We start from the raw sequence: 55,130 nt of genomic DNA, 5'->3' as shown, positions 1-55,130 counted from the left end.
GCCCGTGGTGGCCCGCGCGCGGGGCGCGCAAGCGCCGGCAGCGCGGCGGAGGGTGAGCCGCCGCGGCGCGCGCGGTCCGCGACGGGCCGGGCCATCGGAGACGAAGCCGGGGCCGACGACCCCAGCGCCGCCACGGACCACGAGGACGGCGCGGAGAACAGCCGGTCCCGCACGCCGGCGGGCAAGCCGGCCGCGCGCGGCGCCGGCGGAAAGCGGCCGGCCGACGAAAGCCCCAAGCCGGCGCGCAAGCGCGCCGCGCGCGCGGCCAGCCGCGCGGAGCCGCCGGCCGAGCCGGAGGCTCAGAGCCCGCCGCAGGCGTCCGCGCCGGCCGAACCGACCCGTCAGGGCCCGGCGCAGACGCCCTCGGACGGCCAGGGCCAAGCGCCAGCGGACTCGCACATCGACGGCGACGAGCCGCTGCTCGCCGCGCGCGTGCACCGGCCGGCCGACCTGCTGCGGGTGCTGCTCGGGCTGCTCGGCATCGCGACCGTGCTCGCGCTCGCCACCTGGGCCATCGGCACCACCGCCGGCATCGAGCGCGACGTCGACAAGGGCGCCGCCCAGGCGCCCTCGCTGCTGATCAGCTTCGCCGGCTTCGCCTCCGCCATCGCCGTCCTCGTCGTCCCCGTCGCCTTCGCCATCGAGCGGCTGATGAAGCGCGACGGGCTGCGCATCGCGGACGGCGTGCTGGCCGCCGTGCTGGCGCACGGCGTCTCGCTCTCCTTCAGCCTCTGGGTGGCCCGCCTCGCGCCGGACTCCGTGCAGGACGCGCTGACCAGGAACGGCCCCGGCGGCGTCATCACCGACCCGGTGCACGGCTATCTGGCGCCGGTCATCGCCTACGCCACCGCCGTCGGCATGATGCACCGGCCGCGCTGGCGGTTCGCGATGTGGACGGTGCTGCTGCTCGACGGGTTCGCCGTGCTGGTCGCCGGCTACACCACGCCGTTCTCCATCGTCGTCACCGTCCTCCTCGGCTGGACCATCGCGTACGCCACGCTCTACACCGTCGGCTCGCCCAACGTCCGCCCCACCGGGCAGCAGTTGCTCGCCGGCCTGCGGCACGTCGGGTTCCGGCCGGTCAGCGCGCTGCGCACCGAGGACACGACCGAGTCGGCGCGCCACGACCGGCACGACTACTCGGAGCCGACCCGCCGCTACCTCGTCACCCTGGAGAACGGCCCGCCCCTCGACGTCACCGTCGTCGACCGCGCCCAGCAGGCCCAGGGCTTCTTCTACCGCGCCTGGCGGCGCCTCGCGCTGCGCGGCATCACCACCCGCCGCAGCCTGCCGTCGCTGCGCCAGGCGCTGGAGCAGGAGGCGCTGCTCGCCTACGCCGCGATCTCCGCCGGCGCCAACGCGCCCAAGCTGATCGCCACCTCGGAGCTCGGCCCGGACGCCGTGATGCTGGTCTACGAGCACACCGGCGGCCGGCACCTGGACTCGCTCCCGGACGACGAGATCACCGACGAGCTGATGCGCGCGGCCTGGCGCCAGGTCACGGCCCTCCAGACCCGCCGCATCGCGCACCGCCGCCTCGACGGCGGCTCGCTGCTGGTCGACCGGGCCGGCATCGTCTACCTCACCGACCTGCGCGGCGGCGAGATCGCCGCCAGCGACCTGCTGCTGCGCATGGACATCGCGCAGCTGCTGACCACCTTCGGGCTGCGGGTCGGCGCCGAGCGCGCGGTGGCGGCGGCCGTGGCCGTCCTCGGCCCCGACGCGGTGGCCAACAGCCTGCCGCTGCTCCAGCCGATCGCGCTCAGCCGCAACACCCGCGCCACGCTCCGCCAGTTGGCGAGGGAGCGGGCGCAGCGGGAGCGCGACGCCGTGCTCGACGCCACCCGGGCCTACCGCGAGGCGCGCGGCAACCTGCCGGAGGACGGCGACCGCAAGGCGGTGCGCGCCGCTCGGCAGGCCGAGAAGCAGGTGATGGACGAGGCGCTGGAGAACGCCAAGGAGCCCGACCTGCTGTCGCTGATCCGCGAGCAGGTGCTGCTGATCCGCCCGCAGGCGCCGATAGAGCCGGCCCGGGTCGAGCGCATCAGGCCGCGCACCCTGGTCACCATCATCGCCGCGGTGTTCGCCGCGTACTTCCTCACCATCCAGGTGGTCAACCCGGAGTTCCAGCGGGTCTGGGAGGGCGCGAACTGGGGCTGGGTGCTGATCGCGGCCGGCTTCTCGGCCGTCACCTACTTCGCGGCCGCCCTGAGCCTGCTCGGCTTCGTCCCGGAGCGGGTCGGCTACCTGCGCACGGTCACCGCCCAGGTGGCGGGCTCGTTCGTCAAGCTGGTCGCGCCGGCCGCCATCGGCGGCGTCGCGCTCAACACCCGCTACCTGCAACGTCAGGGCCTGCGCCCCGGGCACGCGGTGGCCAGTGTCGGCGCCTCCCAACTGTTCGGGCTCGGCAGCCACATCACCCTGCTGCTGACCTTCGGCTACCTCGCCGGCACCGAGCACACCCCCTCGCTCTCGCCGTCCCGCACGGTCATCGCGGGGCTGCTGACGCTGGCCGTGGTGGTGCTGATCGTGACGGCCATCCCCAGCCTGCGGAAGGCGCTCTACGAGCGGATCAGGACCCTGTTCGCCGGCGTCGTGCCGCGCATGCTCGACGTGGTGCAGCAGCCGAAGAAGCTGCTCAGCGGCATCGGCGGGATGCTGCTGATGACGCTGGCGTTCGTGATGTGCCTCGACGCCTCGCTGCGCGCCTTCGGCTACGAGCTGAGCTACCCGACGATCGCCGTGGTGTTCCTCGCGGGCAACGCGCTCGGCTCGGCGGCGCCGACCCCAGGCGGCCTCGGGGCCGTCGAGTTCGCGCTGGTCGCCAGCCTCGCCACGTTCCGGGTGCCGCAGGACGCGGCGCTCGGCGCGGTGCTGCTGTTCCGGCTGATGACGTTCTGGCTGCCGGTGCTGCCCGGCTGGCTCGCGTTCACCCACCTCACCAGGAAGGGCTCGATCTGACGGGCGCGCACGCCCCGCTCGCGATCGCGAGCCCGGAGCGCGGGATCACCTTGCGGATGCGAGCCATGCCCGCCTAATCTCCCGCACATGCGTTCCTACACCATCGGCCGGGCCGCCCGGCTGCTCGGCGTCAGCCCCGACACGGTGCGCCGCTGGACCGACTCCGGGCGGCTGCCCACCCGCAGGGACGACGCGGGGCGGCGGCTGATCGAGGGCGCCGACCTCGCGGCGTTCGCCGTCGCCCTCTCCCAGGACTCGGGTCAGGACGACGCCGAGGAGGACGAGCCGCGCACCTCGGTGCGGAACGCGTTCCCCGGCATCGTCACCGCCGTCACGCTCGGGGACGTCGCGGCCCAGGTGGAGATCCAGGCGGGCCCGCACCGGCTGGTCTCGCTGGTCACCAGGGAGGCCGTCGAGGAGCTGGGCCTGGCCGTCGGCGTGGAGGCCGTGGCCCGCGTCAAGGCCACCAACGTCCACATCGACACCCTGTGAGGCCGCCCGTGCGTCCCGTCCGCCGCCCCCTGCTCGCCCTGACCGCCGCCACCGCCGCGCTGCTCACCGTGGCGACCGCCTGCGGCGGGTCCGGCGCCGACGACGCGAACGGCGGTGGCGACGAGGAGGTCACCCTCACCGTGCTGGCCGCCGCCTCCCTCACCGACGTGTTCACCGCCGCCCAGGAGCTCTACGCGGAGGAACACCCGGAGGTGACCCTGGAGTTCTCCTTCGCCGGCTCCCAGGAGCTGGTCGCCCAGGTGGAGCAGGGTGCCCCCGCCGACGCGCTGGTCACCGCCGACACCGCCACGATGGACGGCGTCGCCGACCTGACGGCGGCCGAGCCCGTCGTCATCGCCCGCAACGCGCTCACCATCGTCACCCCGCCCGACAACCCGGCCGGCGTGGACTCCCTCGACGACCTCGCCGACCCCGGGCTGCGCCTGGTGCTGGCCGCGCCCGAGGTGCCGGCGGGGCGCTACGGCCGCCAGATCCTCGACGCCCAGGGCATCGACGCCGCGCCCGACTCGGAGGAGGCCAACGTCCGCGCCGTCCTCGGCAAGGTGCGTCTCGGCGAGGCGGACGCCGGCCTGGTCTACGTCACCGACGCCACCTCGGCCGGCGACGACGTCGCCACCGTGGCCATCCCCGAGGACCGGAACGTCACGGCCGAGTACCCGGCCGCCGCCCTCGCCGACGCGGAACACCCGGCGGAGGCCGCCGAGTTCGTCGAGTGGCTGGGCTCGGACGAGGCGCGGGCGCTGCTCGGGGACGCCGGCTTCCAGGCCCCGTGACGACCACCCCGGCCGTGCGCACCCGGGCGGCGGCCCGATGACGCGCCGCCCCCCGCTCACCCTGGTCCTGCCGGCGCTGCTGGCGGTGGCCTTCCTCGCCGTCCCGCTGCTCGGCGTCCTCGCCGACGCCCCCTGGTCGGACCTGGTCGGCCGGCTCACCGAGCCGGCCGTCACCGAGGCACTGCGGCTCTCCCTGGTCGTCTCGGGCTGGGCGCTGCTGTTCTCCCTGCTGTTCGGGGTGCCGCTCGCCTGGCTGCTGGCCCGCGTCGACTTCCCCGGCCGCACCGCCGTCCGCTGCCTGGTGCTGCTGCCGATGGTGCTGCCGCCGACGGTCGCCGGCGTGGCGCTCTTCCAGGGCCTCGGCCGGCGGGGCCTGCTCGGCGGCGCCCTGGAGTCGGTGGGCGTCGTGCTGCCGTTCTCCACCGCAGGCGCCGTCGTCGCCGCCACCTTCGTCGCCATGCCCTTCCTGGTGATCAGCCTGGAGGGCGCCCTGGCCGGCCTCGAACCGCACTACGAGGAGGCCGCCGCGACGATGGGCGCCGGCCCGCTGCGGACCCTGCGCCTCGTCACCCTGCCGATGCTCGCCCCCTCGCTGGCGGCCGGCGCGGCGCTGTGCTGGGCGCGGGCGCTCGGCGAGTTCGGCGCCACCATCACCTTCGCCGGCAACCTGCCGGGCACCACGCAGACGCTCCCGCTCAAGGTCTACCTGCTGCTCCAGGACGACCCGACCGGCGCCACCGCCGTCTCCCTGCTCCTGGTCGCGGTCGCCGCCGCCGTCCTCTTCGCCCTCCGCGGCCGCTGGTTCCGCCCCTCCCGCTGAACCGCCCGGCCCGCGCCGGCGGCCGCGTGGCGCGCCGCCCCGTCACCCACTTGCCACGGCCCGGAGTGCGGGGGGCTCCCGCACCCGCACACGATGGGCGAGTCGCAGCGACCGATGGGAGCCACCGCCATGACCCGAGCCAGGCTGCTCACGCCGACCGTACTGGCCGCGACCACCCTGCTCACCGTCCCGGGCTGCGCGACGGCCGACGGCGACACCGCCCGGCCGCGACCGGCCGCCCGCCAGGACGCCACCGACACCGACGACCTGCCGGAGCGCTTCACCGGACAGCGACTCGACTGGTCGGCCTGCCCGGCGCCCGACAGCGCCGAGGGCGGCGGCAGCGCCAGCCCCTCCCCCCTGCCCGACGGCGAGGACTGGGAGTGCGCGCGGATGACGGCCCCGCTCGACTACAGCGACCCGAACGGCGACACCATCGAGATCGCCATGATCCGCGCCCGCACCAAGGCCGAGGGCGACCAGCGGATCGGCTCCCTCATCTTCAACTTCGGCGGCCCCGGCGGCTCGGGCGTCGCCACCCTGCCCGCCTTCGGCTCCGACTACAACAAGCTCAACAGCCGCTACGACCTGGTGAGTTTCGACCCGCGCGGCGTCGGCAACAGCGAGGGCGTCCAGTGCCTGGACGACCAGCAGCTCGACGACTACTTCGCGGCCGACGCGGACCCGCGGAACGCCAGCGAGCGACGCGAGTTCACCGACCGGCTCAAGGAGTTCGACCGCGGCTGCGAGGACCGCTTCGGCGATCTGCTGCCGCACCTCACCACCACCAACACGGCCCGCGACATGGACCTGATGCGCAAGGTGCTCGGCGACGACAAGCTGCACTACTTCGGCATCTCCTACGGCACCGAACTCGGCGGCGTCTACGCCCACCTGTTCCCGCGCCGCGTCGGCCGGGCGCTGTTCGACGCCGTCGTCGACCCGACCGGCAACACCGAGCAGGGCGCGCTCGGCCAGACCGAGGGCTTCCAACTCGCCCTCGGCAACTACCTCGACAACTGCACCCAGAGCGACAACTGCCCGCTCGGCACCGACCCCGACGAGGGCGAACGCAAGCTCCAGGACTTCCTCGACAGCCTGCGCGACCACCCGCTCGACACCCGCGACCCGGACAAGCGCAAGCTCACCCAGTCGCTGGCCTGGAGCGGCGTCGCCCAGTCCCTCTACTCGCAGAGCTTCTGGCCGTACCTCACCCAGGGCCTCGACGACGCCATGACCGAGGACAACCCGGACGGCACCGTGCTGCTCGCCCTCGGCGACTCGATGAACGGCCGCAACCCGGACGGCAGTTACAGCACCCTCCAGTCCTCCCTGACCGCCATCAGCTGCGCCGACTCCAGCGAGCGCTACACCGTCGACGACGTCCGCGACAAACTCGGCCAGTTCGAGGACGCCTCCCCCGTCTTCGGGCCGCAGATGGCCTGGGGCCTGCTCAGCTGCACCTACTGGCCCGTCGAGGGACAGCGCGAGCACCCCAACGTCCGAGCCGACGGCGCCCCGAAGATCCTGCTGATCGGCACCACGGGCGACCCCGCCACCCCCTTCCAGGGCACCGCGCACATGAAGGACGCGCTGGGCGACGACGTCGGCGTCGAACTCGTCTACGAGGGCGAGGGCCACGGCGCCTACAACAGCGGCAACAAGTGCGTGCAGGACACCGCCAACGACTACCTGCTCAATGGCACGGTCCCCGATGACGGCAAGCGCTGCAAGGACTGACGCCCCCTCACACCTTCTGCCCCACCGGCCGCACCACGACCTCGTTGACGTCCGTCCCGGCCGGCTGCGCCAACACCCAGGCCACGCACTCCGCGACCGCCTCGGGCGCCAGCAACGGGCCGGGACCAGGACCGCCGTTCCCCCACCCCGGCGTGTCCACCCGCCCCGGCGCGACCAGCGTGACCCCGACGCCGTCCCGCGTGACCAGCATCCTGGTGTTCTCGGCCAGCGCCGCCACCGCCGCCTTGGTCGCGCTGTAGAGGCTCCCCGCCACGTTCTTGAACCCCGCGACGCTCCCCACCAGCACGATCCGCCCCCGGCTGCGCCGCAACGCCGGCAACGCGGCGTTCACCAGCAACGCCGGCCCCAACACGTTGGTCAGCACCATCCCCCGCCACGCCTGCGGGTCCCCGTCCGCCACCGTGTCGTGCGTGGCGAACCCGGCGTTGGCCACCACGTGGTCGAGCCGCCCGAACGCGTGCTCCGTCATCCGCACCGCCTCCGCCACCGCCTCGTGGTCGGTCGCGTCCCCCGGTAACGTCACCAACCGGTCGCCCGCGTCGGCCCCTCGGGCCAGCCGACTCAACCGCTCCGCGCTCCGCCCCGTCGCCGCGACCCGGTGCCCGCGCTCCAGCAGCAGCGCCACCACCGCCGCTCCTATCCCGCTCGCCCCACCCGTGACGAGCGTCACCGGCCCCGCGTCCTCACCCATCGCTGCCTCTTCTCCTACTCTCGGCACATGACGCAGCCGCTCTGGTCCCAGGTCGACGACTACTTCAACGACCTTCTCATCCCCGCCGATCCCGCCCTCGACGGCGCCCTCGCCGACAGCGAGGCGGCCGGCCTCCCGCACATCAACGTAGCCCCCAACCAGGGCAAGTTCCTGCACCTCCTGGCCCGGATCCACGGCGCGCGCACGATCCTGGAGATCGGCACCCTCGGCGGCTACAGCACCATCTGGCTCGCCCGCGCCCTCCCCGCCGACGGCCGCCTGGTCACCCTGGAGGCCGACCCGCACCACGCCGACGTCGCCCGCGCCAACCTCGAACGCGCCGGCCTCACCGACCGCGTCGACCTCCGCGTCGGCCCGGCCCTCGACAGCCTCCCCGAACTGGCCTCGCTGGCCCCCTTCGACCTGGTCTTCGTCGACGCCGACAAGCCGAACAACCCCAACTACCTCGACTGGGCCGTCCGTTACACCCGCCCCGGCTCGATCATCGTCTTCGACAACGTGGTCCGCGCCGGCCGCGTCCTGGAGGCCGACAACCCCGACCCCACCATCCAGGCCACCCGCCGCCTCACCGAACTCGTCGCCGCCCACCCGCACCTGACGGCCACCACCCTCCAGACCGTCGGCGCCAAGGGCCACGACGGCATCACCCTCGCCCTGGTGACCGGCCCCTGACCGCCACCGACAGGGCCGTGCCGGACATCACCCGCCGAACCGACCCCCAACACCGGTCCGAGGGCCTACCGTTGTCCGGGTGAGCGCACATGTGCCGACACGATCCCCCTACCGGATCGAGGACGACGAGGGCCCGCAGACCGTCGCCGAGCTGAAGGCCGCCCTGGCCCCCTGGCCACAGGAGCTCCTCACCTTCACCGCCCGCCTGGAAGCCGCCCGCTTCGACGAGATCCCCGGCGTGATCGCCGCCTACCGCATCGCCTGGCTCACCCGCGTCCACCCCGACCACCAGCAGGCGGGCCAGGCCAGCGAGGACGAGACGGCCGACACCATCAGCTGGGACGAGCTGATGGCCGACTACACCCCCGACGGCCGCGAAGCCAGGCGCCGGTGACCTACAAGGTCGAGGTCATGGCCGACGCACGCCGCGGCATGGCCTCCCTCACCCCCGCCCGCCGCCGCGCCGTCAACGACGCGGTCCGCGGCCCGCTCGCCACCCGCCCCCTCACCATCGGCGAACTCTTCGAAGGCGCCGGCCCCACCGCCCTCCGCCGCCTCGTCCTCACCCCCGCCGGCGTCTCCATCGGCTACCGCGTCTTCTCCGACCGCGTCGAGGTCCGGCTGGTGTGGCTGATAGGCCACCCCTGACCTGCCGGCCCGGCCGGATACCCTGACGGCATGCGTGGGGGGAACACACGTGCGGTGGCGCTGGCCGTCGCCGTCTGGCTCGGGGTGGGGGCGTGCAGCGGCGGGGGCGTGGCGGCGCGGCCGGCCGTCGAGCCGTCGGAACAGGCAGGCGTGGTCCCGCCGTTGCCGGAGCGGTTCGCGGAGCAGCGGCTCGAGTGGGGCGGCTGTCCGGCGCCCACTCCGCTCCAGGGGAGCGGGGACGCGCCGGGGGCCGAGTGGCAGTGCGCGACGCTCACCGTGCCGCTGGACCACGAGGCGCCGGGGAACGGGGAGACGATCGGCGTCGCCGTGATCAGGAAGCCGGCGACCGGTGGGGAGCGGCTGGGGTCGCTGGTGTTCAACTTCGGCGGCCCCGGGGGATCCGGTGTGGCGGCGTTGCCGCGCTCCGGGGAGCGGTACGCGGAGCTGAACGAGCGGTACGACCTGGTGAGCTTCGATCCGCGTGGGGTCGGCGCCAGCGAGGGCGTGGTCTGCCGGTCGGACGCCGAGATCGACGCGGCGGCGCAGCGGAACGACGGGCCGCCGGTGGGCGAGGCGGAGGAGCTGGCGTACCTGTCGCGGGCCTATGACCACGCCCGCGCCTGCGAGGCGGCGGCCGGGCCGCTGCTGCCGCACCTCACCACGGTCGACGCGGCCCGCGATCTCGACCTGTTGCGGCGGGCGCTCGGTGACGAGCGGCTCAACTACTTCGGCATCTCGTACGGGACGAAGCTCGGCGCCGTCCACGCCCACCTCTTCCCCGAGCACGTCGGCCGCACCGTGCTGGACGCCGTCGTGGACCCGACCAGGGACGTCGTGCGGCGGGCGCTGCTGCAGACCCAGGGCTTCCAACTGGCGCTCGACCGCTATCTGGACGCCTGCGTCCCGAGGGACGGTTGCCCGACCGAGGACGGGCTGGCGGAGTTGTTCGAGGAGTTGGCGGAGCGGCCGCTGCCGACCGACAGCGGGCGGCGGCTGACGCAGGGGCTGGCCGTCACGGCGGTGCTCGGGGCGCTGTACTCCGAGCTCTCGTGGCCGACGCTCACGGAGGGGGTGCGGCAGGCACGCGAGTACGGCCGCGGGGAGCTGCTGCTGGCCGCCGCCGAGCGGTACAACGGGCGTGACGCCGAGGGCCGTTACCGCAACCTGCACGCCGCCAACACCGCCGTCAACTGCGCCGACTTCGCCTCCCGCCCCGACGTGGCCGACGTCCGCGCGCACGAGCCGGCGTTCGTCGAGGCGTCGCCCGTCTTCGGTCCCCACCTGGTCTGGTCCCTGCTGGACTGCGCGTACTGGCCGGTGGCCGGCGAGCGGGACCAGCCGGAGGTGTCGGCGCCCGGCGCGGGGCCGATCCTGCTGGTCGGCACGGTCGGCGACCCGGCGACGCCGTACGTCGGCGCGCGGCGGATGCGCGAGGCGCTGGGCGAGGACGTCGGGGTGCTGCTGACATACGAGGGTGAGGGGCACGGCGGCTACCAGAGCGGCGACGCGTGCGTCGTGGGCACCGTCAACGCCTACCTGCTCGCCGGGACGACACCCCCTGACGGTACCGTCTGCCCATAATGAACATACCTTCACACTTTCGTTCCCGGCGTCTCCGGGCCGCCCTCGCGGCCGCGCTGACCGCCGGCCTGCTGGCGACCTCCTGCGCCACCCGCGACCTCGCCGTCGGCACCGGCGACGACGCAGGCCAGGGCACGGAAGACGGCGAAGGCGTCGGCACGGAGTCCGTGCCGGTCGCCGACTCCTACCCCGGGCTGCCGGACGCCCTCGCCCAGCAGCGCGTCCAGTGGTCCCAGTGTGAGGCGCCCACCCCGCTCCAGGGCGAGGGCCCGCGCCCCTTCCAGCTCTCCGACCGCACGCCCTGGCAGTGCGGCACCCTCACCGTGCCGCTCGACTACGCGGACCCCGAGGGCGAGACCATCGACATGGCGCTGATCCGCGTCGTCAGCTCGGCGCCCGAGGAGGACCGGCTCGGCTCGCTGGTCTTCAACTTCGGCGGCCCGGGCGGCTCGGGCGTCGGCTCCCTGCCGCTGCTCGTCGACGAGTACGAGGACCTACGGGCCGGCGGCTTCGACCTGGTCAGCTTCGACCCGCGCGGGGTCGGCGAGAGCGCGCCGGTGGTCTGCCTCTCGGACGAGGAGATCGACGAGGGCGACCAGGAGGACGCCGGTCCACCGCGGACGGCGGAGGACGAGGCGGAGTTCGTCGCCGACAGCGAGGAGTACGCGGCCGCCTGCCAGGCCAACTCCGGCGACCTGCTGCCCTACGTCACCACGAACAACACCGCCCGCGACCTGGACCTGCTGCGGCACGCGCTCGGCGACGAGCGGCTCAACTACTTCGGCATCTCGTACGGGACCGAGCTCGGCGCCGTCTACGCGCACCTCTTCCCCGAGAACGTCGGCCGCACCGTGCTGGACGCCGTCGTCGACCCCAACCCGGACCCGGTGGCGCAGTCGCTGCTCGACGCCGAGGGCTTCCAACTCGCGCTCGAGCACTACCTGGAGGACTGCGCGACCGACGCCGGCTGCCCGACCGGCGGCGACGTGGAGACGGGCGTGGCGACGATCGAGACGCTGCTCGACGACCTGGCCACCGAGCCGCTCCCGACCGCCGACCCGGACGGCCGGATGCTCACCTCGGGCCTCGGCATGACGGGCATCGCCTCCGCGCTGTACTCGGAGGAGAGCTGGGAGTACCTGACGATGGCCCTCGACGAGGCGCTGAACGCCGGCTCGGGCGACACCCTGCTGCTGCTCGCCGACTTCTACAACGGCCGCGACAGCGAGGGCCGTTACAGCAACCTGATGCCGGCGCTGAACGCGATCCGCTGCGCCGACGACCCGTCCACGATGGCGCTGGACGACGTCGTGCGGCACCGCGAGGAGTTCGAGACGGCGTCGCCGGTCTTCGGCGAGTGGATGCTGTGGGGGCTGAGCGGCTGCCTGGGGTGGCCGTTCGAGGAGGCCGCCGAGCCGGAGGAGTTCAGCGCGCCGGACGCGGCGGCGCCGCTGCTGCTGGTCGCCACGACCGGTGACCCGGCGACGCCGTACGAGGGCGCGGCCCGGATGCAGGCGGCGATCGGCGGCCCCGAGGTGGCGCCGCTGCTGACGAACGACGGCGAGGGCCACGGGGCGTACACGCCGGACAACGCGTGCGTGGCGGACGCGGTCAACGGCCACCTGCTGCGGGGCGAGACGCCGGGGGACGGGCTCCGCTGCGAATAGCGCTGCCGCGCGGTGAACGGCGGGCCTGTCGGCCCGGTGCGCCGCGCGCTCCGCGCGGGGATCGGTCCCCACCCACCCGCCCTCTTCGCGCTCCGCGCGGTGGCCGGCGGCCACGCCGCCGGACGGCGCGCCGCGCTCCGCGCGCGGGCCGGGCCTGACGGCCCGGTGCCGGTCGGTGTCCGCGCCTCGCGCGGGAGCTTTCCCCCACCCGCCCGCCCTTCCGCGCTCCGCACGGAGCGGCGCGGCCGCGCCTCGTGCCGACGCTTCGCGCGGGGTTTGGTCCCCACCCACCCGCCCTCTTCGCGCTTCGCGCGGTGAGCGGCCCGGCCGGCTAGGCCGCGGCTGCGCCGCCGGGCCACCGGCCCGGAGGGCCGTGCCGCGCGAGGCCACCTGCCAAGGGCGGGTGGGGGGCGCGGCACCGCACGGCGGCCAGGCCCCGGCTCTCAGTAGACCGGCTTCTCCGGTTCGATCTGGTTGACCCAGCCGATGACGCCGCCGCCGACGTGGACCGCGTCCGAGAAGCCCGCGTCCTTCAACACCGCCAGCACCTCGGCCGACCGCACGCCCGTCTTGCAGTGCAGCACGATCCGCCGGTCCTGCGGCAGGTCGCTCAGCGCGTTGCCCAGCAGGAACTCGTTCTTCGGGATCAGCCGCGCGCCCGGGATGGAGACGATCTCGTACTCGTTCGGCTCGCGGACGTCGATGATGTCGATCTTCTCGTCGGAGTCGATCCACTCCTTCAACTGCCGCGGCGTGATCGTCGAGTCCTTGGCGGCCGCCTGCGCCTCGTCGGAGACGACGCCGCAGAACGCCTCGTAGTCGATGAGCTCGGTGACCGTCGGGTTCTCGCCGCAGACCGCGCAGTTGGGGTCCTTGCGGACCTTGACCTGCCGGTAGGTCATCTCCAGGGCGTCGTAGATCATCAGCCGGCCGACCAGCGGTTCGCCGGTGCCGGTCAGCACCTTGATGGCCTCCGTCACCTGGATCGAGCCGATCGACGCGCAGAGCACGCCGAGCACCCCGCCCTCGGCGCAGCTCGGCACCATGCCGGGCGGCGGCGGCTCCGGGTAGAGGCAGCGGTAGCACGGGCCGTGCTCGGACCAGAAGACGGAGGCCTGGCCGTCGAAGCGGTAGATGGAGCCCCAGACGTACGGCTTGTTCAGCAGCACGCAGGCGTCGTTGACGAGGTAGCGCGTGGCGAAGTTGTCCGTGCCGTCCACGATCAGGTCGTACTGGGCGAAGAGCTCCAGCACGTTGGACGAGTCGAGCCGCTCCTCGTGGATGTTGACCTGGACGTAGGGGTTGATGCCCTGCACCGTCTCCTTGGCCGACAGCGCCTTGGACTTGCCGATGTCCGCCTGGCTGTGGATGATCTGCCGCTGCAGGTTCGACTCGTCGACGACGTCGAACTCGACGATGCCCAGGGTGCCGACCCCGGCCGCCGCGAGGTACATCAGCGCCGGTGAGCCGAGACCGCCCGCGCCCACGGCGAGCACCTTGGCGTTCTTCAGCCGCTTCTGCCCGTCCATCCCGACGTCCGGGATGATCAGGTGGCGGGAGTACCTGCGGACCTCATCGACGGTGAGCTCGGCGGCCGGCTCTACCAGGGGTGGCAGCGACACGGGGACTCCGTAGGTCTAGGGACACGGTCTTTCGTCCCTCAACACTGCCACGCCCCGGTTGATTCCGAGACACCGATTCCACACTCCGGGCACCGGGGCCGGAGGAAGCCGGCGCCTGGGCGCCGTCCGCCCCCTCACATCCGGCAGGCGGCCTCCATCCAGATGTCGGCGAGCGACTCCTCCAGGCTGATCCTGGCCCGCCAGCCGAGCCGGTCGCGCGCCGTGCGCACGTCCGCCTGCTGCCACGGGCCGCAGCCGTCCGGGTAGGGGCCGACGGCCGGCAGCGGGTGCTGGCCGCCGAGGGTCTCCGGGGACTGCCGGGGCGGCGGCGGGCCCTCCAGCTCGTGCAGGGTGCCGGCGTAGCCGGAGATCCTGGCCAGCGCCGCCGCCGCCTCGCGCAGCCGGACCGCGTGCCCGGTGCCGATGTTGACCACGCCCTGGGCCGCCGAGAGCGTGGCGGCGTGCACGGCGCGCGCCACGTCGCGCACGTCGACGAAGTCACGCTGCACGGCGAGGCCGCCGAGCTTGAGCTCGCTGTCGCCGTGCTGCATGGCGCGCCGCAGCGAGTCGGCGAGCCGGCCGAGCGGCGAGCCGGCCGGGGTGCCAGGACCGGTCGGCGAGAAGACCCGCAGCACGATGGCGTCGAGTCCGGAGCCGAGCACCAGCTCGGTGGCGGCGAGCTTGCTGACGCCGTAGGGGCCGCCGGGGCGGGCTACGGCGTCCTCCGCGATGGACGAGCCGTTCTGCGAGGGCCCGTACTCGGCGGCGCAGCCGATGTGGACCAGCCGGGCCCGGCAGCCGCTGCGCCGCAGCGACTCGCAGAGGGTGGCGGTGGCGACCGTGTTGTGCCTGGTCAGCTCGCTCGCGGTACCCCGGATCGCACCCGCGCAGTTGATCACGACCCCGGGGTGCACGGCGTCCAGGAATCGGGTGAGCGCGCCCGGGCTGCCCGTGGAGAGGTCGAAGCGGACGTCCGCGTCGTCGCCACGCCCCAGGGCGGTCAGCTGCACGGCGGGATCGGCGAGCAGCCGGTCGGCGACGAACCGGCCCAGGTACCCACCCGCGCCGAGAAGCAGCACTCTCATCGGTCTGTGCTCCTTGCGTGTGAACATGATCTTGGTGGGCCGGGGCGGAACGGGGGTGGCGAAACGGTCCGCCTGGCCCCACGCGCGGCGTGCACCGGTGCACCCCCTTCTCCCGTCGGTCCCATGACGGAGAGACGGTATGTCTACTTGTGCACCTCACGACGGACGGATGTCCGCCGCACCATCAGAAGGGGTGAAGTTTCGTGACGTCGCGGGGATGGGCGTCGTTACACCACAACGGCGAACAGCGGGAAGCACCCGCGAGGCCGGCCGGGGCGGGAAGGGCTCAGCTCTCCGGGTGCGGCCACGGGTTGGGGCGGCAGGTCACGCCGTCCGTCTCGAGGAACTTGGTCTGCTGCATCATCACCGGGGCCAGCTCGCCCTCGCCCGGGCAGACCACGTGGCCGTAGCCGAGCCGGTGCCCCACCTCGTGGTTGACCAGCATCTGCCGGTAGGCGGCGATGTCCTCGCCGTAGGTCTCGGAGCCCTGCGCCCAGCGCCAGGCGTTGATGATCACGCGCTCGGTGTTGGACGAGTTGCAGGAGACGTTGTCCTCGGTGATGTCGAGGCCGGAGAGCGCGCACCACTCGGCCGCGGTGCCGGGGCTGGCGAGGGTGACCACGAAGTCGTACTCGCCGGCCGACACCCGGGCGAACGAGCGCTCGCCGCCGTTGCCCCAGCCGCGCGGGTCGTTGAGCGTGCGGTGGACCACCTCGGCGAAGAACTCCGGGTCGAGACCGAGGCCGTCCTCGACGTCCACCCGGTAGCGCACCTGGGTGGTGGCGGTCGGGTCACCCGCCGATGCGCTGCCGCCCACCGGGACCAACTCCCCGGAACCGGTCAGCTCCGGGTCGAACTCGACCATGGTGGCCAGCTGTTCCTCGAAGGTCGGCTCGGCCGGCTCCTCCTCGACCGAGCCCGAGGGCGACTCGCCGTGCCCGTCGGGGTCGGCCGGGTCGTCCTCCCCGCCGCCGCGGCCCGCGTCGGGCCGCGCCGTGTCGGGTTCGGTGTCGAGCAGCGGGCCGACGCTGTCCGACCGCCCTGAGCCGCCCGTCAGGTCGGTCCCGACGACGACGGTGAGCACGGTCACGACGGCGGCGGCCGCCACGCCGGTGAGAGTGCGTCCCCAGCCCGCGCGGCGCTCGCCCCGGCTATCCCCGAGCCCACGCCGCCGCTCGCGCGGCCGGCCATGACGCCCGGACGACGCCGTGCGCCGCGCCGGCCCGCCCTGCTCCGGCCCGTCCTGCCGACCGGACCCGTCGCTCCCTGGACGCCCCGCGTCCCCGTCGTCTCCTGACCGTTCCGGCCTCCCCCGGCCCGGTGACCGCCCCGCGCCGCCGGTCTCCCCTGGGCCTCCCGCACGTCGGTCGTCCCCGGTCCCCGGCCCGGCCTCGGCTGCCAGCCCCACTCGTCTGGCCGCTGCCCGGCCCGCCGCGCGCTGCCCTGGGATGGGTCGCCCGGGTCGGGAGGCATGGGGGGCGTCGAAGGCATCGAGATACTCCTGGCGCGGTCCTGTCGCCGGCCCCACGCGGGGCCCGGCGGCGTCACGGGCGTCCATCGGCCTCCCCTCGGTCGCCCGCGGCCACGGCCGCCTCGGTGAGGAACTCCCGGAACGCACCGGCCACCTCGGCCGGGAACTCCATCATGGCCACATGACCGGCCTCCGGCAGCACGACGAGCCGGGAGAACCCGAATGCGCGGCTGGCCCGCCCGGCGCTGGCGACGCCGACCAGCCGGTCGCGGGCGCCGTAGACGAGGAGGGTCGGCGCCAGCACCCGCTCCGCCTGCCGCCACAGCGAGTGCTGGCCGCCGAGGGTGTAGGCGTTGAGCAGGCCGCGGGTGCTGCGGCCGAGCGACTCCCAGAAGTAGGGGAGCCCCTGCCTGCGCTCCATCTCGGCCTCGGCCATGGCGAACTCCAGGGGAGTTATCCGCTCCGGGTTCCCGTACACCAGACGCAGCACCTCGCGGGCGCGGCGGCCCGGTGGCTGGTCGCGGGTCGCCCAGCGCAGCAGCCGGGTCGCGCCGGGCAGGCCGACGAGTCCGGTGGGGATGGAGGTGAGCCGCGGCAGCCGCTCCGGCATGGCCGGCGCGATCAGCGTGAGGGTGCGGACGAGATCGGGGCGGAGCGCGGCGACCCGGGTGACGACGGCGCCGCCGAGCGAGTTGCCGAAGAGATGCACCGGGGCGCGGCCGCCGGCGTCCAGCAGCCGGATGACGGCGCGCGCGTGTCCGTAGACGGAGTAGTCGCGGGTCGGGGGCGGCGGCGAGGCCCCGAAGCCCGGCAGGTCGATCGCCTCGCACTCGACGTCGGCGGTCAACTGCTCCATCAGTGCGGACCAGTTGCGGGACGAGCCGCCGAGGCCGTGCACCAGGAGGGCCGGTTCGAGGCCGTCGACGCCGCCGGCGCGGCGGCGCACCGCGAGCGTCATCCCTGGGACGTCGGTGGTGCGGATGGTCTCCCCGTCCCGCACCCCTGGCCAGCCCTCCGCGGCGGCGAGCGCCGCCTCGGCTCGCTGCTCTTCCGTGGATGGCATGGGCGCAATATTACGAGCCCGTCACGCTCGCACACACGCACCAGTGGGACCTTGGTCCTGTGTCCGGCGTCACATCCCGGTTCGCCTCTCCCGGCGCGCCCGCCTAGGGTGGGAGGTGCCCACCCGAGAGCCGGAGGTGGTGAAGCCATGCGGCAGGACCCGACAGAACCGGAGTCCTTCGACGAGTACCCGGAGTCCGTGGAGTACGAGGAGGAGCTCGACGAGGAGGCCGCCGAGGGCGATGTCGCCGAGCAGCGTCTCGAGCTGCTCAGACTGCGCGACACGCCGCTCGCCGAGCGCGGCGAGCCGGAGGCCGACCCGGCGGACGCGGCCGAGCAGGCCCGGGTGGTCGACCCGGGCGACGACGACTACCGCGAGGACCCGCGCTGAGCGGCCGACCGCGCCCCGGGGCGGTGGCGGCGCCCGCGACCGGTGTCCGCAGAGTGAAATCCTGCCCTCACGATGCACGCTGCGCGACCACACGACCGTACGATGACGGCAGTACGCACGAGTACGAGCACGAGCATCAGTACGCGACGGCGCGACAGACGGAACGCGGTACGAAGAGCACGAGCGGCACCACACGCACACACGACCACCGGGAGGCGGCGTGACAGCCACAGAGCAGACCGAGGCACGCCCCCGCGGCACCCGCCTGCCGCGCCGGGCCCGGCGCAACCAGCTGCTGGGCGCCGCCCAGGAGGTCTTCGTCGCCCAGGGTTACCACGCCGCGGCGATGGACGACATCGCCGTCCGCGCCGGGGTCAGCAAGCCCGTGCTGTACCAGCACTTCCCCGGCAAGCTCGAGCTGTACCTGGCGCTGCTCGACCAGCACTGCGAGGCGCTGGTCCAGGCGGTGCGCCGGGCGCTGGCGTCCACCAACGACAACAAGCAGCGGATCGCCGCCACCATGGACGCCTACTTCTCCTACGTGGAGCACGAGGGCGGCGCGTTCCGGCTGGTCTTCGAGTCGGACCTGACCAACGAACCCTCGGTGCGGGAGCGTGTCGACCAGGTCTCGCTCGACTGCGCCAAGCTCGTCAGCCCGCTGATCTCCGAGGACACCGACCTGCCGGAGGACGAGTCGATGCTGCTGGCGGTGAGCCTCTGCGGGCTCGCGCAGATCACCGCCCGCCACTGGCTGAGCTCCGGGCGCGGCATCCCGCGCGAGACGGCGAAGAACCTGACGGCCGCCCTGGCCTGGCGGGGCATCGCCGGCTTCCCCAAGCAGAACTGACGGCCGGCACCCGGCGGATCCGGTGTTCGCTCTGGGCGTGGCCGGCCGTGTCCGGGGCACCTCCACGCGCGGATAACCTGTGACGAGCTAACGGATCAGCGGAGGGACAAGCCGTGGAGATCAAGATCGGCGTTCAGCACACGCCGCGCGAGATCGTTCTCGAGAGCGGGCAGTCTGCCGAGGAGGTGGAGCGGGCCGTGGCCGAGGCCCTGGCCTCCGAGAACCAGTTGCTGTCGCTGGTCGACGAGCGTGGCCGCAAGGTCCTGGTGCCCTCGAACCGGATCGCCTACGTGGAGATCGGCGTGCAGGCCGCCCGCCGGGTCGGCTTCGGCGCCCTCTGACGCCACCGGGCGGTGGCCGGCCTCCGGCCACCGTCTCCTGGGGAGGGACCGAAGTGTGATCAGCGCACGGATGCGGGCGAGGGCCCGGGCCGGCGCCGGCGGGCCGGGGCCCGCCGCCCTCGCGTCGGCCGCCGACCCGCGTCTGGACTGGGCACTGCTCGGGGTGGCCGTCGTCGGCATCTCGGCCTCGGGCCCGCTCACCGCCGCCACCGCCGCCCCCGCCCTGGCCATCGCCTTCTGGCGCAACGCACTGGCCGTCGCGGGACTCCTGCCCGCGCTGCTCAGGCGGCGCGGCGTGCTGGCCGAGCTGGCCGGCGTCAGCCGCCGCACCCTGCTCCTCTCACTCGCCGCGGGCGCCGCGCTCGCCGCCCACTTCGGGCTCTGGCTGCCCAGCCTGCGGCTCACCTCCGTCGCCTCCTCGGTCGCGCTGGTCACCACGACGCCGCTGTGGACCACGCTGCTGCTGCGGCTCCTCGGCCACCGGCCCGCCACCGGCGTGTGGCTCGGCTCGGCCATCGCCTTCGTCGGCGTGGTGCTGCTCACCGGCGTCGACCTCGCGGTCTCGGCCGACGCGCTGGTCGGCGACGCGCTGGCGCTCGGCGGCGGCATCGCGGGCGCCGCGTACGTGCTGCTCGGCGCCGAGGTGCGGCGCACCACGAGCACCACCGCCTACACCCTGCTCTGCTACGGCACCACCACGGCGCTGCTGCTCCCCGTCTGCCTCCTCGCCGGTGCCGCGCTCGGCGGCTACTCGGGCGAGACCTGGCTGAAGCTGCTCGCCATCACCGTCGTCGCCCAACTGCTCGGCCACTCGCTGCTCAACCGTGTGGTGCGCGGGCTCGGGCCCGCCGTCACCTCCACCGCCACGCTGCTGGAGACGCCCGGCGCGGTGCTGATCGCGGCGCTGGCGCTCGGCCAGCTGCCGCCGGTCGCCGCCTACCCGGCGCTGGCCGTGATCCTGGCCGGGCTCGCCTTGGTGATCCGCGGGGAGCGCCGGTGAGCGGCGAGGTGCTCGCGCTCGTCGAGGAGCGGCTGCGGGCCGCCCTGGGCGAGCCCGACGGCCGGGCCGCCGTGACGTTCCTCGGCGCCGAGCGGATCGAGGTGCTGCGCTTCCCCGACCCGGCGGGCGGCCTGGTGCGCTACGCCACGCTCGGCATGGCGGCCGCGCCGATGGCCGACCCCACGGCCGTCGTCGCCGACCCCGAGCGCGGCCCGCGCGCCGAGCTGCTGCTCACCGTGCGCGCCGGCGACCCCGCGGTCGACGGGGTGCCGCGCGCGCTGGCCACGGTGGCCGCCAGCCCGCAGGTGGAGGGCGTGGTCGCGGCCCCCGGCGGCTCGCTCGACCTGGGTCAGCCGCTGTGGCCGGGGGCGCCCTTCACCTCCGTGCTGCTGGGCGAGCCGGACGGCACCGTGCCGGAGCTCGATCTGCCCGCGCCGCGCGATCCTGTCCGCTTCCTGCCAGTGCTGCCGCTGACGCGGAACGAGGCGGCGTGGAAGCGCGCCAGGGGCGCCTCGGCCCTGATCGAGCGGTGGCGGGAGCTCGGCGTCGACCCGCTCGACCCGCGCCGGGCCGGCCTCCCACGGTCGGGGGACACGCCTTGACGGATGGGGCGGGGCAGAGGGACTGTTGGTCCCTATGAGGGGCGAACCCAGTTGCCCGAAGTGCGGCGGACGGGTCCGAGCGCCAGGACTCTTCGCCGACTCCTGGCAGTGCGCCGGTCACGGGCCCGTCCATCCGGTCCAGCCCGTCGTCCCGCCCAGCGTCAACGCCCTCACGGTGGTCGTGAACCGCGCCCGGGTCCCGGTGTGGATGCCGTGGCCGCTGCCGGTCGGCTGGCTCTTCACGGGCGCGACCAGCGCCGGGGACGACCGCGCCGGCGGCCGGGCCTCCGCGGTGGCCTGCTCGGGCCCGGGACCGCTCGGCGGCCCTGGCGAGATGCTGCTGATCGCCGAGGAGCTCGGCGTCGGCCTCGGCGCCCGTTTCGCGGGCGTCGCGGGACCCGACCCCGGGCCCCGGCTGCCGGTCGACGACTCCCCGCAGGTCAAGGTGCTCGCCGCCGGCCACCCCACCCCGCTGTGGCAGGTCGCGGACGCGCCGGCCGACCGCGCCGTCTTCGCCGGCGAGGCGATGGGCCTGTGGCTGTGGGCGGTGCTGTGGCCCGAGCAGGCCGGGGTCCTGATGTACGACGAGCTGGTGCTGACCGACCTGCGCGACGCGGGCTCCGAGCTGGACCTGGTGCCCTGCGGGGCGCTCTCGCCGCGGATCATGTCGTAGCCACCGGATCGGGACGCGCCACCCGGTGGTCGCCGACGCCGACCGGGCGCCGGCGCCCGCGGTCGAGCGTCGAGCCGAGCACGGCGAGCGCCAGCGCGCTCGCGGCCATCGCGGCGCCCACCAGGTTGGGCATGGTCGGCCCGCCGCCGGCGGACAGGACCAGGCCGCCCAGCCAGGCGGCGAGCGCGTTGCCCAGGTTGAAGGCACCGATGTTGACGGCGGAGGCGAGGGTCGGCGCGTCCGCCGCGTTGTCCAGGATCCGCTTCTGCAGCGGCGGCACGGTGGCGAAGCCGAACGCGCCGATCAGCGGCAGCGTCACGGCGGCGCCGAGCCTGTCGTGCGCGGTCAGGGTGAAGAGGGCCAGCACCACGGCGAGCGCGGCCAGCGAGACGTACAGCAGCCCGGTCGGCGCCCGGTCCGCGTACCGGCCGCCCACCAGGTTGCCGATCACCATCCCCAGGCCGAGCAGCACCAGCAGCCAGGTCACGCTGGACCCGGCGTAGCCGGCCGCGTCCGTCATCATCGGCGCGATGTAGGTGATGGCCGCGAACACCCCGCCGAAGCCCAGCACGGTCATGGCCATCGCGAGCAGCACCTGGGCGTCGCGGAACGCGGCGAACTCGAGGCGGACGTGGCGCGGGCCGCCCGCGCCCCCTGGGTCCTCGCCGGCGCCCGCCGGCACCAGGGCCGCGACGCCGGTCAGCGCCAGCACGCCGATCACGGCGATGACCGCGAACGTGAGGCGCCAGCTGACCTGCTGGCCGAGCAGCGTGCCGGCCGGCACGCCCACGACGTTGGCGATCGTCAGTCCGGTGAACATCAGCGCGATCGCGCTCGCCCGCCGCTCCGGCGCCACCAGCCGTGCCGCCACGACGGAGCCGACCCCGAAGAAGGCGCCGTGCGCGAGGGACGAGACCACCCGGCCGACCAGCAGCACCCAGAACTCGGGAGCCACGGCCGACAGCGCGTTGCCCACCGTGAACAGCGCCATCATCACCATCAGCAGCCGTTTGCGGGCGGTCGCCCCGCCGAGTACCGCGATCAGCGGGGCCCCGACCAGGACGCCGAGCGCGTAGCCGGAGGCGGTGAAGCCGGCAGTGGGTGTGGAGACGCCGAACTCGGCCTCGAACTCCGGCAACAGCCCGGTCACCACGAACTCGGTGGTACCGATCCCGAATGCCCCGATGGCCAGCGCCAGGAGCGCGATGGGCATGAGGAGCCCTCCTTTTTTCTTGCGTACGACTCCTGTCGGCTTGAACAATAGTTGCAGACGCCGGTTACCTGCAAACGCCGTCTATCGCGGTGCAGGGCTATGCTGGCCGGAACGGAAGGAGAGGCGATGCGTACCGAGCCGGGTCTGGCCCAGGGGTGGTGCGCGCTGTCCGCGCTGCACGACCGCATCGAGGCGCACATCGAGCGTGCCCTCCAGGCGGGCCACGGCCTCAGCGTCCGCGAGTACTCGGTGCTCGACGTGCTCAGCCGACAGCACGAGGGCGACGGCGGCCACTTCCGGATGAACGAGCTCGCCGACGCCGTGGTGCTCAGCCAGAGCGCCACCACCCGCCTCGTCAACCGCCTCGAGGACCGCGGCCTGCTCACCCGCTACCTCTGCCCGACCGACCGCCGCGGCATCTACACCGACGTCACGGAGGCCGGCCGCCGGCTGCTGGACGAGGCCCGCCCCACCAACGAGACGGCGCTCCGCGAGGCGCTGGACCTCGCCGAGCGGCGCCCCGAACTCGCCCGCCTGGTCGCCGCCGTCCGCACCCTCCAGCCCACGGCACCGCCGCCCGGGCCTCCTACCCTGAGCTGATGCGCATCGATCTGCACGCCCACTCCACGGCCTCCGACGGCACCGACTCCCCCGCCGACCTCGTGCGCGAGGCGGCGGCCTCCGGGCTCCACGTCGTGGCACTCACCGACCACGACACGGTCGCCGGACACGCCGCGGCGGCGGCCGCGCTGCCGTCCGGGCTGACGCTGGTCACCGGCGCGGAGATCTCCTGCCGCCTGGACGGCATCAGCCTGCACATGCTCGGCTACCTCTTCGACCCCGGGGAACCGGCCTTCGCGCGCGAACGCGACCTGCTGCGGGACGACCGGGTGCCGCGGGCCCAGGGCATGGTGGCGCGGCTGCGCGACCTCGGCGTGCCGATCACCTGGGAACGGGTCCGCGAACTGGCCGAGGGCTCGGTGGGCCGCCCGCACATCGCGGCCGCCATGGTGGAGGCGGGCGTCGTCGAGGACGTCTCGGCCGCGTTCACCGCCGAGTGGATCGGCGACGGCGGCCGGGCCCACGTGGGCAAGCACGAACTGGACGCCTTCGAGGCGATCCGCCTGATCCACGCGGCCGGCGGCGTCGCCGTCTTCGCCCACCCGCTCGCCGCCAAGCGCGGCCGGGTCGTCTCCGAGGACGCGATCGCCCGACTCGCCGCGGCCGGCCTCGACGGCGTCGAGGTGGACCACGTCGACCACGACACCGACACGCGCGTCCGGCTCCACTCCCTGGCCACCGACCTCGGGCTCCTGACCACGGGCTCCAGCGACTACCACGGCGACCGCAAGCCGTGCCGGCTCGGCGAGCACACGACGTCCCCCGACGTCTACGAGGCGCTCGTGGCGCGCGCCACCGGGACGCGGCCGCTACGCGGCTGAGCGGCGCGCCTGCGGCGCGGCTCACGCAGCACCCCGGCGCTCCCCGCCGGCTTTGCCCCCACCCACCCGCCCTCTCGCGCTCCGCGCGGGCAGCCGGCGGCTGCGCCGCCCGAGCCTGGCGCCTGCGGCGCGGCTCGCAGCCGCCCAGCGCTCCGCGCGGGAGTTCCCCCCACCCACCCGCCCTGTCACGCGCTCCGCGCGTTGGGGGCGGCTTCACCGCGCAAGCGGGCCTGAGGTCGCTCGCGCTTCGCGCGGGGCCCCCGCCCAGGGCGGGGCGCGGCAAGGCGGCGGCTGCGCCGCCGGGCCTGCGCGGTCGCCGCGCGAGGCCACCTGCCAAGGGCGGGTGGGTGGGCGCGGCACCGGTCTCCCCTCGCGCTCCGCGCGAGGACGCGGCCTAACCTCGCGCGTCGCGCGAGAGCGTGGACCAGAACTCGGTCAGGGCCGCCGCCGTCGCGTCGGGGCGTTCGGCGTTGGGGGAGTGTCCCGCGCCGCGGATCACCGTGCGGCGGGCGCGCAGCGTGTGGGCCATGCGGTCGAGGCCCCGCACGGGCCACGCTCCGTCGCGCTCGCCGGACAGCACGTGGATCGGGAGGCCGACGGCGGCCAGCCGCGCGACGCGGTCCGGTTCGAAGCGCAGGGTGCGGCCCGTGGCCCGCAGCTGGGCCGGCGCGTTGGACACCCAGCGGCGGCGGAGCAGTTCGTCGATCTCCGCCTCCGCCTCGGTGCCGCGCCGGTGCACGAGGCGGAAGATCGTGCCGGCGCCCAGCACCGGCAGGGTCACGGCCAGCGCCCGCACCTTGACGCGCTGCCAGCGCGCCACCCGCCCCGCGCCCGAGGCGATCAGCGTCAGGGAGGCGAACGGCCTCCGGCCGGCCGCCGCGGCCCGCAGCACGGCGCCGCGTGAGATGAGGCCGCCGAGCGAGTGGCCCACGAGGTGGATCGGTTCCGGGCCGAGCTCCTCGGCCTGTGCCAGCACGTCCTCGGCCAGCGCGCCGAGGCGGTACGCGGCGTGGGGCAGCACCCCCGAGGACTCGAACTGGCCGCGGCCGTCGACCGCGACCGCCCGGTAGCCGGCCTCGGCCAGCGGCGCGAGCAGCGCGATGAAGTCCTCCTTGCTCCCCGTGTAGCCGGGGATGAGCAGCGCCGTGCCGATCGGCCGCTCGTCGCGCGGGGCCGCGTCGAGCACGGCGAACTCTCCGCGACGGGTCACGAGCCGACGGGCCGTGACCCCGACCGGTGGGACGGCGAACGGGGGTCTGCTCACCCCTTGAGCGTAACCGTCACCCAGGCGAAACCCACGAGGACTGTTCCCCGGCCCGGGCGGGCCGCCAGAATCTACGCGCGTTTCCAGAAACCAGAAAAAGAGCCACAGCAGACAGCAGCAGAGGGAGTCACCGATGTCGTCGCTCGACCGCAGAGCGTTCCTCGGCCGGACGGCCGCGACCGGGGCCGGAGTGGCCATCGCGGGCACCGTCGGCGCGCCACCGGCGGTGGCCGGCGGCGGTTCTGCCAGGCGGTACGCCTTCACCGTGATGGGCACCACGGACCTGCACGGCAACGTCTTCAACTGGGACTACTTCACCGACGCGGAGTTCACCGACAGCGGCGGCAATGACATCGGTCTTGCCAAGCTCTCCACCCTCGTCGACCAGGTGCGCCAGGAGAAGGGCGCCCGCAACACCCTGCTCATCGACGCCGGCGACACCATCCAGGGCACCCAGCTGGCCTACTACTACGCCAAGGTCGACCCGATCACCCAGGCCCGCGGGCCGGTCCACCCCATGGCGCTGGCGATGAACGCCATCGGCTACGACGCGGCCGCGCTGGGCAACCACGAGTTCAACTACGGCATCCCGCTGCTCCGCGCGTTCGAGCGGCAGTGCCGCTTCCCACTGCTGGCCGCCAACGCGCTGGACGCCGCCACCGAGCGCCCCGCCTTCCCGCCCTACTGGATGACCCGGCTGCGCACCCCGCACGGCCGTGACGTGCGGGTGGCGGTGCTCGGCCTCACCAACCCCGGCATCGCCGTCTGGGACCGCGCCCACGTCGAGGGCCGGATGGTCTTCCCCGGCCTGGAGGAGCAGGCCGCCCACTGGGTGCCCCGGCTGCGCGCGATGGGCGCGGACGTCGTGATCGTGTCCGCGCACTCCGGCACGAGCGGCACGTCCTCCTACGGCGACCAGCTGCCGCACGTGGAGAACGCGGCGGCGCTGGTGGCCGAGCGGGTGCCGGGCATCGACGCGATCCTGGTGGGTCACGCGCACACGGAGATCGCCGAGCGCCGGGTCACCAACGCCGAGACGGGGCGGGAGGTCGTGCTGTCCGAGCCGCTGTTCTGGGGGAAGCGGCTGACGCTCTTCGACTTCGAGCTGGTCTGGGAGCGCGGCGGGTGGCGGGTGGAGCGGGTGGCGGCGAGCCTGCGCGACACCAGGACGGTGGAGGAGGACCCGGAGATCACCGGGCTGCTGGCCGAGCAGCACGCCCGTGTCGTGGCGTACGTGAACCAGGTGATCGGCACCGCCACCGCGTCCATGACGGCGGCCGAGGCGCCGTACCGGGACACCGCGATCACCGACTTCATCAACCACGTGCAGGCGGAGACGGTGCGGGCCGCACTGGCCGGCGGCGAGTACGCGGACCTGCCGGTGCTCTCGCAGGCGGCCTGCTTCTCGCGCACGGCCGCGATACCGGCGGGCGAGGTCACCATCAGGGACGTGGCCGGCATGTACGTCTACGAGAACACGCTGGAGGCGCGGCTGATCACCGGCGCCCAGCTACGGGACTACCTGGAGTACTCGGTGCGCTACTTCGTGCGCACCCCGGCCGGCGCTCCCGTGGACCCGGCCGGGCTCACCAACGCGGGTGGCATCCCGGACTACAACTACGACGTGGTCCGCGGGGTGACGTACGACATCGACATCGCCAGGGAGCCGGGGTCACGCGTCGTCGACCTGCGGTTCGGGGGCGAGCCGGTGGCGGACGACGCCGAGTTCGTGCTCGCGGTCAACAACTACCGGGCCAACGGCGGCGGCAACTTCCCGCATGTCGCGGCCGCCGATCAGCTCTGGTCGAACTCCGACGAGATCCGGAACACGATCATCGACTGGGTTCGCGAAAGCGGCGAGATCGATCCGTCCGCCTTCGCCTCCGTCGACTGGCGCCTCACCAGGGACGGCACCCCGGTGTTCTAGGCGCCGAACCCGTTGCGGGTGCGGCGGACCGGCGTCCGCCGCACGGGGAACACGGGTGACCGGGTCAGGACTCGGTCCGCTCGGCCCGGGCGGGCTGCCCGCTCCTGGTCCGCCGCCTGCGGCGCGGGGTGCGCGGCGCGGTGGCCTCCCCGGCCTCCGGCTCGGGGGTGGCCGCCGCTGGCGCCGCCGCCTCCACCGCCTCGGCCGCTCCACCGGCCTCGTTGATCGCCACGCCGCCACGGGTGCGACGGCGCTGCCTGTTGCGCGCGGGCTTGGCCGCGGGGGCCGCGGCACCGGCGGAACGGCGCTGGGCGGAGCGCCTGCTCTCCGGGCCGCCCAGGTCCTCGACCTCCTCGGCGTCGAGCCCGGCCCTGGTGCGCTCGGCACGCGGCAGCGTGCCCCTGGTGCCCTCGGGGATGGACAGCGCCTCGAAGAGGTGCGGGGAGGTCGAGTAGGTCTCGACCGGGTCGGGGAAGTCGAGACCGAGCGCCTTGTTGATCAGCTGCCAGCGCGGGATGTCGTCCCAGTCCACCAGGGTGACGGCGATGCCCTTGTTGCCCGCCCTGCCGGTGCGACCGACCCGGTGCAGGTAGGTCTTCTCGTCCTCCGGCGTCTGGTAGTTGATCACGTGGGTCACGCCGTCCACGTCGATGCCGCGGGCCGCGACGTCGGTGCAGACCAGCACGTCCACCTTGCCCTTGCGGAACGCGCGCAGCGCCTGCTCCCGGGCGCCCTGGCCCAGGTCGCCGTGGACGGCCGCGGAAGCGAAGCCGCGCCTGGTCAGCTGCTCCGCGACGTCCGCCGCGGTCCGCTTGGTGCGGCAGAAGACCATGGCGAGGCCCCGGCCCTCGGCCTGGAGCATCCTCGCCACCATCTCCACCTTGTCCAGCGAGTGGGCCCGGAAGACGTGCTGCGTGATGTTGGCCACAGTCGCGCCCTCGTCATCGGGCTCGGTGGCGCGGATGTGGGTGGGCTGGTTCATGTAGCGCCGGGCCAGGGCGATGACCTGCCCCGGCATGGTGGCGGAGAACAGCATGGTCTGGCGCTTGGCCGGCAGCAGCTCGATGATCTTCTCGACGTCCGGCAGGAAGCCCAGGTCGAGCATCTCGTCGGCCTCGTCGAGGACCAGGCTGCGCACCTGGTTCAGCCGCAGCTTGCGCTGGCCGGCCAGGTCGAGCAGCCGCCCGGGGGTGCCGACGACCACGTCGACGCCCCTCGCCAACGCCTCGACCTGGGGTTCGTAGGCGCGGCCGCCGTAGATGGACAGGACGCGCACGTTGCGCACCTTGCCCGCGGTGAGCAGGTCGTTGGTGACCTGCTGGCACAGCTCCCTGGTGGGCACGACGACGAGCGCCTGGGGCGCGTCGCCGAGCTGCTCGGGGGTGGCGCGCCCGGCCTCGACGTCGGCGGGCACGGTGACGCACTCGAGCAGCGGCAGTCCGAAGCCCAGCGTCTTGCCGGTGCCGGTCTTGGCCTGCCCGATGACGTCGGCTCCGGTGAGGGCGACGGGGAGGGTCATCTCCTGGATGGGGAACGGGGTGGTGATGCCGACGGCCTCAAGGGCCTCGGCCGTCTCGGCCAGGATCCCGAGATCTCGAAAAGTGGTGGTAGCGGACAGGGTCGTTGCCTCTTCTTGTGTGACGCGGCACACCGCGGCGAGGCGGGTCTTGCCACCGTGCCGATGGCGGGCCCTGTAGGGGCCGGCCAAGCCGGCGCGGGACCCGGGCGTCTCGCTCAAGCGCACGCACCGCGCGAGCGGGTCCCTCATGCCGCGGCGGGTGCGGGAGCACTCACCGCGCGGAGGGCTGGTCAGGTCGGAGCCGATCGGGCCACCGACCGGGCATCCGCGGGGATCCTGAGGCGTCGGCCTTGCACCGGCCCCAGGGACTCCAGCATGGGGATGGGACCCGCCGCTTGTAGGCGAGCCTCCATAGCACTGTACCCCGGAACCCCACACATGTGGCAGGGCGCGAACTCACCGGCGGGCACTATTGTGCCCCCCATGGAGACGCCTGATACGCCCGCTTCCCCTGCCCCGACCACCGCTGTCGCCGCCCAGGACTGGGCAGCGGCATCCGCCGACCCCCGTTACCGGGCCGCGGTGGTGGACCTGCTGGGAGCGCTGGCCTACGGCGAGCTCGCGGCGTTCGAGCGGCTGGCCGACGACGCGAAGCTGGCGCCGGGCCTGGCCGACAAGGCGGCGCTGGCGCGGATGGCGGCGGCCGAACTCCACCACTTCGAGCAGCTGACCGACCGGCTGCGGGAGATCGACGAGGAGCCGACGGCGGCGATGGAGCCGTTCGCCGCCGCGCTTGAGGAGTTCCACCGGATGACCGCCCCGTCCGACTGGCTCGAGGGCCTGGTCAAGGCGTACGTCGGCGACGCCATCGCGGCCGACTTCTACCGCGAGGTGGCCTCCCGCCTGGACTCCGACACCCGCTCCCTCGTGCTGCGGGTGCTCGACGACACGGGCCACGCGACGTTCGCCGTGGAGAAGGTGCGGTCCGCGATCGAGGACGACCCCCGGGTCGGCGGCCGGCTCGCGCTGTGGGCCCGCCGGCTGATGGGCGAGGCGCTCTCCCAGGCTCAGCGGGTGGTCGCGGACCGGGACGCGCTGTCCACGATGCTGGTGGGCGGCGTCGCGGACGGCTTCGACCTCGCCGAGATCGGCCGGATGTTCTCCCGGATCACCGAGGCCCACACCAGGCGGATGGCCGCGCTCGGTCTGTCCGCGTAGGCTCCCGGCATGGCGGTGACCGCGTTCGACCGGGCCCTGATCGAGGAGTCCGCGAAGAAGTCGGGTCTGGTGTGGGTGCGGGCCCCCGGCCTGCCCCGGGCCAGGCCCCTGTGGCACGTGTGGCACGACGGCGCGGTCTGCGTCGTCGGCGGCCCGGGCGAGCAGCCGCTCGACGGGATCGGCGGGGACGGCGTGGTGGTCAGCTGCCGCAGCAAGGACAAGGGCGGCCGCCTGATCGCCTGGCCGGCCGAGGTCACGGAGCTGACGCCCGGCACGGAGGAGTGGGAGTCCACCGCGGCGGCGCTCGCCGCGAAGCGGCTGAACGCACCCGACACGGACGGCCTCGCGGCCCGCTGGGCCGCGGAGTGCCGGCTCCTGCGGCTGACCCCGGCCTGAGGCCCCGCGGCGCTCCGCGCGGGTGGGCGACGGTCGCGCCGCCCGGCGTGCCCGGCGCTCCGCGCCGGGTGGGCGGACCTGACCGCGCTGCGCGCGGTGCGGGGCCCGGCAAGGGCTGTGGCCCGTGGCGGCTCCGCCGCCGGGTGCCGTGGCGCTTCGCGCCGGCTTTTACGCTCGGGGGCGGGCCGAACCGCGCTACGCGCGGTGAGCCCGGCAGGGCCGCGGGCTCGCGGCGGCTGCGCCGCCGGGCCGCGCGACGACCCGCCCGGAGGGCAGGTGGGTGGGCGCGGCACCCCACGGCTGCCAGCCCGACCTCGGCGGCTGCGCCCCCCGGTCGGGCCGGCGGGCCGGTGGCCGACGCCCAGTGCGCAGCGAGACCGTAGCGAACCGTTACTCCACGAGGTCGTCGCCGTAGTCGAGGACCTGGTCGTCCTCCGGCGCGTGCAGGTCGAAGTCCTCGTCCCAGTCGGACATCAGCAGCTCGCCCGCCTCCCCCGGCCGCTGGAGCCGCAGCGGGTACGGCGTGCCGATCAGCGCCACGTCCAGCGTGCCGCCGTCGCCGCCGTCCGCGACGACGCTGATCGTCTGCGCGCCGTCGACCTCGCCCCGCTCCCCCACCTCGCGTTCGCCGTCCAGCGTCAGCAGGTTCTCGAGGAGCACGCTCATGTCCGTGAAGGCGCTCAGCTGCTCGTAGGCCGGGTCGTCCTCCACCACCCGCACGTACATGCCCTCGAGGGTCTCCGCCGGGTCGGACTCCAGTTCCTCGGGGATGCCCTCGCTCTCCCAGAAGGCCGCGTCGGCCTTCATGTAGAGGTCCTGCTCGACCCGCAGCAGCTCGAAGGTCTCGCCGCCCTCCGCCGAGACCTCGCCGAAGCCGCCGTCCAGGCCGAGCCGTACGTCGAGCCGGAACGACTCGCCCTCGGTGATCACCGTGCCGGAGAGCCGTACCGTCCTGGCCTCGTTCGCCGCCGCCACGGCGCGCTCCTCGATCTCCGCCGGCGTGAGGCTCGCGAGCCCGTTGGTGCCCGCGTCCGGGTCCTCCTCCGCGCCACCACAGCCGACCGTCCCCAGCGCGAGTAAGCCGGCGCACCCCACGGCCGTCACAACCCTGCGCCAACCGGGGAAGGTTGAGGACACGGAAGATGTCACGTCGACTGCCTCTCGTCGAGGTCACGGGCCGGTGAGGCGCAGCGTACCGGCAAGCCGGCGCGCCCCCGCACGGGGTCGGGGGCGGGGGCGCTCCCGTGACGGCGCGTCGGCCGTACCATCGGGGCATGGCTACCGATACTCCCCTCCTCACCGAGGACGCCGTCCGTTCCGCGCTGAGCCGGGTGAACGATCCGGAGATCCACCGCCCGATCACCGACCTCGGCATGGTCAAGTCGATCGACATCGCGGCGGACGGCACCGTGGGCGTCGGGGTGTATCTGACGGTCCAGGGCTGCCCGATGCGGGACACCATCACCAGTGGGGTGCGCGACGCCGTGAGCGCGCTGCCCGGCGTGCGCGAGGTGCGCGTGGAGCTCGACGTGATGAGCGACGAGCAGCGCAAGGAGCTCGCGACGACGCTGCGCGGCGGCCAGGCGGAGCGCGAGGTGCCGTTCGCCAAGCCGGGCTCGCTCACCAGGGTCTACGCGGTCGCGTCGGGCAAGGGCGGGGTCGGCAAGTCCTCGGTCACGGTGAACCTGGCGGCGGCGCTGGCGGCCGACGGGCTCAAGGTCGGCGTGGTCGACGCGGACATCTACGGCCACTCGGTGCCCCGGATGCTGGGCACGGACGCCGTCCCCACCCAGGTGGAGAACATGATCATGCCGCCGTCGGCGCACGGCGTGAAGGTGATCTCGATCGGGATGTTCACGCCGGGCAACGCGCCGGTGGTGTGGCGTGGCCCGATGCTCCACCGGGCACTGCAGCAGTTCCTGGCCGACGTCTACTGGGGCGACCTCGACGTGCTGCTGCTCGACCTGCCGCCCGGCACCGGCGACATCGCCATCTCGGTGGCGCAGCTGGTGCCCAACGCGGAGATCCTGGTGGTCACCACCCCGCAGCAGGCGGCGGCCGAGGTGGCCGAGCGCGCCGGCTCGATCGCGGTGCAGACGCACCAGAAGATCGTCGGCGTGGTGGAGAACATGTCGGGGCTGCCGTGCCCGCACTGCGGCGAGATGGTGGACGTCTTCGGCACCGGCGGCGGCCAGCGGGTCGCCGAGGGGCTCACCAGGGCGACCGGCGCCGAGGTGCCGGTGCTCGGCACCATCCCGATCGACGTGCGGCTGCGGGAGGGCGGCGACGCGGGCAAGCCCGTCGTGCTGTCCGACCCGGACTCGCCGGCCGGCGCCTCGCTTCGCCAGGTGGCCGCCGCGCTCGGCGGGCGGCGGCGCGGCCTGGCGGGCCTCTCACTCGGGCTCACGCCGCGCGCCAAGTTCTGACCCGCGCCGGTCGGCGCGCGCCGGTCGCGGCCGGCGCGTGTGGTGTGCGGTCAGCTCCAGTCGGTGCAGTGGAGGTTCTCGTTCTCCCAGGAGCACAGCCTCACCAGGACGTTGCGCAGCGGGTCGAAGGTGGTCATGTTGCGTTCGAGGTCCTGGGACTGGCCGTTTGCCGCGATGAGAACGGGGTCCGGATAGAGGATGCGCTGCTCCCACTGCCCGTCCACGAACACTTCGTAGGAGACGTGGAGCTGCGAGTAGGACGGCACCTCCGGATAGTCCTCCAGGGTGAAGCCGAGGTACGCCTGGTTGGTTCCGGTCCACGTGATGACACCGCTGGCCCGTCCGTAGTCGGTCGAGATGTCCACGGTGCGCCACCCGTCGGCGTGGGCGGTGCCGACGCCCAGCAGCACGGCGGTCAGGGTGACGGCCGCGACGACGGCGGTGCGTAATGCTCGCAGCATGAGCTTCCTTTCTGGAGGATCGGCCGATCCTGTGGACTCGGCAAGGATGTCATGAGCACGCAGTAAGGGGCAGTGGGCACGTGTTCCCCCTGCGTGGACCGCGTGGCACCGGCACGTCACGCTCGCCCTGGCCTTCCTGGCCGCCCTCTTCACCCCACCAGCCACGTCCGCGGCCAGGCTGCCGCACTGGTCCAACTGGCGCGGACACCACCAGGCGACAGCCCGACGCGGCCACTACCGAACGACGCCTCAACGAACCAGCACACAGACCGCGAAAGCAGACCGGACTAGGCGTAGCTCTCGATGTCCTTGACGACGGCGAAGCCCAGGCCGTAGGCGCTCATGCCGCGGCCGTAGGCGCCGATGTGCACGTCGCGGTGGGCGGCGCCGGCGAGCACCCAGCCGTACTCGGACTCGCGGTAGTGGAAGTCGGTCGGCACCCCGTCCACCGGGAGTGACAGCATCGACCAGCCGCCGCCGTTCAGGTCGTCGGCGAGCTCCCAGGCGATGGCGGTCTGCTGCTCGAGCCAGTCCTGCCGCAGGACGCGCTCCATCTGTGCAGGCCAGGTGCAGGACAGCAGGCCCGATCCGGCCAGCCAGGCGGCCGAGGAGACCGAGGTGGCCTCCAGTACGCCCGTGCCGTCCGGGCTGCGCCGCACCGGGCGGCTGGCGACGGTCACCACGACGGCGAACCGCTGGTCGTCGTGGCCGAGCTCGGCGCGCAGCGAGGGCTCGTCGCCGTGGCCCGTCGACCCGTGTTCGACGGTGCCGTCCGCCGCCATGCCCACCTGCATCAGCCAGCGCGGGCCGCTGAACGCCTCGTCCAGCCCGTACCAGGGGAAGCCGGCCGACAGGAACCCCTCTACGGCGCGACGGGCCCCCGGCACCCCCTGCGGGGTCTCGTCCCCGGACTCACCAGGGCCGCCTGTCGCGTCCTGCGGCTCTGCCTGACTGGTGGTCTCCATGTAACGCGACGCCTCCTCGTTGCCCTCGTCCTGGGCACACCCCGGACATAGGGAGGATAGCCATCCGCATCGGAGGTGTCCGGGCATGCCGGGAGCCCGGGCGGAGCCTTACCCCGGGAAGGCGGTGGATTCCACTCAGGTGGCGTCGGCGTCGAAGGGGGCGGCGGGCTGGGCCTCGGCGGCCGGCCTGGCGCCCTTGTCGAGGTTGACCGCCCCGCCGCCGGCGGCGGCCGCCGCGGCGCCCGTGGCCGCCGCGGCGCCGGTGGCCGGCTTCGACAGGTCGGCCTTGCCGAGGACGGTCTTGTCGAGGCCGGCCTTGTCCGGGCTGGTGCGCGGGGTGGTGGACCGGCCGTTGATCGCGTCGCCGACCTCGGTCAGCTCCTTGCGCACGTCGAGGCTGCTGGTGAGCTCCTTGAGCCCGTACTCGTCCTTGTCGAGCAGGTGCTTCTTGGCGAACGTCCGCGGGTTCAGGTCCTCGAACTCGAAGTCCTTGAACTCGGGGCCGAGCTCCTCCCTGATGTCCCGCTTGGCGGAGTCCGAGAACTCGCGGATCTTGCGCAGGACGCGGGCCGCGTCCTGGATCATCTTCGGCAGCTTCTCTGGCCCGAAGACGAGGATGGCGAGGACGATGAGGGTGATGAACTCCAGAGACCCTATGTCGAAGAACATCCGTCAGCTCCCTCATACAAGCGGTTGATGCAAAACGGTACCTGGCCGCGGCGCCGGATGGGAGATACCGGACCCCACCGGGGGATGAACGGTCGGTGCGGGACCCGGCGGTCACTCACCGGCCGACTCCCCGAGGGTGACGACCAGCTCCAGGTCCTCCCCGCCGCGCTCCACCGTCAGCGTCAGCTCGTCGCCCGGGCGGTGGCTGCGGATCTTCACGATCAACTCGTCGCCGCTGCGCACCCGGTCGCCGTCCACGGCGGTGATCACGTCGCCGTCCTCGACGCCGGCCTGGTCGGCCGGGCCGCCGGGCACCACGGCCGGATCGCCGGTCGAGCTGCCGACCCGGGCGCCGTCGCCGAGGTAGCCGGTGTCGAGCGTCACACCGATCACGGGGTGGGTGGCGCGGCCGGTGTTGATCAGCTGCTCGGCGACGTCCTTGGCCTGGTTGATGGGGATGGCGAAGCCGAGCCCGACACTGCCGCCCTGGGCGCCGCCCTCCAGACCGCCGCTGTCGCCGGTGCGGATGGCGCTGTTGACGCCGATGACCCGGCCGTTGACGTCCACCAGGGGGCCGCCCGAGTTGCCCGGGTTGATCGGTGCGTCGGTCTGGAGCGCGTTGACGTAGCTGATGTCGGAGCCGTCGACCTCCTCGCCGCCGGCGGTGATGGGCCGCTCGGTGGCGCTGATGATGCCCGAGGTGACGGTGCCTTCCAGGTCGAAGGGGGCACCGATGGCCACCACCGGGTCACCGACCCGCACCGCGTCGGAGTCGCCCAGCTCGACGGGGGTGAGCCCGGAGACGCCGGTGACCCTGACCACGGCCAGGTCGTAGCCGCTGTCCTGCCCGACGACCTCGGCGCGGGCGGTGTCGCCGCTGCCGAACGTGACCTCTATCACGCCGTTGGCTCCGGCGGGGCGGACCACGTGGGCGTTGGTGAGGATGTGCCCCGTGTCGTCGAGCACGAAGCCGGTCCCGGTGCCGGCCGCGCCGCCGCCCGAGACGTGCAGGGTGACGACGGCGGGTAGCACGGCGTCCGCGATGCCGGCGATGCTGCCCTCGGCCGGCGGGTTCGACTCGGTTCGGGTCTGCGGGAGCCGCACGTCGCTGAAGGCGCCGTTGCGCTCCAGGTAGATGCCGACGGTGCCGCCGAGGATGCCGGCGAGCAGGGCGATCAGCGCGGCCGCGGCCACCAGGCGGACGGGCCGGCGGCCGGCGGGCTCCGGCTCGGGCCCGCCCGGCGCGCCGGGCGCCGGGGGCATGGCGTGGGAGACGGCCCAGGGGTCGTAGCGGCCGGCCGGCTGGGGGCCGGGCAGCGCGGTCGCGCCGGTGGTGGACGCGGCGGGCGGCGGCGGGAAGGCGCCGGGGGGCAGGCCCGTGCCGGCCGGCGGGGTGGTGGCGCCGGGCGGCGGCACGAAGGTGCCGGCGGGCGGCGTCGGGTTGGGGCGCTGGACGGGCGGCGCGGGGGCCCAGGGGCCCGGCTGGCCGTACGGCGGCGTGCCGTACGGGTCATGGCCGGGGCGGGAGTCGGCGTCGCCGTCCGGCCGCTGCCCGGCGGCCCCCCAGTGGGCCTGGGAGCCTCCCTGGCGGCCGGGCAGGCCATTCCCCTTGTCCATCGCAGCTGATCCCCATCGTCGTCGGCGCCGCCCCACTCGGGCGACGCCCCTGCTGTTCCGGGCCTACCGCGCCGTTCGGGCGCGGGGAGCCCGGCACTGCACTGAACACTGACTGAAGACTGAATTGAACCAGGTCAGTCGTCCGAAATCAGCGGGGGCTCACGACTCCCGGAACGCCGGACTCCGCCGCCACCGCGGAGCCGGCGGACGTGGGGGCCACGGGGCCGGGCGTCAGCTCGAGCGTCAGCAGGGGAAGCAGCTGGCCGTTGGTCACCATGGGGCCCACCGCGCCGCTCAGCCCGACCGACTGCGCGGTGAGCACGGAGACCGGGCGGATGTCCTTGTCGGAGCGGCCGGCCGTGGTACGCGCCACGGCGAGCGGGTTGAGGCTGCCGGGCGAGACGGTGCTGGGTGCCGAGGAGCCGCCGCCGGCCGAGGTGAACGCGCCGACCCCGCCCATCACGCCGCCGAGCGCGAACGCGGCGACGGAGACCGCGCCGGCCGCGGCGAAGGCGAGCCGGTGGCTCCGGTGCCCCCGGGCCGAGCCCGGCTGGTGTATGCGGAAGCCTCGCTCCGAGCCCAGCGTGGGCGGGCCGAGCAGCGACTCACCGTCCTTGCCGCCGGGCAGCAGGCCCAGGCCGAAGCCGCCAGATCCCGCGCTCTCGGGCGGGCCTGGCGGCTCCTGCGAGCCCTCCCTGCCGGCGGCGGCCGGCAGGCCCTGGAGCCTGGCGAGCAGCCCCGCCGACGGGACGGGCAGCGGGCTGCTGGCGAAGACGCTCTTCAGCTCACGCTGCGCGTCCGCCTCCGCCTTGCAGCTGGGACAGGTGGCGAGGTGGGCGAGCACCCGGTCGCGGCTGTCGTGCGACAGTTCGCCGTCGACCAGGGCCGCCAGGCTCTCCCCGAGGTGGTGGTCAGCCGGGCCGGTCTCCGCGGCACTGCTCACTCGGCGGCCCCGCCTTCCCGCACGAGCGACGGGCCGGGCACCGTGGCGAGGAGGGGCTGCTCGGCCGCCACGCCACGGCCGCGCGGCGAGCGGTGCTTGAGGGCCTTGCGCAGGTGGGAACGGCCACGGTGGATGCGGCTGCGGACCGTGCCGAGCTTGACGCCGAGCGTGGTGGCGATCTCCTCGTAGCTCAGGCCCTCGATGTCGCAGAGCACCACGGCGGCGCGGAAGTCGGGCGCGAGGGTGTCGAGCGCCTGCTGCACGTCCGCGTCGAAGTGGGTGTCGTTGAAGTGCTGTTGGGGGGTGGGCTCGCGGCTCGGCAGCCGGTCGGCGGCGTCCTCGGCGAGGGCGTCGAACCTGATGCGCTGCTTGCGACGGACGGAGTCCAGGAACAGGTTGGTGGTGATGCGGTGCAGCCAGCCCTCGAACGTGCCCGGGGTGTAGGTGGACAGCGAGCGGAAGACGCGGACGAAGACCTCCTGCGTCAGGTCCTCGGCGTCGTGCTGGTTGCCCGTGAGGCGGTAGGCGAGCCGGTAGACCCGGGCGCTGTGGGTGCTGACGATCTCTTCCCAGCTGGGCGGTGCCCAGCTCTGGCCGTCGCCTCCGGTGGTGAACGTCGCGACGGCACTCGTGGCGGTCTCGCCGTCGATGGCCACACTGGTGGCCTGTCCCCGGTCAGCGTCAGCGTTGTCTGTCACAGAATTCGGCCCGCCGGAGGACCGCAAAATGCGTCTCAGCACTCCGCGGCCAGCGGACGTGGCCGCACCTCCCCTGTCGGCTCTGGTGGTGTCCAGTCGGGTCCCTACCATAGCCACCTCGCCCGTTAGCTCCGGATAAGAAATATTCACCGCTTTCCCCGGCCCTCCCCCGCCGCGGTCGCCGCGGCCGGCGGAACGCCCGGGTGCACAAGGTCCAACGAGCACTCCGCGCGTCCTGTTCCCCCCGGAAGTCGATACCCTCAAAGCGCGTGACAGACGGGGACAGGAGAGGGCCATTACCGGCAACCGGCTGACGAGCTGGGCGTTCGCCGAGGCGTATGGCGCACCGGACGCCGAGACCGCCGAGGGTGCGGCGCTGTCCTGGGCCAGGGAGCGGTCGCGGGAGGCCGGCGTCCGCGCCGTCACGCCCGGCAACGGCGACGCGCTGCGGCTCCTCGCCGCCGCCGGCGGCGCCCGGGCCGTGGTGGAGATCGGCACCGGCACCGGCGTCTCCGGGATGTACCTCCTCCGCGGGATGCGCCCCGAGGGCGTGCTGACCACCGTCGACATAGAGCCGGAGCGGCAGCAGTTCGCGCGGCAGGCGTTCCGGATGGCCGGCCACGCGCCGAACCGGGCGCGGTTCATCCCGGGCCACGCCCTCGACGTGCTGCCCAGGCTCACGGACGGCGGCTACGACCTGGTGTTCTGCGACGGCGACCGCCTCGAGTACCTGGAGTACCTCGCAGAATCGTTGCGGCTGCTGCGGCCCGGCGGCCTGGTCTGCTTCGCCGGGGTGTTCGCCGGCGGCCGCACGGTGGACTCGGCGGCCCAGCCCACCGAGGTGCGCAGGCTGCGGGAGCTGCTGCGCACGGTGCGGGAGAGCAGGGAACTGATGCCGGCGCTGCTGCCGGTCGGCGACGGGCTGCTGTGCGCGGCCCGTGCCTGGACCCCCTAGGAACGCGAAACGGCGCCGCCCCGGAGGTCCGGGGCGGCGCCGAGTGCGAAGATCGGCCCAGCGGCTCGGGGGCCGCCCAGACGAGGTCTGGGGGGACTCAGCCGGTCACCTTCTTGAGCTCCTCATCGAGTGCCACCGCCTCGTCCGGGGTCAGCTCGACGACGAGTCGGCCACCGCCCTCAAGCGGAACGCGCATGATGATGCCCCGCCCCTCCTTGGTCACCTCAAGCGGACCATCGCCCGTCCGCGGCTTCATGGCCGCCATGCTCGTTCCCCTTCCTGAACCAAGCTCATCGCGACCGGCGACCCGGGGGGTCACCGGCCTCGAACACATTGCTTCCGGCCATTATCCCGCATGGACCGTCCCGATGACCAACATCGGGCGGTATCCCTTCGGCAACGCGGGATACCAAAACCACTCAATTCGGCGATTGACCGCGATAGCGCCGGGGCCTGGGACATCCTGTGAGACATGGCCGACACCGTGCTCTACGAAGCGACCGACGGTCTCGCCACCGTCACCCTGAATCGCCCGGAAGCGCTGAACGCCCTGAATCTCCCCACCAAGGAGGCCCTTCTCGCGGCGGTGCGCAGAGCGGCCGGCGACCCCGGCGTGCGGGCCGTCCTGCTGGCCGCCAACGGGCGCGCCTTCTGCGTCGGACAGGATCTCGGGGAACACGCCGACGCGCTCGCCGGCGAGCGGGAGGCGGGCGCCGCCATGCGGACGGTGGCCGAGCACTACGGCCCCATCGCGCGCACCCTCGCCGAGATGCCCAAGCCGGTGGTCGCCGCCGTCAACGGGCCGGCGGCCGGTGCCGGGCTCGGCTTCGCACTCGCCGCCGACTACCGCGTGGTGGCCGCCGGCGCCTCGTTCAACACGGCCTTCGCCGCCATCGGCCTCACCGCCGACTCCGGCCTCTCCTGGACCCTGCCGCGCGTCGTCGGGCCGGCCCGCGCCGCCGACCTGCTGCTCTTCCCGCGCCGGATGGACGCGGCCGAGGCCGAGCGGCTCGGCATCGCGCAGCGCGTGGTGCCGGACGCCGAACTGCCGGCCGCGGCCCGGGAGGTCGCGGGCCGCCTGGCCGCGGGCCCGACGGTGGCCTACGCCGCGCTCAAGCAGGCGCTCGCCTTCGCGGCTGAGCACTCGCTCGCCGCGACCCTCGACCTGGAGAGCCGGCTGCAGACCACGGCGGGCGCGTCCGCCGACCACCGGGCGGCCGTCGCCGCGTTCCTCGCCAAGGAACGCCCCACGTTCGACGGCAGGTAGCCCGCGCGCTCAGTCGCGCTCGGCGGCCGGGCCCTGGTCCTTGTGCAGCGCCAGGGCCTGCGCCCCGGCCAGCGCCGTCTCCAGCTCGGTGATCCGCGCGTCCCGCTCCGCCAGCTCGGCGGCCAGCCGGTCGAGCACGTCGTCCACCTCGGCCATCCGGTAGCCGCGTGGCGCGACCGGCAGCCGCACCCGCACCACGTCCGCCGGGCCGACCGGGCGGTCCCTGGGCAGCGGATCGTCGAGCCGGTCCGGCAACGCGTCCGCGAGCCCGCCGGTGGCCGGGCCGCCCGAGCCGTCCCCGCTGCCGAGCACCGCGAGCGTGACGGCGGCGATCACCACGACCATGGCGGCGACCAGAAACAAGAACATGCCTGCCTCCCCTTCCTGCCTTCGGTGCGATGGTCGCATGCCGCACCCACGGCATGGGCCGCACGGGTTGGAGGTAGGTTCGTGGGTTGTGCGGAGAGAAGAGCGAACGCGGCGCGTGCTGCGCCTTGGGACACGCGAGTTCGGGCCCCACGAGCCCGTGATCATGGCGATCGTCAACCGCACCCCCGACTCCTTCTACGACCGGGGCGCCACCTTCGGCGACGAGGCGGCGCTGGCCCGGGTGGAGCGGGCGGTCGCCGAGGGCGCCGCCGTCATCGACATCGGCGGGGTCAAGGCCGGCCCCGGCGCCGAGGTGGACGCGGACGAGGAGATCCGCCGCACGGTCGGCTTCGTCGCCGAGGTGCGGCGCCGGCACCCCGACGTGGTGATCAGCGTGGACACCTGGCGGCACGAGGTCGGCGAGGCCGTCTGCGAGGCCGGCGCCGACCTGCTCAACGACGCCTGGGGCGGCGTGGACCCACGCCTCGCCGAGGTCGCGGCCCGGCACGACGTCGGCCTGGTCTGCACCCACGCGGGCGGCGCCCGACCGCGCACCAGACCGCACCGGGTGGCCTACGAGGACGTGATGGCCGACGTCCTGCGGGTGACCGTCGGCCTCGCCGAGCGCGCGGTGGCGCTCGGCGTCCGGCGGGACGCGGTGCTGATCGATCCGGGCCACGACTTCGGCAAGTCCACCCGCCACTCGCTGGAGGCCACGCGCCGCCTCGACGAGATGACGGCGACGGGGTGGCCGGTGCTGGTGTCGCTCTCCAACAAGGACTTCGTCGGCGAGACGTTGGACCTGCCGGTGCGGGAGCGGTTGTTGGGCACGCTGGCGACGACGGCCGTCTCGGCGTGGCTGGGGGCGCGGGTGTACCGGGTGCACGAGGTGGCGGAGACGCGGCAGGTGCTGGACATGGTGGCGAGCATCGCCGGCCACCGCGCGCCGGCGGCCACGCGCCGGGGCCTCGCCTGACGCGGCGCGCGGCGGCCGCCAGCCGGCCGCGGCGCTACGCGCCAGCTTGGCCCCACCCGCCCGCCCGTTGGCGCGCTCCGCGCGGGCGTCGCGGCTCCGCCGCACGGACCTGACGCGGCGGGCGCCACACGCCGGGCGCTCCGCGCCGGGTTGTCCCCCACCCACCCGCCCTTGTCGCGCTCCGCGCTGGCGTGGCGCTCCGCGCCAGACCGGCGAAGCCGGCGAGCCGGAGCGCGCAAGCCCGCCGCCCGGCCAGTACCGGCCGCGCCGGGCGCGCCGCCGGGGTCCCGGCGCTCCGCGCCGGCCCGGCGGAGCCGGGTGGGCCCGGGCGGGCGGGCCCGGCGGCCGTGTGCGGCGCACCGGCCACCGGGTCGTGGGGGGGGGCGCGGGTCCTTCGGATCGGTAGGCCGGCAGGCCGGCCCGGCAGGCGGTTACGGTTTGGTCACCAGCGAGATCGCCTCGTCGACGTCGTCCGTCAGGTGGAAGAGCTCGCCGTCCTTGGCGGACGCCTTGCCCTGGGCGATCACCGTGTGCTGGAGCCAGTCGACCATGCCGCGCCAGTAGTCCGTGCCGAAGAGGACGATCGGGAAGCGCGTCACCTTGCGTGTCTGGACCAGGGTCAGCGCCTCGAAGAGCTCGTCGAGTGTGCCGAGGCCGCCCGGCAGGACCAGGAAGCCCTGCGCGTACTTCACGAACATCGTCTTGCGGACGAAGAAGTAGCGGAAGTTGACCCCGATGTCGACGAACTCGTTGAGCCCCTGCTCGAAGGGCAGTTCGATGCCGAGGCCCACCGAGACGCCGCCCGACTCGCTCGCGCCGCGGTTGGCGGCCTCCATCGCGCCGGGGCCGCCGCCGGTGATCACCGCGAAGCCGGCCTCCGCCAGGCCGCGGCCGATGCGGCGGCCGATCTCGTACTCGGGCGAGCCGACCGGCGTGCGGGCGGAGCCGAAGACGCTGACGGCGGGGCCGAGTTCGGCCAGCGCGCCGAAGCCCTCGACGAACTCCGACTGGATCCGCAGCACCCGCCACGGGTCCTGGTGCACCCAGTCGGACGGGCCCCTGGTGTCCAGCAGCCGCTGGTCGGCCGTGCCCGGCATCACCTGGTGGCGCCGCCGCACCACGGGGCCGAGGCGCTGCTCCCGGCTCGGGCCTTCCTCGTCCGTCACCTCAGTCACTCCGACTCCTTCCGCTCTCCGCCGCCGTCGGTCAGCCACGCGCGCAGCCGCTCCTCGCAGCGCAGGATCATCTCGACGGGCACCCGCTCGTCCCGCTTGTGGGCCAGATTGGGGTCTCCCGGGCCGTAGTTGACCGCGGGAACACCAAGGGCACTGAAACGGGAGACGTCCGTCCAGCCGAACTTCGGTCGCGGCTCGCCGCCCACCGCCACGATGAACGCCTTGGCCGCCGGGTGCGAGAGCCCCGGCAGCGCGCCGGGCGAGTGGTCCTCGACCACGAACTCGGCGACGCCGCAGTCCGCGAAGACCTCCTCGACGTGCGCGATCGCCGCCCGCTCGTCGCGGTCGGGGGCGTAGCGGTAGTTGACCGCGACGACGCACTCGTCGGGGATCACGTTGCCGGCCACGCCGCCCTCGACGCGGACGGCGTTCAGCCCCTCGTGGTACTCGAGGCCGTCGATGACGGGCCGGCGCGGCTCGTAGGCGGCGAGCCTGGCGAGCACCGGGGCGGCGGCGTGGATCGCGTTGGCGCCCATCCAGGAGCGCGCCGAGTGGGCGCGCTGGCCCCGCAGCCGCAGCAGCATCCGCAGGGTGCCCTGGCAGCCGCCCTCGACCTCGCCGAGGGAGGGTTCGAGCAGCACCGCGAAGTCGCCGGCCAGCCAGTCGGGTCGCTCGGCGGCCAGGTGGCGGAGGCCGTTCCGCTCGGCCTCGACCTCCTCGTTGTCGTAGAAGACGAAGGTGAGGTCGCGGTTGGGGCGCGGCACGGTGGCCGCGATCCGCAGCTGCACGGCCACCCCGGACTTCATGTCGCTGGTGCCGCAGCCCCACAGCACGCCGTCGTCGTCGAGCCGGGACGGCACGTTGTCGGCGATGGGCACGGTGTCGATGTGCCCGGCGAGCACGACCCGCTCCGGGTGGCCGAGGTCCGTGCGCGCCACCACGTTGTTGCCGTACCGGTCGACGCGCAGCCAGGGGAGCCGGCGCAGCGCGGCCTCCACCGCGTCGGCCAGCGGCCGCTCGGTCCCGCTGACGGACGGGATGTCGACGAGTCGCGCGGTCAGCGCGGCGGCGTCCAGGTCGAGGTCCAGGTCGAGGTCCTGAGGGGGCGGTTCCATGGGGTCACGGTACCCGGACCGGCTAGTCTCTTCGGGTGCCAGAAAGGACGAGCGTCAAGCGCGGTCGCCGCGTCGTCCGCGGCGTGTCCGCCGTGGTGGTCCTGGTGGGGCTCGGGGCGTATGTCTTCGTGTACCAGCAGTCGGACCAGAGCGGTCCGCCGCACTGCGTGGTGACGGGCGAGGGCGACGCGTCGTACACGATGGACCCGGAGCAGGCGGCCAACGCCGCGACCATCGCCGCCGTGGCCTCGGCGCGCGAGCTGCCGGAGCGGGCGGTGACGATAGCCCTGGCCACGGCGATGCAGGAGTCGGAGCTGCGCAACGTCGACTTCGGGGACCGGGACTCGCTCGGCCTCTTCCAGCAGCGTCCTTCGCAGGGCTGGGGCACCGAGGTCGAGGTGATGGACCCGGTGTACGCGGCGGGCGCGTTCTACGAGCGTCTCGTCGAGGTCCCGGAGTACGAGACGATGCCGCTCACCGAGGCGGCGCAGGAGGTGCAGCGCAGCGCCTTCCCCGACGAGTACGCCAAGCACGAGCCGAACGCGTCGCTGCTGGCCGCCGCGCTGACCGGGCGGGCCGCCGCGGCGCTCAACTGCACGGTGGACACGGCCGCCGAGGAGCGGGTGACCGGCAGCGTGGCGGCGGTGAACGCGCTGATGGTGCGCGAGTTCGGCGAGGGCGTCGAGACGGTCGGCGACGGGGCGCTGTTGACGGTGTCGGTGCCGGGTTCCGAGGAGACCGGCCGGGGCTGGGAGTTGGCGCACTGGTCGCTGGCCCATTCGGCGGAGCTCGGCATCGAGCGGATCACCTTCGGGAGCCTCGTGTGGGAGGCGGACCGGTCCCGCGAGGGCTGGCGGCAGGCGGGCGCGGAGGGCGGCAGGACCGCGGCGGATTCCGGAGCGGAACTGCGGCTCGGGCTCGCGGCGGAGTAACTACCGGAATACTGCCGGAGTTACGTCGGCCACGCCGTTGACGGCCCTTGTCGCAAAGGGCGGTTCGCGAATTCACCGGCGGGTGCGGCGCGCGCCTGGCGCCCGTTTTCCGTGCACCACCGCGGCCCCGATAATGCGACGCATTACCAATCCTTTACCGTCGGGAGCCGCAACTTCCACCCGCCCGGGACCGATAGGCACAGCGCCGTAACGGCATCATTCACACGGCTTTACCCAGGGTGAAGGAGCCTCATGTCGAACCCCCTCAGGACCCGCATGGCCAAGGCGGCGCTGCTGCTGGCGGCGAGCGCCGCGCCCGTCGTCGGCGCGGCCGGCCAGGCCAGTGCGGCCGGGCCGTTGCTCGACCCCAACGTGAACGGTCTGGACGCGACCCAGCTGCTCTCGCTCGACGAGCAGAGCGTGAACGACGCGACCGAGGCGGTGGACGGGGTGGCGACGCCGATGCTGGAGGAGCTGGCCGGTCCGGTGGTCGAGGCGGCGATGCCCGTCGTGATGCCGGTGGTCCGCGATCTGGGCGAGCGGACCGCCAGGGACGCGGGCCCGATGCTCCAGGAGGCCGTCACCACGGTGACCGGCGAGCCGCCGACCACCCAGCAGATCCTCGACGGGGTGCCCACCGTCGACGACAAGATGAACGACATCTCACTGCTCTGACGCTCCGCGGGGAAGGCCGCGTCGCGCCGTCGACAGTCCGCGGCACCATCGCGGCCGGTCGAGCCCGCGTGGGGCCCGGGCGCGGGCCCCCAGCCCCCACCCCGGCCGGCCGGTTGCGCGGGGGCCCGCCTGGGCCCGGTCAGCTCAGCCGGCGCACGGCCTCGGCGACCCGCTCGTCCGTCGCGGTGAAGGCCACCCGCACGAACCGCTCCCCCGCCGACCCGTAGAACTCCCCGGGCGCGACCAGGATGCCCTCCTTGCTCAGCTCCGCGACCGTGTCCCAGCAGGGCTCGTCGCGCGTGGCCCAGAGGTACAGCGAGGCCTCGCTGTGCTCGATGCGGAAGCCGCGGCCGGCGAGCGCCTCCCGCAGCGCGGCGCGCCTGGCCGCGTACCTGGCGCGCTGCTCGGCGACGTGCGCGTCGTCGCCGAGCGCGGCCGCCATCGCCGCCTGGACCGGCGCGGGCAGCATCATCCCGGCGTGCTTCCTGATGCCGAGCAGCTCGCCGAGCACGGCCCGGTCGCCGGCCAGGAAGGCCGCGCGGTAGCCGGCCAGGTTGGAGCGCTTGGAGAGCGAGTGGACGGCCACGATGCCGGTGCTGTCGCCGCCGCACACGTCCGGGTGGAGCACGGAGACCGGGTCGCTCTCCCAGCCGAGCTCCAGGTAGCACTCGTCGCTGAACAGCAGCACCCCGTGCTCGCGCGCCCAGGCCACCACGGCCCGCAGCCGCTCGGCCGACAGCACCCGACCCGTCGGGTTGCCCGGCGAGTTGAGCCAGAGCAGCCGCAGCCCGGTCGGGTCGAGCTCGGTCGGGTCGCCCCGGTAGGGCACGGGCTCGGCGCGGGCGAGGCGGGCACCGACCTCGTAGGTCGGGTAGGCCGGCTCCGGGTAGGCGACCCGGTCGCCGGGGCCGAGCCCGAGCTGCGCGGGGAGCGCGGCCACCAGCTCCTTGGAGCCGATCACCGGCAGCACGTTGTGGTGGTCGAGGCCGACCGTCCCGGTGCGCCGCGCCAGCCAGCCCAGGATCGCCTCGCGCAGCGCGGCGGTGCCCCAGACCGTCGGGTAGCCGGGGCTGTCGGCCGCGCCGGCCAGCGCGTGCCTGATCAGCTCGGGCACCGGGTCGACCGGGGTGCCCACGGACAGGTCGACGATCCCGCCGCCGTGTGCGGCCGCCGTGGCCTTGTACGGTTCGAGCCGGTCCCAGGGGAAGACCGGGAGACGGGCGGAGACGCGGGACGACGACACGGGGTGGCTCACTCTCTGAAAGCTCGGTCCCGCACGGCTGACGCCGCGCGGGACCGGTGACTCACAACATCGGTTCGAAGGGTCACTCGTCGTGCTGCTGCGGGGGCAGCGCGGCGACCAGCGGGTGGTCGCGCTCGATCAGGCCGAGCTTGCTGGCCCCACCGGGGGAGCCCAGCTCGTCGAAGAACTCGACGTTGGCCTTGTAGTAGTCCTTCCACTCCTCGGGGACGTCGTCCTCGTAGAAGATGGCCTCAACCGGGCAGACCGGCTCGCAAGCACCGCAGTCGACGCACTCGTCAGGGTGGATGTAGAGGGCGCGCTCCCCCTCGTAGATGCAGTCGACAGGGCATTCCTCGATACATGCCTTGTCCTTCAGGTCGACACAAGGCTCCGCGATGACGTAGGTCACGCTGTCTGTCCTCCTCGGTAGGGGGCGGCGGTCCGCCTGATGGCGCGCGGGAGCGCGGCGTCGTCGGTGCTCAGCCCTAGTATCTCCGGTCAGAACAGCAGCGTGACCTTCAGGGGGCTGGCTTGACGGCGGAGTTCACCAGGAGCGGACACCTCGTTGTCCGGATTACCCCCGCTGACGTGGGAAAACGCGTGTCGGTGCGGACGTTGACCGGCGCGCGGGAGCAGTCCGCGCGGTTCACGGACACCGTGGGCGTACTCACCTCGTGGGCCGGCGGTGTACTGAGCGTGACACGGCGGGACGGCCGGACGGTGCGGCTGGCCGAGGCCGATCTGGTGGCCGGGAAGGTGGTGCCGCCGACCCCGGCACGACGGCGCGGGACGCCGGCGGCGAGCGCCAGGGAGCTCGTGTGGGTGGCCGCGCGCGGCTGGGGCGGGCCCGACGCCGAGGAGGTCGGAGGCTGGCTGGCGCGGGCCTGCGGCGGCTGGACGCGGCGGGCCAACTCGGCCGTGCCGCTGGGCGGTTCCCGGCCCGATCTGGACCGGCTCGGCGCCTGGTACGCGGCCCGGGGGCTGCCGCTCTCGTTGCAGCTCACCACGGGTGCCGACGGCACGGGCGAGCTGTTGGCGGCGGAGTTGGAAGGGCTCGGTTGGCCGGCCGCGGGACACTCGACGGTGCGGGTGGCGGCGCTCGCCCCGCTGGCCGACGCCGCCCCCGACGCCAGGGTGACGGTGGGCCGGGAGCTCACGGACGACTGGCTGGCCGGCTTCCCGCGCGCGGCCGAGGCCCCGGAGGCCGCCCGCCTGGTGTTGACCGGCGGCCCGCGACCGCTCTTCGCGGTGACCAGGGCCGCCGACGGGCGGGTCGCCGGAGTGGGACGCTGCGTGGTCGACGGGCGCTGGGCGGGCTTCGCCGCGGTCCGCGTCGACCCGGCCCACCGACGGACCGGGCTGGCCACCGCGTTGATGCGCGAGCTGGCCCGCGCGGCGCTCGCGGAGGGCGCGAGCGCCGCCTATCTCCAGGTGGAGGTCGACAACGCGCCGGCGCGCACGCTCTACGACGCGCTGGGCTTCGCCGACCACCACCACTACCACTACCGGACGGCGCCGGACCGGGCGTAGGGCCGGGTCAGGGGCCGACCGCGCCCTCCACGACCGCCTCGCGCCGGCCGGGCCCCTCGTCCACGGTGGCCGTCTCGCGCAGCGCCGGGATCAGCGCGGCGGCGGCGTGCTCGGGGGTCATCGGCACCGGCCCCGCGCCCGCGTCGATCATCACGCCGTCGAACGTGCTGCCGTAGGTGGTGGCCAGCACCTCCATGTCGATCACCGGCTGCAGCGCGCCGGACTCGCCGGCCTGCATGGAGAGGAAGTCGTCGATGGTCGTGGGGCTCATCGGGATCTCCCGGCCGCCCGCCATCAGCCAGACCCAGCCCGACATCGCGGGCTCGCCGAACTCGGTGAGCGCCTGCTGGATCTGCTCCTCGCCGACCGTGGGCTCCTGGGTGCTGACCGGCAGCTCGACGACCGGGTTGCGGCCGGTGGCGGCCCGCTCGCGGAAGGCGGCCTCGACGGCGTCGGCGGCGGCCTGCGCGTCGATGGCGTTGCCCGGCTCGCCGGCCCGGCCGATGGCCTCGCCGTTCTCGAAGACCACGGTGCCCTCGACGGGGCCCGCGCCGCCGGACTCGGTCGCGATGCCGTCGAGCGCGACGGTCAGCTTCTCCCGGTCGACGGCGAACACGGCGTTCTCCGCCCGCTCGGCGCCGATCAGGGATCCGAAGACGGCCACCGGGCTGTAGTCCTGGCCCGAGACGGCCCGCACGGTGCCCTCGGTGTCCACCGCGAGGCCGGCGACGCTCGGCTTGAGCTCGATCTCCCGGTCGCCGACGAGCAGCGTGAGCGGGGTCTCGTTGGCCGCCTCCAGCTGGCTGTCGAGCCTGGCCTGCGCCTCCTGCGAGCTGAGGCCGCCGATGTCGACGCCGAGCACCGTGGTGCCGCGCGGCACGTCCTTCGGGCTCATGAAGAGGCCGACGCCGTAGGCGACCACGGCGATGCCGACCACTCCGACGACCAGCAGCCGCATCTTGGAGCGGCCCTTGCGCTTGGCCGGCGCGGCGGGCTTGGGCGCGGGCGGCTCCGGCTCGTCGGCCGGCTCAGGGGCGGGGGCCGGCGGCCGGGGCGAACCGGCGGACGGCACCTGCGGGATGGGCCCGGTGTCGGTGATTCTGGGCATCGGCCCGGTGGCCGCGAGCACGTCGGAGGGCGGCGGGGGCGGGAAGGGACCGCCGAGGTCCATGGTGGAGCCGTCCGGCTCCTGGTCCCCGAGGGCCGGGGGCAGCGGGCCGCCGACCGGCTCGCGCACCGGTTCCCTGGCGGGCAGCGGCATGGTGCCCGCCATCGGTCCCGCCGTCGGCCCGGCAGGACCGGTGCCCACCGGGCGGGGCGGCAGCTGCGGGATGCCGGCGGGCGGGGTGTCGGTGCGCTGCGGGACGCCGGCCCAGCCTCCGCCGGCAGGCGCGCCGAGGCCCGGCATGCCGTCGGGCGGCGTCTCGGTGACGACCGGGTGCCCTCCGGAGGGCGTGTGGTCCGCGGAACCGGCCCTGTTGGGCGGCGCCTTCCGGGGCTCGAACCAGGAACTGGTCTTCTTGGCCGAGGACTTGCCGCCGCCGACGGCGCCCGGGGCGGCCGGCGGCTCACTGGCGGCCGGCGCTGCGGACGGGGTGGCGGTGGCGGCGCGCATGGCCGCCTCGTTGACGGGTTCCCGCACCACGATGGGCGGAATGGGCCGGGATCCTGGGATGTTGATCCTGGCGCGGGTCGTCAGCGTGGTCTCGGTCTTCTTCTCCTCCGCCTGCGGGGCTCCCGGGCGGGCGTCGCCATCCCCCCCCAGGGGACTGGGGGATGGGCTGTCAGTTTCTCGACTCAAGGCAGGATCTCCCGGTTGGCCATCGCCGACCGTCCCGGGCGGGCCGGGCGCGGACGACTGGCCCCACGATACTGGGGACGGAGCCACGGAACGGCCCCACCACAGGATTGGCACATGCGTACACGTGATGGCGGGCCGCGCGGTTCACCGCGGCCTCCCCCACGCGAGGCCCAACAAGGTTACCTTCGCGGCGACTTGTCCTCGTTCCGGCCGGTTCTGCCGGGCCACGGGCGGGCCATGGCCTCGGCCGAGAAGAGCGGCAGCGGACGGTCCGTGGGCACGAGGGCCGCGGAGGCCACGGCGAGGGTCATGCCGCCGAGCAGGAAGAGGTAGCTGCCGGCGCCGGCCGCGAAGACGTAGTCGCCCTGCGGGCGGCTCACGGTCAGCAGCAGCACCGCGATCGCCCAGCCGGCGGCGGGCGAGCCGGCGCCGGCCCTGGTGCGGGTGAGCAGGGCGCCGCCCCAGAAGAGGCCGGCCGCGCCGCCGAGGGCGAGCAGCAGGCCGAGCGGCACCAGGCCGCCCTGGAGCAGCGAGCCGGCCACTCCGGCCAACGCGCCGAGCAGGCCGAGCCCGAGGTACGCCAGGATCCTCACGACGCCTCCCCGTCACGGCCGGTGAGCCCGGTGAGCCCGGCGAGGACGTCGGTGGCACCGGGCGGCAGTGGTGTGCCAGCGGCGAGCCGGTAGTACTCGGTCGCCCACAGCGGCTGCGCCAGGCCGTTGGAGAGGGCGAAGACGTCGCCCTCGACCTCGATCTGGGTGGCGTGCGCGGCCATCGCGGCCCGCTTGGCGGCCAGGGTCGCGGGCGTCGGCGGGACGGCGAGCGCCACCTGGTCGTCGGCGACCACGCCGGGGATGTCGGAGACCTCGGCGACGCCGGCGAAGCGGCCCGGTCCCGTGGCGCGCAGTTCGGCGAGCCGGGCCTCGGCCTCGCCGCGCGGCACGCAGTTCCACAGCACCCGCTCGACCCGGTGAGCGGCGACCTCGGCGCCGCGCATGGCGACGCGGTGGGCCTGGATGTGGTCGGGGTGGCCGTAGCCGCCGTTCGGGTCGTAGGTGATGAGGACCCGGGGGCGCACCTCGTCGATGACGGCGGCGAGGTCGGCGGCGGCCTCGGCGAGGTCGGCCCCCCAGAAGGCGTCGGGGTGGTCGTTCTGCGGGAGGCCGAGCATTCCCGAGTCGCGCCAGCGGCCGGTGCCGCCGAGGAGGCGGTGGTCGTGGACGCCGAGGGCGCGCATGGCGGCGGCGAGCTCGGTCGCCCGGTGCGGGCCGAGCCTGTCGTCCCGGTCGGCGGCGAGGTGAGTGAGGGCGGGCGGGATGACCTCGCCCTCCTCGCCGAGCGTGCAGGTGACGAGCGTGACCCGGACGCCGGCTGCGGCGCAGGCGGCCATGGTCACGCCGTTGTTGATCGACTCGTCGTCGGGGTGCGCGTGGACCAGAAGCACACCCGCCTGGCCGGAACTCATGCGGGCGAGCTTACGTCGCCGGCCGGTGGCGACCGGAACCCCCCGGGGGGTCCGCCGGCGGCCGGCGCGTGCCTCAGAAACTGAGGGAACTGATCATGTTCGCGATGCCGTTGGTGAAGTCGTTGATGGTCGGAGCCATGTTGGAACTCGAGAGGTAGAAGCCGAACAGCACGCACACTATGGCGTGCATGACGTTGAGGCCGGCCCTCCTGACCAGCAGTACGACAATGACCGCGAGCAGCAACACCGCGGATACGGAGAGCGCCACTCAAGATCACCTCCATGTAGTCGTGCCCGGTTCAGGGCAGGCCGACGGACGCTTCCGTTCTTGCTTGGAAGTGTCTTACCCACCACGCGCGATGGATCATAACGATCATCTCCCTGAGCATGTCTCGGTGCACGGGTGCAGCGGAGGGGCGCACGCCCCCGGCGTGGAGATGATCGTCTCCTGGTCAGGGCGTGAAGGGCGGGGCGGCCGAGGTGGGAGGTGCCAGCGTCGTGCCCTCCTCGGGGAAGTGGCAGGCGGTGAGGTGGCCGGGGGCCCGCGCGGAGAGCGCGACCAACGGCGGTTCCTCGGTGGCGCACTTCTCCCTGGCTTTCCAGCACCGGGTGCGGAAGCGGCAGCCGGAGGGCGGGTTGGTCGGCGACGGCACGTCGCCCTCGAGACGGATGCGCTCCCGCGCCGGTGGCCGCGCGCCCTCGCTCCCGTCGGCCGGGTCCTCGAGGTCGATCTCGGGCACGGCGGAGAGCAGGGCGTGGGTGTAGGGGTGCCTGGGGCGCTCGTAGATCGCCTCGCGGTCGCCGATCTCGACGATCTTGCCGAGGTACATCACGGCGATCCGCTGCGAGAAGTGCCGCACCACGGCGAGGTCGTGGGCGATGAAGAGGAAGGCGATGCCGAGGTCGCGCTGTACCCGGCGCAGCAGGTTGACCACCTGGGCCTGGATGGAGACGTCGAGGGCCGAGACGGGCTCGTCGGCGATGATCAGCTTGGGTTCGAGGGCCAACGCCCGTGCCACACCGATGCGTTGCCGCTGGCCGCCGGAGAACTCGTGCGGGAAGCGGTTGTAGTGCTCGGGGTTGAGGCCCACGGTGCTCAGCAGTTCGCGCACCCGCCGCTCGCGGCCGCCGGGCGGGTCGATGCCGTTGATCTCCATCGGGCCGCCGATGATGGTGCCCACGGTCTGCCGGGGGTTGAGCGACGAGTAGGGGTCCTGGAAGATCATCTGGATCTCGGAGCGGACGGGCGCCATGGCCCGCCGTCCCGCGGTGGTGATGTCCCGGCCGCGGTAGACGATGGTGCCCGCGGTGGGGTCGACAAGACGGGCGAGCAGCCGACCCGTGGTGGACTTGCCGCAGCCGGACTCGCCGACCAGGCCGAAGCTCTCCCCGGCGTGCACGGTGAGGTCGAGCCCGTCCACGGCCCTGACGGCGCCCACGGTCCGCCGGATCGGGAAGCCGCCCCGGACCGGGAAGTACTTGGTCAGACCGCGCACGGTCATCAGTTCTGTGGTGCTGTCGTCGCTCATGGGTGAGTGGGTCCTTCAGCGCAGTCGGGGGCGGATCCGCGTCGTGAACAGGGCGCGGCGCTGCTCGCCCGTGAGGTGGCAGGCGGCGCCCCGCCCCTCGGGCAGCGCGGGCCGCTCGCTGCCGCAGCGGTGGGGGACGGAGGCGGACCCGGCCACCTCGTCGGGGAAGGCGCAGCGCGGCTCGAAGGGGCAGCCGGGAGGCGGGGTGAGCAGGCTGGGCGGGGTACCGGTGATGGGCACCAGTTCCTGGTCCACGTCGCCGTGCAGCCGGGGCATGGAGCTCAGCAGACCCCAGGTGTAGGGGTGTTGCGGGCGGTTCAGCACCTCGCGCACCGGGCCGCGTTCGACGGCGCGGCCGGCGTACATCACCAGGACGTCGTCGGAGACCCGGGAGACCACGCCGAGGTCGTGGGTGATCATGATGATCGCGGAGCCGAACTCCCGCTGGAGTTCCATCAGCAGGTCGAGGATCTGGGCCTGCACGGTGACGTCGAGCGCGGTGGTGGGCTCGTCCGCGATGAGCAGGTCCGGGTCGCAGACCAACGCCATGGCGATCATGGCGCGTTGCCGCATGCCGCCGGAGAACTGGTGCGGGTAGTCGTCGACTCGGCGCCGCGGGTTGGGGATGCCGACCTTGGCGAGCATCTCGACGGCGCGCTCGCGGGCCTCGCGCTTGCTGGCGCCGCGGTGCTTGCGGAACGGCTCGCCGATCTGCCGGCCCACGGTGTAGTAGGGCGAGAGCGCGGTGAGCGGGTCCTGGAAGATCATGGCGACCTTGTTGCCACGGAGCCGCTCAAGTCGTCGTTCGCCGACCTGGGTGAGGTCCTCGCCGTCCAGCAGGATCTCGCCGGAGATCGTCGTGTTGTTCGGGTTGTGCAGGCCGAGGACGGCCTGGCTGGCGACCGACTTACCGGATCCCGACTCGCCGACGATGCCGAGGGTGCGGCCGCGTTCGAGGTCGAAGGAGAGCCCGTCGACGGCCTTGACCGCGCCGTCCTCGGTGGCGAAGTGCACGCGCAGGTCGCGCACGGAGAGGAAGGGGCCGCCCGCCTCCTGCCTGGTGGTGGTCACGTCGGTCAGCTCCTAGGCGAGCCGCACGCGCGGGTCGATGAGCGCGTAGCAGGCGTCGACGACGATGTTGAACAGGACGATCATCAGGGCGGCGAAGAGCATCACGCCCATCAGCATGGGGAGGTTGGACTGGGTCACGGAGTCGACCGCGAGCCGGCCGAGGCCGGGCAGCGCGAAGGTGTACTCGGTGATCATGGCGCCGCCGAAGAGGGAGCCGAGGTCGATGCCGAAGATGGTGACGACCGGGATGAGCGAGCCGCGCCAGGCGTAGCGGAAGAACACGGTGCGCGGCCCCATGCCCTTGGCCCGCGCGGTGCGGACGTGGTCCTCCTGGAGCTGTTCGATCAGCGTGGCCCTGGCCATGCGGGTGTAGTTGGCGGTGAAGATGGTCGCCAGCACCAGCCAGGGCAGCAGGAGCCCCTGGAACCAGGCGAGCGGGTCCTCGGTGAACGGCTCGTACCGTGGCTGGGGCAGGAGTTCGGTGTTGTAGACGACGGCGGCGAGGGCCAGCGGGCCGAGGAAGTAGATCTGCATCGAGCTGAGGACCAGCGAGGTCGAGCTCATCGTCTTGTCGAGCAGCCCGCCCTGCCGCCAGGCGGCCAGCATGCCGAGCGCGAGGCCCAGGGTGAGGAAGACCACCGCGCCGCCGATGGTGAGCGAGACGGTGGTGGGCAGCCGGTCGAGGATGGTGTCGAGGACCGGGGTGTTGTTGCGGAAGGAGAAGCCGAGGCAGGGCGCCGGGCAGTGCCCGGCGGGGAAGTCGCGGCCCGCGAAGATGCCGACCATGTACTCCCAGTACTGCACGGGGACCGGCTGGTCGATGCCCAGGTTGCGTTCCACGACGGCGAGTTGTTCCGGGGTGCAGACGCCCTTGCCGCACGCCAGCAGCGCCGGGTTGCGGGGTATCGCGTAGAAGAGGAAGAACGTGACGGCGCTGATGATCAGGAGGATGGCGACGGCGCCGAGCGTTCGCCGGATGAGGAAGCGGAGCATCGTCGGTAGCAGCCTTCGCTAGCGGCCTCGGGAGGCGTGTGGCGGGTGCCGGGCCGGGGCGCGCGGCCCCGGCC

General features: G+C 74.0%; 55 protein-coding genes and 1 pseudogene. 28 read left to right on the top strand and 28 right to left on the bottom strand.

Going from position 1 to position 55,130, the window contains the following annotated elements:
• The first annotated feature begins 93 nt into the window (after positions 1–93).
• From ACFWI8_RS27260 to ACFWI8_RS27240, 5 genes are all read left to right on the top strand, one after another.
• Entirely contained in the window at positions 94–2,961 is a 2,868-nt protein-coding gene (locus tag ACFWI8_RS27260) for a flippase-like domain-containing protein (protein ID WP_387096660.1), read from the top strand.
• A gap of 87 nt (positions 2,962–3,048) precedes the next feature.
• Positions 3,049–3,453, top strand: a complete 405-nt coding sequence (locus ACFWI8_RS27255; protein ID WP_387096642.1) for a molybdopterin-binding protein — start codon at positions 3,049–3,051, stop codon at positions 3,451–3,453.
• Between the two features lie 8 nt (positions 3,454–3,461).
• Complete coding sequence (gene modA, locus ACFWI8_RS27250) at positions 3,462–4,247, top strand: molybdate ABC transporter substrate-binding protein (protein WP_387096638.1); 786 nt, start codon at positions 3,462–3,464, stop codon at positions 4,245–4,247.
• A 37-nt stretch (positions 4,248–4,284) separates the two neighbouring features.
• The gene (locus ACFWI8_RS27245; protein ID WP_387096635.1) at positions 4,285–5,067 is read left to right on the top strand and encodes an ABC transporter permease; all 783 of its coding nucleotides are present in this window, start codon (positions 4,285–4,287) and stop codon (positions 5,065–5,067) included.
• A gap of 129 nt (positions 5,068–5,196) precedes the next feature.
• Positions 5,197–6,807 carry an alpha/beta hydrolase gene (locus ACFWI8_RS27240; RefSeq protein WP_387096632.1) on the top strand — a complete coding sequence of 537 codons (1,611 nt, stop codon included), beginning with the start codon at positions 5,197–5,199 and terminating at the stop codon, positions 6,805–6,807.
• 7 nt (positions 6,808–6,814) lie between these two features.
• Here the strand turns inward: ACFWI8_RS27240 and ACFWI8_RS27235 are convergent, their stop codons facing one another.
• On the bottom strand, positions 6,815–7,519 hold the full coding sequence (locus ACFWI8_RS27235; protein WP_387096629.1) for an SDR family oxidoreductase: 705 nt from the start codon (positions 7,517–7,519) through the stop codon (positions 6,815–6,817).
• A gap of 27 nt (positions 7,520–7,546) precedes the next feature.
• Between ACFWI8_RS27235 and ACFWI8_RS27230 the strand changes: the two genes are divergently transcribed.
• From ACFWI8_RS27230 to ACFWI8_RS27210, 5 genes are all read left to right on the top strand, one after another.
• A complete protein-coding gene (locus ACFWI8_RS27230) occupies positions 7,547–8,212 on the top strand; it encodes an O-methyltransferase (protein WP_387096626.1) in 666 nt (221 codons plus the stop codon).
• Positions 8,213–8,291: 79 nt separating this feature from the next.
• Positions 8,292–8,606, top strand: a complete 315-nt coding sequence (locus ACFWI8_RS27225) for a hypothetical protein (protein WP_387096623.1) — start codon at positions 8,292–8,294, stop codon at positions 8,604–8,606.
• 17 nt (positions 8,607–8,623) lie between these two features.
• Positions 8,624–8,860: a hypothetical protein gene (locus tag ACFWI8_RS27220; RefSeq protein ID WP_387096620.1), complete on the top strand. Its 237-nt coding sequence runs from the start codon at positions 8,624–8,626 to the stop codon at positions 8,858–8,860.
• A gap of 30 nt (positions 8,861–8,890) precedes the next feature.
• Entirely contained in the window at positions 8,891–10,441 is a 1,551-nt protein-coding gene (locus tag ACFWI8_RS27215) for an alpha/beta hydrolase (protein WP_387096617.1), read from the top strand.
• Positions 10,441–12,108, top strand: a complete 1,668-nt coding sequence (locus ACFWI8_RS27210) for an alpha/beta hydrolase (RefSeq protein WP_387096614.1) — start codon at positions 10,441–10,443, stop codon at positions 12,106–12,108. Before ACFWI8_RS27215 ends, ACFWI8_RS27210 begins: the two co-directional genes overlap by 1 nt.
• A 443-nt stretch (positions 12,109–12,551) precedes the next feature.
• Here ACFWI8_RS27210 and moeZ read toward each other — a convergent pair whose 3' ends face one another.
• The 4 genes from moeZ to ACFWI8_RS27190 all read right to left on the bottom strand — a co-directional run bounded on the left by moeZ (position 12,552) and on the right by ACFWI8_RS27190 (position 17,349).
• Positions 12,552–13,730 (bottom strand): adenylyltransferase/sulfurtransferase MoeZ, encoded by a 1,179-nt coding sequence (gene moeZ / locus ACFWI8_RS27205; protein WP_387096611.1) that lies wholly within the window; start codon positions 13,728–13,730, stop codon positions 12,552–12,554.
• A 134-nt stretch (positions 13,731–13,864) separates the two neighbouring features.
• The gene (locus ACFWI8_RS27200) at positions 13,865–14,815 is read right to left on the bottom strand and encodes an NAD-dependent epimerase/dehydratase family protein (protein WP_387096608.1); all 951 of its coding nucleotides are present in this window, start codon (positions 14,813–14,815) and stop codon (positions 13,865–13,867) included.
• 286 nt (positions 14,816–15,101) lie between these two features.
• The gene (locus ACFWI8_RS27195; RefSeq protein ID WP_387096606.1) at positions 15,102–15,923 is read right to left on the bottom strand and encodes a DUF3152 domain-containing protein; all 822 of its coding nucleotides are present in this window, start codon (positions 15,921–15,923) and stop codon (positions 15,102–15,104) included.
• A gap of 436 nt (positions 15,924–16,359) precedes the next feature.
• A complete protein-coding gene (locus ACFWI8_RS27190) occupies positions 16,360–17,349 on the bottom strand; it encodes an alpha/beta fold hydrolase (RefSeq protein ID WP_387096603.1) in 990 nt (329 codons plus the stop codon).
• 147 nt (positions 17,350–17,496) lie between these two features.
• On the opposite strand from ACFWI8_RS27190, the gene ACFWI8_RS27185 reads away from it, so the two are divergent.
• The 6 genes from ACFWI8_RS27185 (at position 17,497) to ACFWI8_RS27160 (ending at position 21,202) form a co-directional block, all read left to right on the top strand.
• Positions 17,497–17,739 carry a hypothetical protein gene (locus ACFWI8_RS27185; protein WP_311604744.1) on the top strand — a complete coding sequence of 81 codons (243 nt, stop codon included), beginning with the start codon at positions 17,497–17,499 and terminating at the stop codon, positions 17,737–17,739.
• A 220-nt stretch (positions 17,740–17,959) separates the two neighbouring features.
• Positions 17,960–18,586: a TetR/AcrR family transcriptional regulator gene (locus ACFWI8_RS27180; RefSeq protein WP_387096599.1), complete on the top strand. Its 627-nt coding sequence runs from the start codon at positions 17,960–17,962 to the stop codon at positions 18,584–18,586.
• Between the two features lie 113 nt (positions 18,587–18,699).
• A complete protein-coding gene (locus ACFWI8_RS27175) occupies positions 18,700–18,927 on the top strand; it encodes a DUF3107 domain-containing protein (RefSeq protein ID WP_311604740.1) in 228 nt (75 codons plus the stop codon).
• A gap of 70 nt (positions 18,928–18,997) precedes the next feature.
• Complete coding sequence (locus ACFWI8_RS27170; protein WP_387096657.1) at positions 18,998–19,927, top strand: DMT family transporter; 930 nt, start codon at positions 18,998–19,000, stop codon at positions 19,925–19,927.
• On the top strand, positions 19,924–20,529 hold the full coding sequence (locus ACFWI8_RS27165) for a suppressor of fused domain protein (protein ID WP_387096596.1): 606 nt from the start codon (positions 19,924–19,926) through the stop codon (positions 20,527–20,529). The genes ACFWI8_RS27170 and ACFWI8_RS27165 overlap by 4 nt, the downstream gene beginning before the upstream one ends.
• Positions 20,530–20,563: 34 nt before the next feature.
• Positions 20,564–21,202 (top strand): DUF6758 family protein, encoded by a 639-nt coding sequence (locus tag ACFWI8_RS27160; protein ID WP_387096593.1) that lies wholly within the window; start codon positions 20,564–20,566, stop codon positions 21,200–21,202.
• Here ACFWI8_RS27160 and ACFWI8_RS27155 read toward each other — a convergent pair.
• Positions 21,192–22,415 carry an MFS transporter gene (locus ACFWI8_RS27155; protein ID WP_387096590.1) on the bottom strand — a complete coding sequence of 408 codons (1,224 nt, stop codon included), beginning with the start codon at positions 22,413–22,415 and terminating at the stop codon, positions 21,192–21,194. The two genes, ACFWI8_RS27160 and ACFWI8_RS27155, sit on opposite strands and share 11 nt — an antisense overlap.
• 126 nt (positions 22,416–22,541) lie before the next feature.
• Here ACFWI8_RS27155 and ACFWI8_RS27150 point away from each other — a divergent pair, with 126 nt between their 5' ends.
• A complete protein-coding gene (locus tag ACFWI8_RS27150) occupies positions 22,542–23,015 on the top strand; it encodes a MarR family winged helix-turn-helix transcriptional regulator (protein ID WP_387096587.1) in 474 nt (157 codons plus the stop codon).
• Positions 23,015–23,857 carry a PHP domain-containing protein gene (locus tag ACFWI8_RS27145; RefSeq protein ID WP_387096584.1) on the top strand — a complete coding sequence of 281 codons (843 nt, stop codon included), beginning with the start codon at positions 23,015–23,017 and terminating at the stop codon, positions 23,855–23,857. Before ACFWI8_RS27150 ends, ACFWI8_RS27145 begins: the two co-directional genes overlap by 1 nt.
• Before the next feature lie 394 nt (positions 23,858–24,251).
• Here ACFWI8_RS27145 and ACFWI8_RS27140 read toward each other — a convergent pair whose 3' ends face one another.
• Positions 24,252–25,121 (bottom strand): alpha/beta fold hydrolase, encoded by an 870-nt coding sequence (locus ACFWI8_RS27140; RefSeq protein ID WP_387096581.1) that lies wholly within the window; start codon positions 25,119–25,121, stop codon positions 24,252–24,254.
• A 133-nt stretch (positions 25,122–25,254) separates the two neighbouring features.
• Here ACFWI8_RS27140 and ACFWI8_RS27135 point away from each other — a divergent pair, with 133 nt between their 5' ends.
• Entirely contained in the window at positions 25,255–27,048 is a 1,794-nt protein-coding gene (locus ACFWI8_RS27135; RefSeq protein WP_387096578.1) for a 5'-nucleotidase C-terminal domain-containing protein, read from the top strand.
• Between the two features lie 64 nt (positions 27,049–27,112).
• Here the strand turns inward: ACFWI8_RS27135 and ACFWI8_RS27130 are convergent, their stop codons facing one another.
• Positions 27,113–28,699: a DEAD/DEAH box helicase gene (locus ACFWI8_RS27130; protein ID WP_387096654.1), complete on the bottom strand. Its 1,587-nt coding sequence runs from the start codon at positions 28,697–28,699 to the stop codon at positions 27,113–27,115.
• Positions 28,700–29,050: 351 nt separating this feature from the next.
• Here ACFWI8_RS27130 and ACFWI8_RS27125 point away from each other — a divergent pair, with 351 nt between their 5' ends.
• Together ACFWI8_RS27125 and ACFWI8_RS27120 are read left to right on the top strand one after the other, a co-directional pair.
• A complete protein-coding gene (locus ACFWI8_RS27125) occupies positions 29,051–29,785 on the top strand; it encodes a ferritin-like fold-containing protein (RefSeq protein ID WP_311604955.1) in 735 nt (244 codons plus the stop codon).
• A 9-nt stretch (positions 29,786–29,794) separates the two neighbouring features.
• Positions 29,795–30,175 (top strand): annotated as a pseudogene (locus ACFWI8_RS27120) (hypothetical protein); the annotation flags it as partial.
• Positions 30,176–30,571: 396 nt separating this feature from the next.
• On the opposite strand, the gene ACFWI8_RS27115 reads toward ACFWI8_RS27120, so the two are convergent.
• Complete coding sequence (locus ACFWI8_RS27115; RefSeq protein WP_387096575.1) at positions 30,572–31,285, bottom strand: hypothetical protein; 714 nt, start codon at positions 31,283–31,285, stop codon at positions 30,572–30,574.
• 170 nt (positions 31,286–31,455) lie between these two features.
• Here ACFWI8_RS27115 and ACFWI8_RS27110 point away from each other — a divergent pair, with 170 nt between their 5' ends.
• Entirely contained in the window at positions 31,456–32,607 is a 1,152-nt protein-coding gene (locus ACFWI8_RS27110; RefSeq protein ID WP_387096572.1) for an Mrp/NBP35 family ATP-binding protein, read from the top strand.
• Between the two features lie 50 nt (positions 32,608–32,657).
• On the opposite strand, the gene ACFWI8_RS27105 is transcribed toward ACFWI8_RS27110, so the two are convergent.
• The 6 genes from ACFWI8_RS27105 to sigE form a co-directional block, all read right to left on the bottom strand.
• The gene (locus tag ACFWI8_RS27105) at positions 32,658–33,068 is read right to left on the bottom strand and encodes a hypothetical protein (protein WP_387096569.1); all 411 of its coding nucleotides are present in this window, start codon (positions 33,066–33,068) and stop codon (positions 32,658–32,660) included.
• A 287-nt stretch (positions 33,069–33,355) separates the two neighbouring features.
• The gene (locus ACFWI8_RS27100) at positions 33,356–34,033 is read right to left on the bottom strand and encodes a hypothetical protein (protein ID WP_387096566.1); all 678 of its coding nucleotides are present in this window, start codon (positions 34,031–34,033) and stop codon (positions 33,356–33,358) included.
• 135 nt (positions 34,034–34,168) lie between these two features.
• Positions 34,169–34,702 (bottom strand): sec-independent translocase, encoded by a 534-nt coding sequence (locus tag ACFWI8_RS27095; protein ID WP_387096563.1) that lies wholly within the window; start codon positions 34,700–34,702, stop codon positions 34,169–34,171.
• A gap of 111 nt (positions 34,703–34,813) precedes the next feature.
• Positions 34,814–36,319, bottom strand: a complete 1,506-nt coding sequence (locus ACFWI8_RS27090; RefSeq protein ID WP_387096560.1) for a S1C family serine protease — start codon at positions 36,317–36,319, stop codon at positions 34,814–34,816.
• Positions 36,320–36,467: 148 nt separating this feature from the next.
• Complete coding sequence (locus tag ACFWI8_RS27085; RefSeq protein WP_387096557.1) at positions 36,468–37,262, bottom strand: anti-sigma factor family protein; 795 nt, start codon at positions 37,260–37,262, stop codon at positions 36,468–36,470.
• Positions 37,259–38,071: an RNA polymerase sigma factor SigE gene (gene sigE / locus ACFWI8_RS27080; RefSeq protein WP_387096554.1), complete on the bottom strand. Its 813-nt coding sequence runs from the start codon at positions 38,069–38,071 to the stop codon at positions 37,259–37,261. The genes ACFWI8_RS27085 and sigE overlap by 4 nt, the downstream gene beginning before the upstream one ends.
• Before the next feature lie 124 nt (positions 38,072–38,195).
• Between sigE and ACFWI8_RS27075 the strand changes: the two genes are divergently transcribed.
• On the top strand, positions 38,196–38,915 hold the full coding sequence (locus tag ACFWI8_RS27075; RefSeq protein ID WP_387096651.1) for an O-methyltransferase: 720 nt from the start codon (positions 38,196–38,198) through the stop codon (positions 38,913–38,915).
• Positions 38,916–39,012: 97 nt separating this feature from the next.
• On the opposite strand, the gene ACFWI8_RS27070 is transcribed toward ACFWI8_RS27075, so the two are convergent.
• The gene (locus ACFWI8_RS27070) at positions 39,013–39,180 is read right to left on the bottom strand and encodes a DUF3117 domain-containing protein (protein WP_019434894.1); all 168 of its coding nucleotides are present in this window, start codon (positions 39,178–39,180) and stop codon (positions 39,013–39,015) included.
• 207 nt (positions 39,181–39,387) lie between these two features.
• Between ACFWI8_RS27070 and ACFWI8_RS27065 the strand changes: the two genes are divergently transcribed.
• On the top strand, positions 39,388–40,182 hold the full coding sequence (locus tag ACFWI8_RS27065; protein ID WP_387096551.1) for an enoyl-CoA hydratase/isomerase family protein: 795 nt from the start codon (positions 39,388–39,390) through the stop codon (positions 40,180–40,182).
• Positions 40,183–40,191: 9 nt separating this feature from the next.
• On the opposite strand, the gene ACFWI8_RS27060 is transcribed toward ACFWI8_RS27065, so the two are convergent.
• A complete protein-coding gene (locus ACFWI8_RS27060; protein ID WP_311602114.1) occupies positions 40,192–40,551 on the bottom strand; it encodes a DivIVA domain-containing protein in 360 nt (119 codons plus the stop codon).
• Positions 40,552–40,714: 163 nt separating this feature from the next.
• Between ACFWI8_RS27060 and folP the strand changes: the two genes are divergently transcribed.
• Positions 40,715–41,527 carry a dihydropteroate synthase gene (gene folP / locus ACFWI8_RS27055; RefSeq protein WP_387096548.1) on the top strand — a complete coding sequence of 271 codons (813 nt, stop codon included), beginning with the start codon at positions 40,715–40,717 and terminating at the stop codon, positions 41,525–41,527.
• 431 nt (positions 41,528–41,958) lie between these two features.
• Here the strand turns inward: folP and ACFWI8_RS27050 are convergent, their stop codons facing one another.
• Complete coding sequence (locus ACFWI8_RS27050) at positions 41,959–42,693, bottom strand: TIGR00730 family Rossman fold protein (RefSeq protein ID WP_387096648.1); 735 nt, start codon at positions 42,691–42,693, stop codon at positions 41,959–41,961.
• Positions 42,694–42,698: 5 nt separating this feature from the next.
• Positions 42,699–43,817: a succinyl-diaminopimelate desuccinylase gene (gene dapE / locus ACFWI8_RS27045; RefSeq protein WP_387096545.1), complete on the bottom strand. Its 1,119-nt coding sequence runs from the start codon at positions 43,815–43,817 to the stop codon at positions 42,699–42,701.
• 35 nt (positions 43,818–43,852) lie between these two features.
• Between dapE and ACFWI8_RS27040 the strand changes: the two genes are divergently transcribed.
• Both ACFWI8_RS27040 and ACFWI8_RS27035 read left to right on the top strand, forming a co-directional pair.
• Positions 43,853–44,749, top strand: a complete 897-nt coding sequence (locus tag ACFWI8_RS27040; RefSeq protein WP_387096542.1) for a hypothetical protein — start codon at positions 43,853–43,855, stop codon at positions 44,747–44,749.
• 252 nt (positions 44,750–45,001) lie between these two features.
• Positions 45,002–45,424 (top strand): hypothetical protein, encoded by a 423-nt coding sequence (locus tag ACFWI8_RS27035; RefSeq protein ID WP_387096539.1) that lies wholly within the window; start codon positions 45,002–45,004, stop codon positions 45,422–45,424.
• Positions 45,425–45,563: 139 nt separating this feature from the next.
• Here the strand turns inward: ACFWI8_RS27035 and dapC are convergent, their stop codons facing one another.
• Positions 45,564–46,679: a succinyldiaminopimelate transaminase gene (dapC, locus tag ACFWI8_RS27030; RefSeq protein ID WP_387096537.1), complete on the bottom strand. Its 1,116-nt coding sequence runs from the start codon at positions 46,677–46,679 to the stop codon at positions 45,564–45,566.
• Between the two features lie 70 nt (positions 46,680–46,749).
• Positions 46,750–47,076, bottom strand: a complete 327-nt coding sequence (gene fdxA / locus ACFWI8_RS27025; protein ID WP_132934125.1) for a ferredoxin — start codon at positions 47,074–47,076, stop codon at positions 46,750–46,752.
• A 179-nt stretch (positions 47,077–47,255) separates the two neighbouring features.
• Here fdxA and ACFWI8_RS27020 point away from each other — a divergent pair, with 179 nt between their 5' ends.
• Complete coding sequence (locus ACFWI8_RS27020; RefSeq protein ID WP_387096534.1) at positions 47,256–48,197, top strand: GNAT family N-acetyltransferase; 942 nt, start codon at positions 47,256–47,258, stop codon at positions 48,195–48,197.
• A gap of 7 nt (positions 48,198–48,204) precedes the next feature.
• Here ACFWI8_RS27020 and ACFWI8_RS27015 read toward each other — a convergent pair whose 3' ends face one another.
• From ACFWI8_RS27015 to ACFWI8_RS26985, 7 genes are all read right to left on the bottom strand, one after another.
• Entirely contained in the window at positions 48,205–49,842 is a 1,638-nt protein-coding gene (locus ACFWI8_RS27015) for a hypothetical protein (protein ID WP_387096531.1), read from the bottom strand.
• Positions 49,843–50,177: 335 nt separating this feature from the next.
• Positions 50,178–50,591, bottom strand: a complete 414-nt coding sequence (locus tag ACFWI8_RS27010; protein ID WP_387096528.1) for a DUF6113 family protein — start codon at positions 50,589–50,591, stop codon at positions 50,178–50,180.
• Positions 50,588–51,463, bottom strand: a complete 876-nt coding sequence (gene mshB / locus ACFWI8_RS27005) for an N-acetyl-1-D-myo-inositol-2-amino-2-deoxy-alpha-D-glucopyranoside deacetylase (protein ID WP_387096525.1) — start codon at positions 51,461–51,463, stop codon at positions 50,588–50,590. The genes ACFWI8_RS27010 and mshB overlap by 4 nt, the downstream gene beginning before the upstream one ends.
• A gap of 73 nt (positions 51,464–51,536) precedes the next feature.
• Positions 51,537–51,731 carry a hypothetical protein gene (locus ACFWI8_RS27000; RefSeq protein ID WP_311602128.1) on the bottom strand — a complete coding sequence of 65 codons (195 nt, stop codon included), beginning with the start codon at positions 51,729–51,731 and terminating at the stop codon, positions 51,537–51,539.
• Between the two features lie 184 nt (positions 51,732–51,915).
• Positions 51,916–52,992 (bottom strand): ABC transporter ATP-binding protein, encoded by a 1,077-nt coding sequence (locus ACFWI8_RS26995; protein WP_387096522.1) that lies wholly within the window; start codon positions 52,990–52,992, stop codon positions 51,916–51,918.
• A 15-nt stretch (positions 52,993–53,007) separates the two neighbouring features.
• A complete protein-coding gene (locus ACFWI8_RS26990; RefSeq protein WP_387096645.1) occupies positions 53,008–54,072 on the bottom strand; it encodes an ABC transporter ATP-binding protein in 1,065 nt (354 codons plus the stop codon).
• A 3-nt stretch (positions 54,073–54,075) separates the two neighbouring features.
• Positions 54,076–55,056 carry an ABC transporter permease gene (locus ACFWI8_RS26985; protein ID WP_387096519.1) on the bottom strand — a complete coding sequence of 327 codons (981 nt, stop codon included), beginning with the start codon at positions 55,054–55,056 and terminating at the stop codon, positions 54,076–54,078.
• Positions 55,057–55,130 lie beyond the last annotated feature (74 nt).

Source organism: Streptomyces sp. NPDC127098 (assembly GCF_042722465.1).
GTDB classification, from domain to species: Bacteria; Actinomycetota; Actinomycetes; order Streptomycetales; family Streptomycetaceae; genus Streptomyces; species Streptomyces millisiae.
The sequence above is the reverse complement of the archived record's forward strand: the minus strand, read 5'-3'. Positions and strand labels throughout refer to the sequence as shown.

What these genes read in the sequence shown, in the direction of transcription:
- ACFWI8_RS27255 (WP_387096642.1), top strand. Translation starts at nt 3,049, where the DNA reads ATGCGTTCCTACACCATCGGCCGGGCCGCCCGGCTGCTCGGCGTCAGC.
- ACFWI8_RS27245 (WP_387096635.1), top strand. Translation starts at nt 4,285, where the DNA reads ATGACGCGCCGCCCCCCGCTCACCCTGGTCCTGCCGGCGCTGCTGGCG.
- ACFWI8_RS27240 (WP_387096632.1), top strand. Translation starts at nt 5,197, where the DNA reads ATGACCCGAGCCAGGCTGCTCACGCCGACCGTACTGGCCGCGACCACC.
- ACFWI8_RS27235 (WP_387096629.1), bottom strand. Translation starts at nt 7,519, where the DNA reads ATGGGTGAGGACGCGGGGCCGGTGACGCTCGTCACGGGTGGGGCGAGC.
- ACFWI8_RS27230 (WP_387096626.1), top strand. Translation starts at nt 7,547, where the DNA reads ATGACGCAGCCGCTCTGGTCCCAGGTCGACGACTACTTCAACGACCTT.
- ACFWI8_RS27220 (WP_387096620.1), top strand. Translation starts at nt 8,624, where the DNA reads ATGGCCGACGCACGCCGCGGCATGGCCTCCCTCACCCCCGCCCGCCGC.
- ACFWI8_RS27215 (WP_387096617.1), top strand. Translation starts at nt 8,891, where the DNA reads ATGCGTGGGGGGAACACACGTGCGGTGGCGCTGGCCGTCGCCGTCTGG.
- ACFWI8_RS27210 (WP_387096614.1), top strand. Translation starts at nt 10,441, where the DNA reads ATGAACATACCTTCACACTTTCGTTCCCGGCGTCTCCGGGCCGCCCTC.
- ACFWI8_RS27200 (WP_387096608.1), bottom strand. Translation starts at nt 14,815, where the DNA reads ATGAGAGTGCTGCTTCTCGGCGCGGGTGGGTACCTGGGCCGGTTCGTC.
- ACFWI8_RS27190 (WP_387096603.1), bottom strand. Translation starts at nt 17,349, where the DNA reads ATGCCATCCACGGAAGAGCAGCGAGCCGAGGCGGCGCTCGCCGCCGCG.
- ACFWI8_RS27185 (WP_311604744.1), top strand. Translation starts at nt 17,497, where the DNA reads ATGCGGCAGGACCCGACAGAACCGGAGTCCTTCGACGAGTACCCGGAG.
- ACFWI8_RS27170 (WP_387096657.1), top strand. Translation starts at nt 18,998, where the DNA reads ATGCGGGCGAGGGCCCGGGCCGGCGCCGGCGGGCCGGGGCCCGCCGCC.
- ACFWI8_RS27160 (WP_387096593.1), top strand. Translation starts at nt 20,564, where the DNA reads ATGAGGGGCGAACCCAGTTGCCCGAAGTGCGGCGGACGGGTCCGAGCG.
- ACFWI8_RS27155 (WP_387096590.1), bottom strand. Translation starts at nt 22,415, where the DNA reads ATGCCCATCGCGCTCCTGGCGCTGGCCATCGGGGCATTCGGGATCGGT.
- ACFWI8_RS27150 (WP_387096587.1), top strand. Translation starts at nt 22,542, where the DNA reads ATGCGTACCGAGCCGGGTCTGGCCCAGGGGTGGTGCGCGCTGTCCGCG.
- ACFWI8_RS27145 (WP_387096584.1), top strand. Translation starts at nt 23,015, where the DNA reads ATGCGCATCGATCTGCACGCCCACTCCACGGCCTCCGACGGCACCGAC.
- ACFWI8_RS27135 (WP_387096578.1), top strand. Translation starts at nt 25,255, where the DNA reads ATGTCGTCGCTCGACCGCAGAGCGTTCCTCGGCCGGACGGCCGCGACC.
- ACFWI8_RS27125 (WP_311604955.1), top strand. Translation starts at nt 29,051, where the DNA reads ATGGAGACGCCTGATACGCCCGCTTCCCCTGCCCCGACCACCGCTGTC.
- ACFWI8_RS27110 (WP_387096572.1), top strand. Translation starts at nt 31,456, where the DNA reads ATGGCTACCGATACTCCCCTCCTCACCGAGGACGCCGTCCGTTCCGCG.
- ACFWI8_RS27105 (WP_387096569.1), bottom strand. Translation starts at nt 33,068, where the DNA reads ATGCTGCGAGCATTACGCACCGCCGTCGTCGCGGCCGTCACCCTGACC.
- ACFWI8_RS27100 (WP_387096566.1), bottom strand. Translation starts at nt 34,033, where the DNA reads ATGGAGACCACCAGTCAGGCAGAGCCGCAGGACGCGACAGGCGGCCCT.
- ACFWI8_RS27095 (WP_387096563.1), bottom strand. Translation starts at nt 34,702, where the DNA reads ATGTTCTTCGACATAGGGTCTCTGGAGTTCATCACCCTCATCGTCCTC.
- ACFWI8_RS27090 (WP_387096560.1), bottom strand. Translation starts at nt 36,319, where the DNA reads ATGGACAAGGGGAATGGCCTGCCCGGCCGCCAGGGAGGCTCCCAGGCC.
- sigE (WP_387096554.1), bottom strand. Translation starts at nt 38,071, where the DNA reads ATGGTAGGGACCCGACTGGACACCACCAGAGCCGACAGGGGAGGTGCG.
- ACFWI8_RS27070 (WP_019434894.1), bottom strand. Translation starts at nt 39,180, where the DNA reads ATGGCGGCCATGAAGCCGCGGACGGGCGATGGTCCGCTTGAGGTGACC.
- ACFWI8_RS27065 (WP_387096551.1), top strand. Translation starts at nt 39,388, where the DNA reads ATGGCCGACACCGTGCTCTACGAAGCGACCGACGGTCTCGCCACCGTC.
- ACFWI8_RS27060 (WP_311602114.1), bottom strand. Translation starts at nt 40,551, where the DNA reads ATGTTCTTGTTTCTGGTCGCCGCCATGGTCGTGGTGATCGCCGCCGTC.
- folP (WP_387096548.1), top strand. Translation starts at nt 40,715, where the DNA reads ATGGCGATCGTCAACCGCACCCCCGACTCCTTCTACGACCGGGGCGCC.
- dapE (WP_387096545.1), bottom strand. Translation starts at nt 43,817, where the DNA reads ATGGAACCGCCCCCTCAGGACCTCGACCTGGACCTCGACCTGGACGCC.
- ACFWI8_RS27035 (WP_387096539.1), top strand. Translation starts at nt 45,002, where the DNA reads ATGTCGAACCCCCTCAGGACCCGCATGGCCAAGGCGGCGCTGCTGCTG.
- mshB (WP_387096525.1), bottom strand. Translation starts at nt 51,463, where the DNA reads ATGAGTTCCGGCCAGGCGGGTGTGCTTCTGGTCCACGCGCACCCCGAC.
- ACFWI8_RS26995 (WP_387096522.1), bottom strand. Translation starts at nt 52,992, where the DNA reads ATGAGCGACGACAGCACCACAGAACTGATGACCGTGCGCGGTCTGACC.
- ACFWI8_RS26985 (WP_387096519.1), bottom strand. Translation starts at nt 55,056, where the DNA reads ATGCTCCGCTTCCTCATCCGGCGAACGCTCGGCGCCGTCGCCATCCTC.